Genomic DNA, 55,885 nt, shown 5'->3' with positions numbered 1-55,885 from the left:
GAACCGGGATTTCTATGGCGTCGGCGGCTCGGCGCAGATCGCCCGCGATGTCTCGCACAAGTTTCTGCGCATCGGCATCCGCGCATCGGTCTATGACGATTCGCATATGATGCTGATGTCGGCCTCGCTGCTCGGCGGCGACGACATCGCCGTCGGCTTCTCGCATTCGGGCAACACGTCGGCCGTCATCGACGCCATCCAGCTGGCCCGCAAGAACGGTGCCCGCACGCTGGCCATCACCAACTACGACAACTCGCCGCTGGCTGCGGTCGCCGACATCGTGCTTTGCTCGACCGCGCAAGGGTCGCCGCTGATGGGCGAGAACGCAGCGGCGCGCATTGCCCAACTCAACATCCTCGACGCGCTGTTCGTGGCGGTGGCGCAGCGCGACTATCAGGCGGCTGAGCGCAATCTCGGCCGCACCATGTCGGCGGTGACATCGAAACGAAAAGACCGGGGCTCATGACGACAACGCCGCTGGTCACCGTGTTCGGCAGCTTGCATTATGACATCATGGTCGACGCGCCCGATCGCCCGCGCAAGGGCGAGACGGTGACCGGCCATGCATGGCATCCGAAATGCGGCGGCAAGGGCGGCAACCAGGCTGTCTCGGCGGCGCGGGCCGGTGTGCGCGCGGCGATGATCGGCGCCGTCGGCGGCGATGATTTCGGGCGGGCGTTGCTGGCCAATCTCGATCGCGCCAAGGTCGACCACCGCTTCGTGCGGGTGGCCGCTGGCGCCGGCTCCGGCATGAGCGTGGCGATCTTCGACGCGGGCGGCGACTATGGCGCGGTGATCGTCTCAGGCAGCAATCTGACACTGGGCCATGCCGACATTGCCTCAGCTTCCGATGTGATGGCCCAAACGGCAGTGCTTTTGTTACAGAACGAAGTGCCGGAAGCCGGCAACATTGCCGCCGCACGCGCCGTCAAAGCACAGGGCGGCCGCGTCGTGCTCAACGCGGCCCCCGCGCGCAAACTCTCCGACGAGTTGATCGCCCTGGTCGACATATTGGTGGTCAACGCAATCGAGGCGGAATTCCTGGCTGGCACAGCAGTGGTCGAGACGCAGGACGGGGCCGCGCAAGCCGCACGATTGCTGGCCGATCTTTATCCGGTGGCGATTGTCACGGCGGGCGGCGAGGGCGTCGCCTCCTGCGACCAGACCGGCGAGGCCTTTGCGCTGCTGGCCGTCCCGGTCAAGGTCGCCAGCACGCATGGCGCCGGCGATGAATTCGTTGGCGCGCTGGCCGCGGGACTTGCCCGTGGGCAGACCATGCGGGCGGCCATCACCGCCGCCAACGCGGCTTCGGCCTTGCTTGTCTCTACGTCGGAGGCCGAGCGCAACGGCATCTGATGGCCTGATTCAACTTTGCCAAAGAGCCGCGGCGGCCGCCTATCCTTGCGGCTTGGCGCGAATTCCGCTAAGGCGCGCCTTTGTCGCCGGGGAACACGGACTTGGACGATCAACGCGCCGACGTCGCCATCATCATGGGCAGCCAGTCCGACTGGGCGACGATGCGCCATGCCGCCGAAACGCTGGAAGCACTCGGCATCCCGCACAAGCGGCTGATCATCTCCGCGCATCGCACGCCGGACCGGCTCTATGATTTCGCCAAGGGCGCCAAGGCGGCCGGATACAAGGTGATCATCGCCGGCGCCGGCGGTGCGGCGCACCTGCCCGGCATGACGGCGGCGATGACGCCGCTGCCGGTGTTCGGTGTGCCGGTGGAATCGAAAGCGCTTTCCGGGCAGGATTCGCTGCTGTCCATTGTCCAGATGCCGGCCGGCATTCCGGTGGGAACGCTAGCCATCGGCAAGGCCGGCGCCGCCAACGCAGCCCTTCTGGCCGCTGCCGTGCTGGCGCTGAACGATGACAGCCTTGCCGTCCGTCTGGACGCCTGGCGCGCCGCGCAGACCGCCAAGGTCGCTGCCGAACCGACGGATACGCCGTGAGCCTGCCCACCGGATCGACCATCGGTATCATTGGTGGCGGCCAACTCGGCCGCATGCTGGCTGTTGCCGCCGCCCGCCTCGGCTACCGCACCGTGGTGCTGGAGCCGCAAGCGGATTGCCCCGCGGCACAGGTCGCCAACCGGCAAATAACAGCTGCCTATGACGACCCGGCCGCCCTTGCCGAACTGACAGCGTCGAGTTCCGTCATCACCTACGAGTTCGAGAACGTCCCGGTCGCGGCGGCCAGCGCGCTGGCGGCCAAGGTTCCGGTCTATCCGCCGGCGCGTGCGCTGGAAGTGGCGCAGGACCGGGTGGACGAAAAAACATTCCTCAACGGCATCGGCATTGCCACCGCCGATTTCCACGCCGTCGACAATGATGACGAGCTGACGGCGGCGCTGAAAGCGTTCGACGGCAGCGGCATCCTGAAGACGCGGCGCATGGGCTATGACGGCAAGGGCCAGCGCGTCTTCAGCAACATGGAAGCAGGCGGTTTTGCCGGCACCTGCGAGACGATGGGCAATGTGCCGCTGATCCTGGAGGCCTTCGTGCCGTTCGAGCGCGAGATCTCGGTGATCGCGGCGCGTGGGCTGGACGGTGCGGTCGTCGCCTACGATCCGGCCGAGAATGTCCACCGCAATGGCATTCTCCATACGTCGACCTTGCCGGCCGGCGTAAGGCCCGAAAGCGCGACAGCAGCCCGAATGGCGGCATCGACGATATTGTCGGCGCTGAACTATGTCGGTGTCATCGGCGTCGAGTTCTTCGTGCTGGCGGACGGCTCGCTGCTGGCCAACGAGATCGCGCCGCGCGTGCACAATTCCGGCCATTGGACGGAAGCCGCCTGTATCGTTTCGCAGTTCGAGCAGCATATCCGCGCCATCGCCGGCCTGCCGCTCGGCAGCCCGGACCGCCACTCCGACTGCGTGATGGAGAACCTGATCGGCGACGATGTGCTGCGCGTCCCTGAGCTTCTCGCCGAGCCCGATCTGATGCTGCATCTCTACGGCAAGGCCGAAGCGCGGCCCGGCCGCAAGATGGGCCATTTCACTCGGATCAGCCGTCGCGCCTCATAAGGTTGCCTACTGCACGTCGTCGCTCTCGTCCTCGCCTGGAGTGGCGCAACTCACATCGCCTTTCTCGCAATTGGCCGCGGCAGCGAGCTGCTTGACGCGATCATTGGTCAATCTGGTCAGGCATTGCGAAACTTCCATCGAATGGATCGATCCGCCTTCGCTGGCGGCGGTGGAATGCGCGCACTCGGCATCGCGAAAAGCGATCCAGGCGCGTTGCGCCACCTGCAGCAATCTCTTGCCGCCGGCATCATCCGAGCTGGTGAGATCCTGATAGGCCTTGTTAAGCTTGGCGTCGGCCGCCTGATAGTCTTCGCCGGCACAGATGTTCATCATCTGCTGGCTGTCGTCGCTGCGGTCGCATTCCTGCGCGCGCGCAACCGAGGCTCCCGCCAGCAGGACAAGGCAGGTGGACAGGAACATTCGGCGCATGGTTCTCTCCAAATCACTTCACGGCGACCGCATCATCCCAGCCGGCCCAGGGCCGCGCAATGCGCCAGGCCGACATGGCGGATAATTGATGACAGGGATGATTCACAGCCGCAATGGAGCACGCTTGCGGTTGACAGGGACAAGGCTCCTCGTTTATGAGCCACCCACAGTTCAAAGGCGCGTCTTCTGGCGCGCCTTAAAATTTCGACCCGGACCGGGTCCACACCGACAGGCAAGACCATGAAGATCAAGAATTCGCTCAAGGCGCTGAAGGCGCGTCACCGCGACAACCAGCTGGTTCGCCGCAAGGGCCGCGTCTACATCATCAACAAGACCGCCCCGCGCTACAAGGCACGCCAGGGCTGAGCTTTCGGGCAGGAGGCTGTTGCCTCCGCCCATTTGATGCTTGTTGCCGCCTGCCGGCCTTTCACGCCAAATTCAGTTTGACGTTCCGCCGCCCGGGACTAGAGTCCGGTGATGCGGATTCTTTTTGCATTTTTGACATCTCTGCTTGTTTCCGGCGCCATTTATGGCCCGGCATGGGCGGATGATGCTGTCGCGCCGCCGGCCACTCAGGACGCCCCGCCCGCCGCAACGACGAAACAAGCCCGCCTCGACCAGCTGTTCAGCGATCTGAAACGCGAGCGCAATGAAAAGGCGGCCGAGCGCATCGCCGGCAACATCTGGAGCGAGTGGTCGCAATCCGGCAGCGCCTCGATCGACCTGATGATGCAATGGTCGCAAAAAGCCGTCGAGGGCCAGAAATTCGACGTCGCGCTCGATTTCCTCGACCAGGTGGTGACTTTGCAGCCGACCTATGCCGAAGGCTGGAACCGGCGTGCCACCGTGCATTTCATGATGAAGAACTACGGCAAGTCGATGTCCGACATCGACCATACGCTGCAGCTCGAGCCGCGCCATTTCGGTGCGCTGTCCGGCCTGGCGCAGATCATGGCGTTGACCGGCCACAAGCAATCGGCGCTCGAGGCCTGGCAAAAGGTGCTGGCCATCTATCCGATGATGCGCAGCGCCCAGGACCAGGTCGGCACGATTTCGGAGGAACTTGCCGGTGAAGGCATTTGATTGCTCTAGGGGAGTGGGGAGAATAAGGCAGTAGGGGCAGATTGTACCTGCGGAACACACACCCTACTCCCCTACTCCCCTACTCCCCTACTCCCCTACTCCCCTACTCCCCTACTCCCCTACTCCCCTACAACTCATCCCCCTCCACCTCCGTATCTCCCCCATGAACCTGATCTACGCCGCCCTTGCCTTCCTGATGGCGCTTGTGTTCGGCTTTGTCGGCGTCACCCGCGTCGGCTCATGGCTGATCGAGCGCCGCAACCCGCCGATCGGCGAGTTCGCCGACATCGACGGCGCCCGCATCCACTATGTCCATGTTCCGGCACCCGCCAATGCCGAGCTGCCGCCGATCGTCTTCATCCACGGCGCCAGCGCCAACCTCAGGGACCAGATGCTGCCGCTGCGCCCCTTGCTCGAAGGCCGCGCCGAAATGCTGTTCTTCGACCGGCCAGGCCATGGCTGGTCGGGTCGCGGCACCAACAACGAGAACCTGTCGGCGCAGGCCGACACCATTGCCGCGCTGATGGACCATCTCGGCATCAAGAAGGCTATCATCGTCGGCCATTCCTTCGGCGGCGTGGTGACATCGGCCTTTGGCCGGGAGCATCCCGACAAGACGCTCGGGCTGGTCTTCCTCGCACCGGCAACCCACCCATGGCCGGGCGGCGCAACCGCCTGGTACTACGATCTGACTACCATGCCGGTGCTCGGCTGGCTGTTTTCCGAGACGCTGACCTATCCGGCCGGTACACTGCAGATGGCCGACGCCACCACCTGCGTTTTCTCGCCCAACAAGGTGCCCGACAATTATCTCAGAATGGCCTCTATCCCGCTGGTGCTGCGACCAACAGCCTTTCGTGCCAACGCCACCGATGTCGCCGGGCTCTATCGCTATGCCCTCGGCGCCGCACCGCGCTACAACGAGATCAAGGCGCCAACCGTGGTCATTTCAGGCGATCGCGACAAGGTGGTCTATGCACATATCCATTCGGTCGGCCTGGCGCGCGACATTGCCGGTGCCGAACTCGTCTGGGTGCACAATCTCGGTCACAAGCCAGACTGGATCGCGCCCGACCTGACCGTCGGCGCCATCGAGAAGGTCGCCGGGAAGAGTATAGACCTGCAGGCGATGGCAACGGCAGTGGAGGCGCGCATCGCTGGCGACGCCTACGGCGCCGGCAGATGCGCCGATATCAAGGTACCGCAGGCCGAACTCGCGCCGACCTAAAGCGGATCGCCTGAATCCGTTCAGAGGCGACACGCTTTAGGAATCTAGCGGCTGACTTGTGTGTCCGATCCGATATAGGCGATGCGCAGCATGTTGGTCGAACCCGGTGTCCGCAACGGTACGCCCGCGGTGATGATGACGCGGTCGCCCGGCTTGCCGAAGCCTTCGTCGAAGGCGATGCGGCAGGCGCGATTGACCATGTCGTCGAGGTCGACGGCGTCGGGTGAGACGACGCAATGCGTGCCCCACAAAAGCGACAGCCGCCGCGCCGTATTGAGGATCGGCGACAGCGCGATAACAGGCACTTGCGGCCGCTCGCGGGCGGCGCGCAGGCCTGTGGTGCCTGATGCGGTGTAGGTGATGATCGCCGCCAGCTTCAGCGTTTCGGCGATCTCGCGCGCGGCCAGCGAAATGGCATCGGCGCCAGTCGCCTCCGGCTCGGAGCGCTGGGCGTTGATGATGCCGGCATAGGTCGGATCGGTTTCGACCTTGGTGGCGATACGGTTCATCATTGCCACGGCCTCGACGGGGTAGGCACCCGCCGCCGATTCCGCCGACAGCATGATGGCATCGGCACCTTCGAAGACGGCGATCGAAACATCGGACACCTCGGCGCGGGTCGGCACCGGTGCCGTGATCATCGATTCCAGCATCTGCGTTGCAACCACCACCGGCTTGCCGGCTCGGCGTGCGGCGCGCGTGATCTGCTTCTGGATGCCGGGCACCGCCTCGAGCGGCATCTCGACGCCGAGATCGCCGCGGGCGACCATCAGCGCGTCGGACAATTCGATGATCTCGGCCAGCCGGGCGACGGCCTGCGGCTTTTCGATCTTGGCCATGATCAGCGCCCGGCCGCGTGCGATCTTGCGCGCTTCGGCCAGATCCTCCGGCCGCTGCACGAAGGACAGCGCCACCCAGTCGACGCCCGTGGCCAGCACGGCATCGAGGTCCTTGCGATCCTTCTCGGTCAGCGCGCCGACCGGGAGGTCGGTGTCGGGCAGGCTGACGCCCTTCTTGTCGGAAATGGTGGTGCCGGCGACGACGGTGCAGACGATCGACTTGCCGTCGCTCTTCACCGCCTTCAGCTCGAGCTTGCCATCGTCGATCAGCAGGCGATGGCCGGCTTCGACCGAGCTCAGGATTTCCGGATGCGGCAGATAGACCCTGGTCGAGGTGCCAGGCTCTGGATTGTCGTCGAGGGTGAAGGTCTGGCCTTGCGTCAGCACTTCCTTGCCGTTGGCGAACTTGCCCACGCGCAACTTTGGCCCTTGCAGATCGGCCAGGATGCCGATCGGCCGGCCAACCGCTTCCTCGACAGCGCGGATGCGTCCGACCAGCGTGCGCATCAGTTCATGGTCGGTATGGCTCATATTGATGCGGAACACATCGGCGCCCGCTTCGAACAGTTTCTTCAGCATCTCCTCCGACGAGGAGGCCGGACCGATGGTGGCTAGTATCTTGACCTTGCGGCTACGTCTCATTGACTGTTTGTTCCCGGGGCGGCTGGAGCGCCTCCCGTTGTGGACTCATCGGTCAGCTGGACCATCCAGCTTGCCTGTTCGCCCGTGTCATATTCCTGGAATCCGGCGCGCTGGAAGCCCCGGGCGACGCAGTCGGTTACGCCGGCGATCTTGAACTCTTTTTCAGCCACGCACATGTTGATCGGGCCGTCCCAGCGTCCACCGCGCTCGGCGTCTTCTGCATAAAGATAGTAAAACCTTGATGACAGCGGCCCTTCGATCAGCGTCTTGCAACTCGATCCCTCGATGTGCCACCAGCCTTCGGTGATCCAGCCGGCCTTGGCGCGATAGCCGATGCCGACACCGACCAGGTTCTGCGTGGCGTTGCAGACGCGGAAATCGGCACGCGCCGGCGAAGCCACGACCATCGCCGACAGGCCTATGGCAAGAGTGAGGAGCGGCATGGCAAAGGCAGAGCGCATGCGCTGCCCGCCGGCGGAACTCATCCGAAAACCCCTCAAAAACCACATCAGCATCTCTCTGCGCCCCTTTTCGGAAAAGTCCGGGCGCATGTCAACGCACCGTTTTGTCCAATTCCAATCGATTTAGAAAGGCTCCGGCGCACAATTCGCCGACGTGTGCCAGATTTCCCGGGAAACCTTGGCCAAACAACGGCATTGCGCAAGCGTCGTCTTCGTGGAATGACGATAGCACCCTCCCCGGAAGCCCGCGAACAGACCATTTCCCGCCAATGACCCGATCCACAGTTTTCGCGCCTTTCGACGTCATCGAGGGCGACCGCAAGCGAGGCATCGTGCTGTTGGGCGATCATGCCCGTCGCGACCTGCCCGACGACTACGGCAGCCTCGGCCTGCCCTCGGCCGAGTTCGACCGGCACATCGCCCATGACATCGGCGTCGAGGCGGTGACGCGCGAACTGGCTGCCCTGCTCGGCGTGCCGGCGGTGCTTGCCAATTTTTCGCGGCTGCTGATCGATCCCAACCGCGGCGAAGACGACCCAACGCTCATTCGCCAGCTTTATGACGGCACTGTCGTACCTGGGAACTACCCCATCGCTGCCGAGGAGCGCGAGAGGCGACTCGACGGGTTCTACCGACCCTATCACGACGCCGTCGGCGCCATGATCGCCTCGGTCGCACAGGCTTCCGCCCAGGCGCCCTTCATCTTTTCGGTGCATTCCTTCACCCCTGCCATGCAAGGAATCCAGCGTCCTTGGCACGTCGGCATCCTGTGGGACCTCGACGACCGCGTGGCGCGGCCGTTGATAGACATGCTGGCGCAGGACAAGAACCTCGTCGTCGGCGACAACGAACCCTATGACGGCGCGCTGCGCGGCGACACCATGTACAAGCACGCCATCGTCAACGGCTTCGCCCATGCGCTGATCGAGATCAGACAGGATCTGATATCGGACCAGAAGGGCGCGCTCGCCTGGGCCGAACGGCTGGCGCCGATCGTTGACGCGATAGACCGCCGTCCCGATATACATGTGGTGAAGATGTTCGGCTCGCGCACCGGGCCGCTATGACGGAGGTTTCGATGAACGAACTCAGCGACGAGCAGCAACGCGATTTCGAGGCGGCCGCCTTCCGCCGGCTGGTCGAGCATCTGCGCGAGCGCAACGATGTGCAGAACATCGACCTGATGAACCTCGCCGGCTTCTGCCGCAACTGCCTGTCGAACTGGTATCGCGAGGCAGCCAATGCCGAGGGCGTCGAACTCAGCAAGGATCAGTCGCGCGAGATCGTCTACGGCATGCCTTATGGGGAGTGGCAGGCGCTCAACCAGACCGAGGCCTCCGACGCCAAGAAGGCCGAATTCGAGGCAAGGCGCCCCCACGACCATTGACGCCGTCGCCCCAGCGATCGCTTAAGGCTGTGTTTGGCCCAAAACGCTTCCCGAAAGAGCCTTGACTGAAAATTGAATCGATCTAATTTGCCGCGCGAAGCCATTTTCAGCGGGATTCGCCTCATGAACGCGTCAACTGCCAAGCTGACTGCCATTCGCGGACGATGGGCGCTCGCGGCCATTTTCCTCGCCAACGGCTTCCTGACGGGCAGCTGGGCGCCGCAGATTCCGGTGTTCCTGACGCGGCTGGAAATTTCGAAGTTCACGCTCGGCCTGCTGATTCTCCTATTCGGGGTCGGTGCCGTCGTCGCGATGACCTGGTGCGGCCATTTGATCTCCAGACATGGTTCGCGCACCGTACTGCGCTGGTTCGCCCTGTGCGGCAGCCTCGGTCTGATGGTCGTGGCGCTGGCGCCCAACGTACCGCTGGCGGCCGCGGCCATGATCATCTTCGGCGGCTCGATCGGTGGCATGGACGTTGCCATGAATGCCAATGCCGTGGTGGTCGAACGGCGGCTCTCCCGCGCCGTCATGTCGTCCTCGCACGGCTTCTGGAGTCTCGGCGGCTTCGCCGGCGGCGGCCTCGGCGGCTTTGCCATCCAGCACTACGGCCACCTCGCCCACGCGGTGGCGGTAACGGTGTTTGCCTTCGCGGTGATCGCGGTGGCCGTTCGCCATCTCCTCACCGAAGACAGACCGCAGGCAGCCGAGCACCACAAATTCGCACTGCCGGCAAACCCGCTGGTTTATCTGATCGGACTGATGGCGCTGCTGGCGATGATCTCCGAAGGCGCGGTGCTCGACTGGGCAGCCCTGTATCTGCGCCAGGAACTCGGCGCCGATCTCGCCGTTGCCGGCCTCGCCTACGCCGGATTTTCGGGCGTCATGGCGGTTACGCGGTTCTTCGGCGACGGCATACGCAATCGCTTCGGCGCGGTGACGACGCTGCGCGTGTCGGCCCTCGTAGCCGCGGTCGGCATGCTGGTGGCTGGCCTGGCGCCCTCGCCCTGGCTCGCTATTGCAGCCTTTGCCTTTTGCGGCTTCGGCATCGCCAATATGGTGCCAATCATCTTTTCGGCCGGCGGCAACCAGGAAGGCATGTCTTCCGGCACCGGCATGAGCGTGGTCACCACTATCGGATACTGCGGCATACTGGTGGCGCCGTCGGCGATCGGCTTCGTTGCCGAGCATTCCAGCTTCGGCCCGATCTTCATCACCATGTCGGGACTGCTGATCATCGTGTTGCTGATGGCCGGGCTCGCTCACCGCGCCGAATTCGCGCCAGCACCCGCCGAATAGCGTTTCAGCTCCTCATGCAGAAAATCCACCACCCGGCGGATGCGCACGCTGGTACGCACATCGCGATGCATCGCCAGCCACACCGGCAGAACTGGCAGCGGCAGGTCAGGCAGCACCTTCTCTATCAAAGGATCCCTGTCGGCCAGCGGCTCCTGACCGAGGCCGATGCCGTTTCCCGCCCGCACCGCTTCCCACAAAACGATCTGGTTGTCGGCCCTGAAGCGGAAGCTGCTCCGGGTGACGGGGATACCATGCTGGGTAAAGCCCCTGATGATCTCGTCGCCGCGGTCGAAGCCGACCAGGTCGTGGTCGACAAGGTCGGCGGGCTTCAGCGGAGGGCCGCGCCTGTCGAGATAGGATTTGGCGGCGCAGGCGCAGAGCTCGATATCGCAGACCTTGCGTGCCATCAGCTCGTTCTGCGCCGGCTTGACCATGCGGATGGCGATGTCGGCATCTCGACGCAGCAGGTTTTCGACCTGGTTGGAGGCGACGATCTCGACCTCGATGCCGGGCTCCTCGATCCCCAGCCGCATCGTCATTTCAGGCAGGACATAGGCCGCCACCACCTCGCTGGCGGCGATGCGCACCGTGCCTTCGATGGCCTCTACCGAACCCAGCGCCAGCAATGAGAAGGCGCTTGCCTGCTCACTGACCGCCTTGCCGCGTTCGAACAGCGTGCTGCCGGCCTCCGTCAGTTCGTAGCCGTGCCGTCCTCGACGGAACAGTGTGACGCCCAGCGCCTGTTCCAACTCGCCGATGTGACGGCCAAGCGTCGGCTGGCTGGCCGAAAGCTTTCGCGCGGCGGCCGACAGGCTGCCGGATTCCGCCACGGCGACAAAGCTCTTGATCAGGTTCCAGTCGATTTCAGCCATTCATTTATGAATATCAGATCGCCATCTGTAGTCAATTTCCATTCGCGTTCGGAGCGACCATATTCCGGCTGCAGACACCAACACGGACTGCAAACACCAACCAGGAGAACTCAGATGACCAAGATCGCTCTCACCACCGCCGCCATCCTCATTTCCGTCAGCGCCGCTTTTGCCGGCAGCGACAAGTTTGGGTCGAACGACGCCAGCCAGCCGACTGTCACCAGCACCGACAACACGACCACCGCTTCGATCCACAACCCGGATGCGGCCGTCCGGCAGCCGGTCACGCAAGGCAGCAACCGCGACCTCTTCGGCAGCCGCTGATCTCGATCGCGCTTGTCGCTGATCCCGATCGCGCGTCCAGACCGGCCACGCAAATCCCAACCCAGGAGTGCTTCCAATGACCAGTATCGCAATTCTCGGTGCCAATGGCCGGCTCGGCCGCGTGGTCGCCAAGGCCTTCATCGACGTGGGCTACGAGGTCCGCGCCGTCACCCGCAACGGCAAACTGCCAACTGAACTTGAAGGCGCTACGGCCGTTGCCGGTGACGCGCTCGACCGGGAAGCGCTGATCCGCGCCACGGAAGGTGTCGATATCATCTTCAACGGCCTCAACCCGATCTACACCGAATGGGTCAAGTGCCTGCCGATCGCCGAGAATGTCATGGCCGCTTGCCATGCCAACAACGCACTGCATCTCTTTCCCGGGACCGTATACAATTACGGATCGCCGATGCCGGAGGTGATCACGGAAGACACGCCGTTCCGCCCGACGACCGACAAGGGGCGCATCCGCGTCGCCATGGAGGACCTGTTTCACCGCGAGGCCGAAGCACGCCGCGTCCGCACCATCATTTTGCGGGCCGGCGACTTCTTCGGCGGCACCGGCAGCGGCTCGTGGTTCGACTTGGTCGTCGCTGCCAAGATCAACAAGGGTATCTATACGGCGCCCGGCCCGGTCGACCTCGTACATGAATGGGCCTACCTACCGGATCTGGCCAGGGCTTTCGTCGGACTGGCGCAGAACCTGGACAAGCTCGGCGCTTATGAAGCCTTCAACTTCCCCGGCCATCCCGTCACCGACCTGGAGATCAAGGCAGCCGCAGAGAAGGCGCTTGGGCGTCCGCTCAAGATGACCTCGATGGCCTGGTGGGTGCTGCGCGCCGGTAGCCCGTTCGTGGCGATGTGGCGTGAGATCGTGTCGATGTCCTATCTGCGCTTCGAACCGCACCAACTGGCGTCGGCAAGGCTGGAAGGCATCATCGGTGCGATCCCGCACACGCCGCTGGATCAGGCCGTCACTGAAGCTCTCGGGGATATCGGCATTGCCACCGTGACCGGCGTTGCGAAAGCTGCCTGACGTCCGCGATGGCGGGCGATGCTCCTCCGCACATTGACAATCTCCGCGGACTGAGAGGGCGCCTCAGAGCCGTCCCATCAACAGCAGCACCATAAGCACCACCAGCACCACGCCGACAATACCCGAGGGCCCATAGCCCCAGGAGCGCGAATGTGGCCAGGCCGGCACCGCGCCGATGAGGATAAGGACCAGGACGATGATGACGATGGTGGTGATCGGCATGAGAACCCCGCAATTCGACGTTTCGCCCAAGAACAATGCAAAAGGCCGCCCGGTTGTTCCGGGCGGCCTTTTGCGGTCAAATCGGCATTGGTCTATTCGGCGGCTTTCGGAAAGGCGATATCCGGCTCGGCTCCGGTATCCTGCCCCTGCGCATCGGTCGAGGAAATCTCGCCCTTGCCACGCCGGAACAGCCGGCTGAACCAACCGCGCCGTGCGCCCGGCTTGACCTTGGCGCGGGTGAACACGATCAGCATCGACGGCGTCACCACCAGCGTCAGCACGGTGGCGAAGGACAGGCCGAAGACGATCGCCGAGGACAGCGAAATCCACCATTGCGTCGACGGCGCGTTGATCGTCGTCTCGTGATGGAAGATTTCCAACCCGAGGCCGAAGGCGATCGGCAGCACGCCGAGAATGGCCGAAACAGCCGTCAGCACCACCGGACGGGCGCGCTCGCGGCAAGTCTGCAGCACCGCCTCGACCTTGTCCCAGCCTTCTTCACGCAGCCGGTCATAGGTGTCGATCAGCACGATGTTGTTGTTCACCACCACGCCGGCCAGAGCGATGACGCCGATGCCCGACATGACGATGCCGAACGTCTCGCCTGTTATCAGCAGGCCGAGGAACACGCCGATCGTCGCCATGACCACGCAGGACAGCACCAGCCAGACGCTGGTGAACTTGTTGAACTGCGCCAAGAGCACCAGGAAGATCAGGAAGATCGCCGCCCCGAAGGCCTTGCTAAGAAAGGCGCTGGCTTCGGCGCTGTCCTCGTTCGAGCCGGCCAGCTTCCAGCGGATGCCGCTGCCGAGATCCATGTCGGAGACGGCTTTGGTGACCTGCTCCTGCACAGCCGCGACCTGAGCGCCGGCGGCGACGTTGGCCTGGACGACCACCGTACGCGCGCCGTCGATGCGGTTGAGGATGCCGACCGTCGGCTCGGGCTTGCGCACGACGAAGTTCGAGATCGGCACCGAGCCTTGTGAGGTCTGCACCCTGAGTTCGTCGAGCGTCGACAGCGTGCGCCGATCTTCGGGCAGCCGCAGCCTTATGTCGACCGCGTCGTCGGCTCCGGCAGGCCGGTATTCCGAGAGCTTCAGCCCGTTGGTCACCAGTTGCACCACCGTCCCGACCGAGGTTGGGCTGATGCCGTACTGCGCCGCCTTGGCACGGTCGACCTCGAGCGCCCAGTCGACACCGGGCGGCGGCAGGCCGTCGGAAATATCAATGACGCCGGGCACCTTGCCGATGCGCGCCGCAACCTCACGGGCCTTGTCGTCGAGCCCCTTGGGGTCGACGGCCGAAAGCCTGATCTGGATCGGCTTGCCGGTCGGCGGACCGGCTTCCGGCACGCGCACCTCGACATCGACGCCGGGAATGCCGGCCATGACGCCGCGCAGATCGTCCAGGATGTGGTTCGCCGCCTTGCGCTCGCGCCAGTCGATGAATTCGTACTGGATGACGCCGACGACGTCTTCGGGGATATCCTGGCCGCCGCCTTGCGTCTTGCCGACGCGGGTGTAGACCGACTTCACGCCCGGCCAGCCGAGCAGCCTGTCTTCCGCGATCTTGGTCGCGGTATCCATTTCGGCCAGCGAAAGATTGCCGCGCGCATGCACGTAGAGCAGGCCGTAATCCGGTTCGACATTCGGGAAGAACTCGACGCCGGCGCCGTATTTCGAATAGGCAAAGCCGACGCCGAACAAGAGCGCGACGGTCAGCACCAGCACGGTGATGGGGAAGCGCACCGCCTGCTTGACGATCGCCATGTACCAGCCGTCGCGATTGTCATCCTCATGATGCGGCGGCGCCTTGGCGAAGATCGCACCCAGCGTCGGCGCGAAGACAAGCGCATAGAGCATCGAGGCCGATAGCGTGACGATCAGCGTGATCGGCATGTACTTCATGAAGTCGCCGATGATGCCCGGCCAGAACAGCAGCGGTGAGAAGGCGGCGATGCGCGTCATCGTCGCGGCGATGACCGGACCGGCCATGCGCTTGGCTGCGAGCGCGAAGGCTTCCTCCTTCGGCATGCCTTCGCTCATCCGCCGTTCGGCGAACTCGGTGACGATGATGGCGTCGTCGACCAGCATGCCGACGGCCAGGATCAGGCTGAACAGCACGATCATGTTGATCGTGTAGCCCATCATCGCCAGCAGCAGGATGCCGATCAGGAAGGACGACGGAATCGCAAGCCCGATGAGCAGCGAGGCGCGGCCGGACAGCGCGTAGAGGATGACGATGAACACCAGGATGACGGCGATCATCACATGGTTCTGCAGATCGCCGAGCAGCTGGTTGACGAAGACCGACTTGTCCTGCGTGTAGGTGACGTTCATGCCCTCGGGCATGGACTTGACGAACTCGTCGGACACCGTCCGCACCTTGGCGATGGTGTCGATCAGGTTGGAGCCGATGCGCTTCTTGACTTCGATGGCGATGGCCGGCTTGCCGTTGAGGCGGGTCACCGTTTCGGCATCCTTGAAGGTCGAGCGGATCGTCGCGATGTCCTTGGCCTGCACCACGGCATTGGGGCCGGCGACCACCGGCAGTGCGGCGACGTCCTCCGGCGTTTCGATCAGCGACGGCACCTTGACGGCGTATTTGCCCTCCGAGCCTTCGATGTTGCCGGCGGCGACCAGGCTGTTGGAGTTGCCGACCGCACCGATCAACTGATCGAGCTGCAATCCATAGGAAGACAGCTTCATCGGATCGATGACGACCTCGACGAGATCGTCGCGCGCACCCTGCAGCGAGCCTTCGAGAACACCGGGAACCTCCTCGATACGGTCGCGTAGTTCGCGCGCGGCGGCGGTCAGCACGCGTTCGGGCAGATTTCCCGAGAGCGTGACGACGAGCACGGGAAATTCGGAAATGTTGACTTCGGTAACGACGGGTTCTTCCGCCGCCTGCGGCAGGTCGGCCTTGGCGTCCTGCACCTTGCTGCGCGTGTCCTGCAGCGCGGTGGCCAGATTGGTCTGCGGCTGGAATTCGACCAGCACGTAGCCGCCGCCCTGGAAGGCGGCCGAACGCATCTCCTTGAGGCCCTTCAGGCTTTTCAGCTTGCTTTCCATCGGCCGCAGCAGAAGCCGCTCCGAATCCTCGGGCGAAATGCCCTGATAGATCAGGCTGACATACATCATCGGAATCGGAACGTCGGGCTCCGCTTCCTTTGGCGTCGCCTGATAGGCGACCCAGCCCGCCAGCAGAAGGAAGACGAGGACCGAAATGGTCAGGCGGGCATTGTTGATTGCGAGTCTGACGATATCCATGGCTAACGCCTGTTCTTGAATTTCCACGAGCTGCGTCGCAGCCGATTGTCCCCGCCCAGGGCTAGTCCGTCGCGACTTGTGCTACGCTACTGGGTGCCGGTCGTCGCCTCGCCGAGCAGCTTCTTGATGATCGCCTGGTCGGCCTCGACCGGATTGACCAGATCGCCTTCCTTCACCAGTTCCTGGCCGGCGACGATGATGCGGGCGTCGGCCGGTATGCCGCCGAGGACGAGGCCGGTCGGCGTGTCGTCAACGAGGTCGATCGGGAAGAACGCCACCTTGTTGTCCTTGCCGACGGCACGGATGCCGAGGTCGCCCTTGTCGCCGAGCGTCACAACCGAGCGCGGCAGCAGCACCGCGTCGGTCGGCTGTGCGTTGAGCGCGATTTCCGCCGTCATGCCGGCCGGCACGGAGCCGTCGGCATTGGGGACGGCAACCTCGACGCGGAAGGTGCGGGTCGCCGACGAGGCGTCGCGGCTGATGTAGCGCACGGTGCCTTCGACCGTCTGGCCGCTGACCAGCCGTATGGTGGCCTTGTCGCCGAGCTTGAGATAGCCGAGATCGCGCTCGCTGACTTCGCCACGGGCAATCACCGGATCGAGCTTGAGGATGGTTGCCACCTCGCCGCCCTGCATGACGGAACTGCCAAGTTCCACCGGCACCCGGTCGATAACGCCGTCGAAAGGCGCCTTCACCTCGTTGCGGTCGAGTTCGGCCTGTGCCGTTTCCAGCAGCGACTGCGCCGAGGTCAGGTTCGAGCGCGCGGTGTCGAGCTGCAGCTTCGGCAGATTGCCGGTCTTCATCAGCCGCAAGGCTGCGTCCAGCTCGGCCTGGCGCTGCACCACCAACTGCTTGGCGTTGTCGACCATCGAGATCTTTTCTTCCGCCGCAAGCATCAGCACCAGATCCCCCGTCTTGACGTGATCGCCTTGCTTGACAGGTAGCTTGTCGATGACACCGGCGACGCGCGTCGCCAGCACCGCCCGCTTGTCGGCTTCGGTCAGCCCGGAAATGCGGATGGCGCGCGCATAGGTCTTGCGAGGCGGTGTCACCACCGCGACCGTGCGCAGCGGTGCCTTCGGCTCGGCTTCCGCCGTCTTCGGCTTGCTTGCGTCCGGCGCCTTGGCCTGTTCGGCTTCGGCTGCCTTGGCTTTGTTGGCGGCTACGCTGCCGACCGACGAAAACTCGCCTGTCGCCATCCACGCCGCGAAACCAATGAGCACAACAACGGCTGCAAGCTTGTGAAACCTGATTCTCATCGTCGTTTTTTCCACTGCGGGTTCGGCCAGCGTCCTCATAACGCGGGCGCGTCGCCGATATGGGTGCGCGCCGAGCCGTGTTCAATTTGCCGTGATCGGCGAAGCGCGCTTCTACATCAAAGTTGCACCGCAATATAGTCTGAAAGTTGCAAGATCATTGCGCCGGCGGACAAGATGCGCCGGCCGCTGCCCAGTTTTCGATCGCTTGATCGGTTGCTTCGGCGGAGCCCGGGGCTGGTTCACGACCCGATCCTGGCGCCCAGCCCCAGGCGACCAATCTGTCGTCGCGAACATGCAGCGCGATATCCTTCAAGCTACGGTTGCCGTTGCGCAGGGGATCCTTGATCTGGGCGCAGATTTCGGCCGAGGATTTGCCGAACCAGGCCATCTCGGCTGGCGCCAGATGCCAGTTCTCGGCCCCGGGCGGACCGTGCAATGCCTTGGAATTTGCTGGCGAAATGGCAAGTCGTGCAGCGCAGGCCCGGATTGCCGAAGCCCGACCCGTCAGCACCCCGCTGGACATTGAAGGCGTGAACGCGCGTACCGCCGTAATGCGCACCCGACCAGCGCGGCCGCTCGTCCGCGACATGACAGTCGGCGCAGCGCGGATGCGAGAACACCGCATAGACCTTGTCCCATTCGGACAGGCCTTTCGCCGCGTCGACGGTCGCCGGCGCCGGCATCTGGCTCTCTTGCGCGATCGCAAACGGCGCTGCGAGCACGAGCATGGCAGCAGGCGTCAGCATGATGAGGAGCTTCTTCATGCGAAGGCCACCGTTTTCGACAGCGGCAGCGTGCGGACGCGCTTTCCGGTGAGCGCGAAGATGGCGTTGGCGAGCGCCGGAGCCGCCGGCGGTGTGCCGACCTCGCCGACGCCGCCCATCTTGTGGAAGTTTTCCAGGATGGCGACTTCGAAGACCGGGCACTGGAAGATCCGCATGGCGTCGAAATCGTGGAAGTTCGACTGTTCGACCATGCCGTCGGCGAAGGTGATTTCCTGACCCATAGCTGCGGAGAGTCCGTAGATGGCGGCCGAAATCAGCTGCGCCTCGATGATGCCGGGATCGAGCGCGGTGCCGACATCGGCGGCGATCCACACCTTCTCGATGCGGATGCCGGCCGGCGTGTCCGCCACCTGGACGATCTCGCCGACCCAACTGCCGAAGGACAGCGTGAAGGCGATACCCCTGGCCTTGCCGGCGGGCAGCGCCTCGCCCCATTTCGCCATCGCGGCGACTTTCTCCACCACCTTCACCGCCGAGGGATAAGCGGCCATCAGTCTCTTGCGCATCTCGACCGGATCGATTTTTCCGGCAATGGCGATCTCGTCCATGAAACCCTCATGGAAGAAGCCGTTGACCGAACTGCCGACCGAGCGCCAGGAGCCGACAGGGATGGAGACCGGCGCCGCGATACCGCTGACCCGGTAGTTCGGAATGGTGTAGGGCTGGTCATAGGCACCGTCGACGATGCTCTTGTCGGGACCGAGCGGCGATATCGAAGGAAACAGCCGGCGCAGCATGCCGGCAATCACCGATGGCGAGGCCATCCTCATGTCGACGGCGACCGGCATGCCATCGTCGCCGAGCCGCGCCTGGAACTTGCCGATAGCGGCCGGCCGGTAGGCGTCGTGGCGCATGTCTTCTTCACGCGTCCAGGTCACCTTGATCGGGCGCCCGCCCGTCTCCTTCGCCATCAGCGCGGCGCACAGCGCGTAGTCAACCTCGACGCGCCGGCCGAAACCGCCGCCCATGAAGGTGGTGTGCACAGTGATCTTGTCCTGCTCGATGCCGACCGCGTTGGCGCAAAGCTGCCGCACCAGGGTCGGCGCCTGGTTGCCGCACCAGATGTCGAGCGCGCCGTCCCTGAGCTGCGCCGTGGCGTTCATCGGCTCCATCGTCGCATGCGCCAGATAGGGCACCGCATAGTCGGCCTCGACGATCCTTTCACGCGGCGCGTCGGCAAAGGCGGTGTCGACGTCGCCATTGTCGCGCATCACCGACCCCTTGGTGCCGAGCGCCTGCTTCAGGACATCTGAAATAGCGGCGCTGCTGAGCGGGTATTCGGGATCGGACCACTGGGCATCGATCGCCTCGGCCGCCTTGAATGCCGCCCATGTGTTGTCGGCGATGATGCCGAAGCCATGGCCGTAATTCGTCTCCAGCGGCACGATCTTGATCACACCGGGCATTTTCTCGGCTTTCGAGAGGTCCGCCTTGATCGGCGCCGACCAGAAGCGCGGGCTCATCTTGACCGTGCCGTAGACCATGTCCGGCAGCCTGACATCGATGCCGAAGATCGGCGCCCCGGTCACCTTGGCCAGCATGTCGATGCGCTTTTGCGGCTTTCCCAGCAGTTTCCAGTCGGCCCGGTCCTTGAGCCTGACTTCGGCCGGCGGCGCCATCGCGGCGGCGGCCGCGGCGACCGCGCCATAGGTCAGCGACTTGCCGGACGCTTTGTGCAGGATCGAACCGTCGGCCGTTTCCAGATCGGCGGCGGCGACACCGAGTTTTTGCGCCGCAGCCGCGATCAGCATCTGCCGGGCGACTGCACCCGCTTGCCGCATCTTGTCAAAACCGTCGCGTGTCGAAGCCGAACCACCGGTGCCCTGCAGGGCAAGGAACTTGCCGACCACACCGAGACCCGAGCGCACCGCCTGCGCGGTCATGCTCTCGTCGAAGAAGGCGAACGGACCGCCCTCTTCGAGGATCGCGGCGTTGTAATAGGCATGGGAGGCGGGGCCGTGCTCGACCTTGACCCGGTCGAGGCTCACATTGAGTTCTTCGGCGACCATGACGGCGAGCGTCGTCGAAATGCCTTGCCCCATCTCGGCCCGCGGCGCGACGATGGTGATGGTGTTGTCGGCGCCGATCTTCACATAGGGGTTGAAGGTCGCCTCGCCCTTGCCGAGCTCGGCCTCGAGCGGGTTCGGAAAAGGCTTGCGATAATAGTAGTAGCCGACGGCAACGCCGCCCGCGACGGCGGCAGCGCCGATCAGAAACGTGCGGCGGGCGATCTTTCCGACACTGGCCATGGTCAGAGCCCCGCCGTCTTGAGCGCCGCGGCCTTCTTGATGGCCGAGCGGATTTTGGGATAGGTGCCGCAGCGGCAGAGATTGCCGCCCATGGCGTTGTCGATATCGGCGTCGCTTGGGTTGGCGACTTCGTCGAGCAGCGCCACCGCGCTCATGATCTGGCCGGCCTGGCAGTAGCCGCATTGCGCGACCTGTTCCTCCAGCCATACCTGCTGCACCGCATGCAGTCTGCCTGCTGTGCCGATGCCTTCAATGGTCGTGACAGCGCCACTGACCTGCCCAACCGGGAGTGAGCAGGAACGCACCGGCTGACCGTCCACATGCACCGTGCAGGCGCCGCAGGCGGCGATACCGCAGCCGAATTTCGGCCCGGTCTTGCCAATGAGATCGCGCAGCGCCCACAGCAGCGGCATGTCAGGATCGGCATCGATATCGAAAGACTGACCGTCGACGGTAAGGCGCATGGGGATACCCTTTGTTGTCGTCCACTGCCAAGGGCGAAGCGTCCTCTCGACCGTTTCGCCCAATACAGATTGACAAATTTCGTCATTTTGTCAAATAGGATTTTGCAGGATAGAATTGCTCCATGAACCAGATCGAAGACATCGCCGCCACAGATCCCAAACGCGTCCGTATCCTGGATGGCGCGATGAAGGTGTTTTTGGCCTATGGCTTCACCCGCACCACCATGGACGACATCGCCCGCGCCGCAGACATGTCGCGCCCGGCGCTCTATCTCTTGTTCAAGAACAAGACCGACATTTTCCGCGCCATCGCCATGATGATCCTGTCGCGCTCGGTCGAGGCGGCAAAGATTGCCCTATCCGGCGATGGCCCTTTCACCGAGCGCATGATGCGGGCCATCGATGAGGCATTCATCTCGATGATGGGCGCGGTCGTTGCCTCGCCGCACGGCGCCGAATTGCTGGATATGAAATCGAGCCTTGGCGATCTGGTCGGCTGCTGGCGCGGCGGGCTTGGCGAACATATTGCCGCCGCGATCCAGGGGGAGGCAGCCAGGAACGGCGTCGACCTGGCGGCCAGGGGCCTGTCGGCGCAACTGCTCACCGACATGCTGCTCGACGGGCTGGAAGGCATGAAGGCGCGGATCAGAGATCCGGAGGGACAGCGGCAGGCGGCCGCTGCCCTGATCAGGGTGATCGACCTCGCCTTGAAAGCTCGATGAAACCAGCTGTATCGGGTTTCAGTTCAGGCCCGACGGCGAACCACCTCCGGATTTTTGCGCACAGCGAGGAATTCCTTGACCCGCCGGCCGGGTGCCGGACCGCGCACCGGCTTGAAGCCGTCATCGAGTTCGCCGGAGAGATCGAGCGTCGGTCGCTTGCCGACGGCGTCGTAATTCTCTTCCAGCCAGTCGCTGGCGGCTGTGCGGCCGAGGTCTCTGAGATACGTCAGGAACGCCCATTCGGCATTGACCTTTGATGACGCCGACAGGTCCTTGAACGCCTCGTCGGCATCGATGCGGTGCATGCGGATGTCGCGATATTCGCCATGCGGCAGACGGCCGGCGGCGATCAGTTCCTTGACGAAGGCGATCGAGCGGAATTCTCGCAGCAGCCCGGCGTTGAAGGTGATCTCGTCGATGCGGTTCTGGATCTCGTTGGCGCTCCTTGGCGTTCCCTCCCGCACCACCGGATTGATCTGCACCAGGAGCACATCCTCGGTCGCCGCGGTCTTGAAGAACGGATAGAGCGCCGGATTGCCGCCATAGGCGCCGTCCCAGTAGGGCACGCCCTTGATCTCGACGGCGCGGAACAATTGCGGCAGACAGGCCGAAGCCATCACCACGTCGAGGTCGATCTCGCCGTCGGAAAAAACGCGCAACTGTCCGGTCTCGACATTGGTCGCCGAGATGAACAGTTCCATCGACTTGCAGGCGCGGACATTGTCGAAATCGATCTCCTGCTCCACCACGTCGCGCAGCGGGTTAAGGCCGAGCGGATTGGCGACGTAGGGCGAGAACACCCGCGACATGGTGTCGAAGAAGACATAGCCAGGCGTATTCTCGATCGACCAGTTGCCCCAGGCGACATCCCACGGCATGCGCTGCACTGGGCTGAACCGGCCCTTGGCCGCCACCGCGCGCCAGAAATCCTCAAGTTTTTGCCGCGCTCCCTCGACACCGCCGCGCACATATCCGTCGGCCAGCGCCACCGCGTTCATGGCGCCGGCGCTGGTGCCGGACACTGCTGATATCTCCAGCCGTCCGTCCTCCAGCAGGCGGTCGAGCACACCCCAGGAAAAGGCCCCGTGCGAGCCGCCGCCCTGAAGCGCGATGTTGATCGTCTTCTTCGTCTCCTCCGCCTTGCCGTTTTTGGTCATGGCGTCGTCCTTGGTGCGTTTTGGGTAGATGAGAAGATTTCGCGCCTCACGCGGCGGTCCAGCCGCCATCTACCGAGAGATGCGTGCCGTTGATCTGCGCTGCCGCGTCCGAGCACAGGAACACCGCCGCTGCCGCGATCTGCTCTACCGTGACGAATTCCTTGGTCGGCTGCTTGTCCAGCATGACCTCCCGGATGACGGTCTCGCGGTCCATCTGATGGGCTTTCATCTGATCGGGGATCTGCGCCTCGACCAGCGGCGTCAGCACATAGCCCGGGCAGATGGCATTGCAGGTGATTTTTTCGCGCGCCAGTTCGAGCGCGACGGTCTTCGTCAATCCCATGATGCCGTGCTTGGCCGAGACATAGGCCGACTTGAACGGCGACGCGACGAGGCCGTGTGCCGAGGCGATGTTGACGATCCGCCCGCCGCCGGCATTTTTCATCAGCGGAATGGCGGCTGCAATGGTGTGGAATGCCGACGACAGGTTGATGGCGATGATGGCGTCCCATTTCTCGATCGGGAACTCTTCCACCGGCGCGACATGCTGGATGCCGGCATTGTTGACCAGGATATCGACCGAACCGAATGTTTCGGCCGCCTTGGCGACAAGCGCCCGGCATTCCGCCGGTTTCGACATATCGGCCTTGATGTAGGCGGTCTTCACTCCATACTGTTTGGCAATTGCGTCGGCCATGGCGTGGTCGGCGGTCGTGTCGGAGAAAGAGTTGACGACGACGTTGCGGCCTTCGGCCGCCAGCGCCTGGGCGATGGCCAGGCCAATGCCCGATGTGGAGCCGGTGATGACTGCGGTTTTTCTGGCGGCCAAGGGCGGAATCCTCTGGTTACGGCAAGAATGCATCTATGTTGCAGTGCAGCATATATGCTCAATACGACGCAATAACAGCGGCCAGATTTGTGGGCGAGATGAAATTCTCGTCATAAGCGGCCACACGGCCGCTCACCAGGAGGATATCGTTTGGATCGCCGGTCGCTCGCCAGGCGCCGATAAGCCTCAGGCAGCCAGCTCCGGCACAGGCCCGACATAGCGCGACTGCGGGCGGATCAGCCGCCCGATCGTCTGCTGCTCGCGCGCATGCGCGATCCAGCCGGCGACGCGCCCGGTGGCAAAGACATTGCTGAAAGCTTGTGGCGGAAAGCCCGCCGCCTCCAGCAGCAGCGCGGTGTAGAACTCGACATTGGTCTGCAGCGAGCGCGACGGCTTGGCAATCCGCAGCACGTCGAGTGCGGCTTGCTCCACTGTCTCCGCGAAGGCCAGCCGGCGGCCGGTTTCGCCCTCGCCGCCGAGTTGCCGCACGACCGCCTTCAGCACATCAGCGCGCGGATCGCGCACGCGGTAGATGCGATGACCGAAACCCATGATGCGCTCGCCATGCGCGATCTCGTCGCGCAGCCAGCCGGCGGCATCGCCATGCGCCTGGATCGCATCCAGCATCTCGATCACCGGACCGGGCGCCCCGCCATGCAGCGGCCCCTTGAGTGCGCCGAGCCCGGCCAGCACGGAGGATGTCAGGCCGGCCTGCGTCGAGGCCACCACGCGCGTCGCAAAGGTCGATGCGTTGAGGCCGTGGTCGCAGACGGTCACCAGATAGGTGTCGAGCGCCTTCGCCAGCGCCGGCGAGGCGACGCTGCCGTTCAGCATCCTCAACATGTCGGCGGCATGATCGGCCCGGCTGTCCGGCGCGATCGGCTCCTCGCCGCGCTGCAGGCGCAGCAGGGCCGGCGTCAGCACGGCGGGCGCTGCGATGAGCAGCAAGGCGTTCGTCGATGTGTCGCCGTCCGGCAGCAGCGCCATGCCGGCGCGCATGGCGCTGTAGACATCGAGCGACGCCAGCCGGGGCAACGAGGGTAAAAGCCGTTCGAACACCTCAGCACGTGCCTGGCCCAGCTCACCCGTCAGCTTCGCGTCGGCGGGAAGGTCGTCGAAGAAGCCGTCGAGCAGCAGGCGCATCACCTGAGCATAGTCCCAGCGGCCGGCCAGCTCGGGCAGCGAATGACCTCGGATCGTCAGCCGGCCGCCAAGACCATCCACATCGGAAAGCACGGTTTCCGCCGCCACCACGTCATCGAGCCCATTCGCCATAGCCTGTCTCCTTGAAGCATTTCCAGATCGGAGATAGAGATGGGCAACGTTTCCATCAATCTTGATCAATAGAATCAATATTTGGGTTCGATATGTCGGAGTGGTTGTCCAGAGAAGAAGCGCTGGAGAGGCTCAAGGTGCGGGCGCAGACGCTGTACGCCTATGTCAGCCGTGGGCGCATCGGCATGCGGCCCGACCGCGCCGATCCGCGCCGCAGCCAGTATCGTGCCGACGATATAGAAGCGCTGGCAACGCGGAGGGCGCGCGGACGGAGCCCATCAGCCATCGCTGAAAGCGCCATTGCCTGGGGCGAGCCCTCGATCGCAACGGCGATCTCGACCGTCTCGCACGGTCGGCTCATCTATCGCGGGCAGGACGCCGCGGTGCTCTCCGGGCACGCCACACTGGAAGAAGCCGCCGCCGTTCTCTGGGCTCTGCCGGAACCGGTGGCTTTCGAAGCACCATTGCCGGACGCACCCCATCAAGCTGGCCGGGCTGCGGCCTTTGCGCGACTTGCCGTGCTTGCCGGCCAGGGGCGCCCATCGCTTGGGCGCAGCGCCGCCTCGCTGCATGCCGACGCCGCGCACACGGTCGGCGTGCTGGCCGCCGCGCTGGGCGCACCGGCGGGGCCGGATCCGGTCCATCAGCGGCTTGCGCAGGACTGGTCGGTGGATGCCGGCGGCGCAGATGCGATCCGCCGCGCGCTTGTCCTGCTTGCCGATCATGAGCTGAATGCATCGACCTTCGCCGCGCGCGTCGCAGCCTCCACCGGCGCGCCGCTGGCCGCTTGCCTGCTGGCGGGGCTCGCGACGCTGTCAGGCCCTCGCCATGGCGGCGCCGGCGAGGCGGTGATGCAACTGGCCGAGGATGCTGCGCGGCATGGCGCCGATGCGGCGATTCGGCGCTGGCTCAGCCATGACCGGCCGCTGCCGGGGTTCGGTCATCAGCTCTATCCCGACGGCGACCCCCGAGGGGCAGCGCTTCTGTCGGTGATCGAGGTTGACGGCACACTATCGTCGCTGCGCGACGCTGCCTTTGCGGCGACCGGCGCGCTTCCCAACATCGACTTTGGGCTGGCCGCGCTGACGCGCAGTCTTGGCTTGCCGCGCGATACGCCGTTCCGCCTGTTTGCGCTCGCACGCAGCGTCGGCTGGGCAGCGCACACGGTCGAACAGATAACAGGCGGAGGCCTTATCCGGCCGCGCGGCCGCTACGAGGGAATACTGCCGTAAGATCGCGAGAGCGCCAGGCGCTCACGACATCGTGTCGAGTTTGCGCTGCATGGCCGCGATCTGGTCCTTCAGCTCCTGAAGGTCGTCGGGCTTGTCAGCCGTTTCCTTCCTGGCCGGCTCGGGCGTTGGCGCAGCCGCCGGCGTAGAGCCAGCGGGCGGGAACGGCGTGAACAGCCGCATCGCATTCTGGAACATTTCCATGTTGCGGCGTGTCTGTTCCTCCAGCGCCTTGATCGGCGTAGTGATCTTCATCATGTCGAGCGGCGACTTGCCGATCGCCCCCTTCATCTGCTCGCGAAAGCGCTCCTGCTCCTTGGAAAAGGCGAGCATCGACTGTTCGAGGAAGCTCGGCACGATCATCTGCATCTGGTCGCCGTAATAAGCGATGAGCTGGCGCAGGAACGGGATCGGCAGCATGTTTTGCCCGTCCTTGTTCTCCAGTTCGAAGATGATCTGGGTCAGCACCGGATGCGTGATGTCGTCGCCGGTCTTGGCGTCCTGGACGGTGAACTCCTCGCCCTTCTTGACCATCTCGGCGAGGTCCTCGAGCGTCACATAGGTGCTGGTGCCGGTGTTGTAGAGGCGGCGATTGGCGTATTTCTTGATGATGATCGGATCGTCTTTAGCGGCCATCTACATCCTCCCGGGGACACCGGCGCGCCTCTGAGCAAGCCGCCGATAACGATTGTGCCTTTTTTTTGAGGATATGCGCAAAAGCTTCACAATTCCAAGCAGTTTGTGCAGTGCGGGATCACTAAATGCTGCATAGCAGGCAAAATATGCTGCGCAGCAATGGACGAATGGCCGCCATGGCAAGGCACGACCTGCTTGCGGCGCATGGGCGCCCTGCCTATTTCCGGTTTGACTTGGGGTTGGGAAAGGGCAAGAAAAGTCCCTAACGACAGAACGACACCCTTGAAGTCTGGAGAAGAAAATGTCCGCTTCCATCGTCATTGCCAGCGCGGCGCGCACGCCGGTCGGCTCCTTCAACGGCGCCTTTGCCGCCACCCCGGCGCATGAGCTCGGTGCCGTTGTCATCAGGGAATTGCTGTCACGTGCCGGTGTCGAACCAGGCGAGGTCGACGAGGTCATCCTCGGCCAGGTGCTGACCGCCGCGCAAGGCCAGAACCCGGCCCGCCAGGCATCGATCAATGCTGGCTTGCCCAAGGAAACCACAGCCTGGGGCCTCAATCAGGTTTGCGGCTCGGGCCTGCGTGCCATTGCGCTCGGCATGCAGCAGATCGCCACCGGCGATGCCAAGGTCATCGTCGCCGGCGGCCAGGAATCGATGTCGCTTTCGACCCATGCCCAGCACCTGCGCGCCGGCGTCAAGATGGGCGACTTCAAGTTGATCGACACCATGATCAAGGACGGGCTGTGGGATGCCTTCAACGGTTATCACATGGGCAACACCGCCGAAAACGTGGCACGTCAGTTCCAGATCACCCGCGAAGGCCAGGATCAGTTTGCGCTGGCTTCGCAGAACAAGGCCGAGGCCGCGCAAAAGGCCGGCAAGTTCAAGGACGAGATCGTCGCCGTCACACTCAAGGGCAAGAAGGGCGACACCATTGTCGACCAGGACGAATACATCCGCCATGGCGCCACGCTCGACGCCATGACCAAGCTGAAGCCGGCCTTTGACAAGGACGGCACGGTGACCGCCGCCAACGCCTCCGGCATCAATGACGGTGCCGCCGGCGCGCTGCTGATGAGCGAGGCGGAAGCGGTGAGGCGCGGCATCACCCCGCTGGCACGCATCGTGTCCTGGGCAACCGCCGGCGTCGATCCGCAGATCATGGGCACCGGCCCGATCCCAGCATCGCGCAAGGCCTTGGAAAAGGCCGGCTGGTCGGTCGGCGATCTCGACCTGGTCGAGGCCAACGAGGCCTTTGCCGCGCAGGCCTGCGCCGTCAACAAGGACATGGGCTGGGACCCCTCGATCGTCAACGTCAATGGCGGCGCCATCGCCATCGGCCACCCGATCGGTGCTTCCGGCGCCCGTGTCTTCAACACGCTGGTCTTCGAGATGCGCCGGCGCGGCGCCAAGAAGGGTCTCGCTACCCTGTGCATCGGCGGCGGCATGGGCGTCGCCATGTGTATCGAAGCACTCTGAAGAACTCACTAACCGGGCGGCGCGAGCCGCCCGTTCTGTATCCAGTGCCTGCCAAGCCCGACAACAGGGCGGTATCAAAAAAAGGGGAAATGCATGACCAAGGTAGCAATCGTCACAGGCGGATCGCGCGGCATCGGGGCGGCGATCTCGATCGCATTGAAGACCGTCGGCTATTCGGTTGCCGCGAACTACGCCGGCAATGACGCCGCAGCGGCGAAATTCAAGGCCGAGACCGGCATTCCGGTCTACAAATGGTCGGTCGCCGACTATGATTCCTGCGCGGCCGGCATCAAGCAGGTCGAGGCCGATCTCGGCCCGGTCTCGGTGCTGGTCAACAATGCCGGCATCACCCGCGACGCCATGTTCCACAAGATCACGCGCGAGCAGTGGAAAGAGGTCATCGACACCAACCTGTCCGGCGTCTTCAACATGACGCATCCGCTGTGGAGCGGCATGCGCGACCGCAAGTTCGGCCGCGTCATCACCATCTCGTCGATCAACGGCCAGAAAGGCCAGGCCGGCCAGGTCAACTATTCCGCCGCGAAGGCTGGCGACATCGGTTTCAGCAAAGCCCTCGCTCAAGAGGGAGCCCGCGCGGGCATCACCGTCAACGTCATCTGCCCTGGCTACATCGCCACCGAGATGGTCAAGGCGATCGACGAGAGGGTGCTCAACGACCGCATCATCCCGCAAATCCCCGTCGGTCGCCTCGGCGAACCGGAAGAGATCGCGCGCTGCGTAGTCTTCCTCGCATCCGAAGATGCCGGCTTCATCACCGGCTCGACCATCACGGCCAACGGTGGCCAATACTTCGCCTGACGACGTGGCGATGTAGGAGATCGACGGGCCGGCACACCGGCCCGTTTCCGGCACGGTCCCTTTGACGTGCTCGCGACCGTAGCTGACCCAATTCGGCACGCGAAGGTTAACAGCCGGCAGCAGCCCTGTGCAAAAGCTCCCTGGCAACCTGTGGATTCTCGGTGGATAAACTGTTCACAACACAAGATATTGAGGTGAACAAATCGGGAAAATTACGCCATCGCCGATTCGTCGCCGATTCGTTCCGGCTATGAGCTGAACGTTAACGACGACAGCCGGAATCGCCTGCCCAACTGCTTAACGCAGGTTAAGAAAGATCAACAATTTCATAATGTTGGTCGAGGCGCGCCAAGCCACCGTGATTGTTTCCAGGCAAAGGTTAACGGCAACGCCCTCTTAGCATCAAACGGGCCAGTTCAGCGATTCAGCATGTGGTGCGACTCGCGGTCGCGAAATCCACATGTAGCCGTGAACAAAAGCTGAATCTGCAGGAGTCACTGATTCGTCGCCGATTCGTTCCAGACTCGTTCTATCCGTTAATCCGCAGCCGATTGAAAGCTTGACAAAACCACCTTCTCGCCGCCGACGGAACATTCCGCTTTCGCTTCGCGCCCGAAATCCCTATGTGTCGCCTGTCATACGCGCCATTTGAGGCACGCTCCCGACAACCAGAGGCCAAGAAGCCTTATTTCCAGGTCCCAGAAGCCTTATTCTAGGTTGATGAACATCCAGCCCAAACACACCGAGCCGCTGATCCTGTCGGGCCGCGACGTGACCGCCGTGCTCGGGCCGACCAACACCGGCAAGACCCATCTCGCAATCGAGCGCATGGTGGCGCATGAGAGTGGTATCATCGGCCTGCCGCTCAGGCTGCTGGCGCGCGAGGTCTACGCCCGTGTCTGCGAAAAGGTCGGCGCCCACAAAGTGGCGCTGATCACCGGCGAGGAAAAGATCCAGCCGCCGGGCGCCAGATATTCGGTCTGCACTGTCGAGGCCATGCCGCGCGAGACCGACGCCGCCTTCGTCGCCATCGACGAAGTGCAGCTCGCCGGCGACCTCGAGCGTGGCCACATCTTCACCGACCGCATCCTGCATCTGCGCGGCCGCCAGGAAACGCTGCTGCTCGGTGCAGCCACCATGCATGGCATTCTGCAGCGCCTGCTGAGGGGTGTCTCGGTGGTGACGCGGCCGAGGCTGTCGCATCTTGCCTATGCCGGCTCCAAGAAGCTGACCCGCCTGCCGCGGCGCACGGCGATCGTCGCCTTCTCGGCCGACGAGGTCTACGCCATCGCCGAGCTGATCCGCCGCCAGCAGGGCGGTGCCGCCGTTGTGCTCGGCGCGCTCTCGCCGCGCACCCGCAACGCCCAGGTGGCGCTGTTCCAGTCCGGCGATGTCGATTATCTCATCGCCACCGATGCCATCGGCATGGGTCTCAACCTCGATCTCGACCACGTCGCCTTCGCCCAGAACCGCAAGTTCGACGGCTTCCAGTATCGCAACCTGACCGCGGCCGAGCTCGGCCAGATCGCCGGCCGCGCCGGCCGGCATCTGCGTGACGGTACGTTCGGTGTCACCGGCCAGGTCGACCCGCTGGACGAAGAGCTGATCAAGAAGATCGAAGGCCACGATTTCGATCCGGTGAAGGTGCTGCAGTGGCGCACCGCGCATTTCGACTTTGCCAGCCTCGACGCGCTGAAGCGCTCGATCGAGACCAACGCCCCCGTCGAGGGACTGACGCGGGCATTGCCTGCCGTCGATGCACAGGCGCTCGAGCATCTATCGCGCGACGAGGACATTCGCGCACTCACCACCAATGCCAAGCGCGTGGCGCTGCTGTGGGAAGCCTGCGCGCTGCCCGACTACCGCAGGATCGCGCCGGCGCAGCATGCCGACCTCATCGCTTCCATTTACACGGACCTCGCACGCTACGGCCATGTCGACGAGAATTACATGGCCGAGCAGGTGCGCCGCGCCGATACCACCGAGGGCGATATCGACACGCTGTCGCATCGCATTGCCCAGATCCGCACCTGGACATTCGTGTCGAACCGGCCCGGCTGGCTGGCCGATCAGGCACACTGGCAGGAAAAGACGCGCGAAATCGAAGACAGATTGTCGGATGCGCTGCATGAGCGGTTGACGAAACGCTTCGTAGACCGCAGGACTTCCGTCCTCATGCGGCGCCTTAGAGAAAATACCATGCCCGAAGCCGAAATTAGTCCTACCGGAACCGTCCTTGTCGAAGGCCACCATGTCGGCGAGTTGCAAGGGTTCCGCTTCACCGCCGACCAGACCGCCGGCGGCGAAGACGCCAAGGCGGTGCGCACCGCCGCCCAGAAGGCGCTGGCCGCCGAGTTCGAAGCGCGCGCCGAACGCTTCGGCGCCTCGGCCAATGGCGACATCGCGCTTGGCTCGGATGGTACGCTGCGCTGGATCGGCGCGCCGATCGGCACGCTGGTATCAGGCGAAGACGCGCTGAAGCCGCGCCTGGTGCTGCTGGCCGACGAACAGCTGACCGGCCCGGCGCGCGACAAGGTCGCCGCGCGTGCAGAGCGATTCGTCAATTTCCAGATCGAGTCGCTGCTGAAGCCGCTGGTCGACCTCAGGAACGCCGACCAGATTTCTGGCATCGGCCGCGGCATCGCCTTCCAGCTGGTCGAGAATTTCGGCCTCATCAACCGCCGCGACATCGCCGAGGAGATGAAGTCGCTCGACCAGGAAGGCCGCGCCGCCCTTCGCCGGCTTGGCGTGCGCTTCGGCGCCTACCATGTCTTCGTGCCGGCGCTGATCAAGCCGGCGCCTGCCGGGCTGGTGACATTGCTGTGGGCGCTGAAGAACGACGGCAAGGACAAGCCGGGCTTTGGCGACGTGGTCCATGCGCTCGCCTCGGGTCGCACCTCGGTGGTGATCGACCCTGCTTTCGACAAGACGTTCTACAAGCTTGCCGGCTACCGCAATCTCGGCCGTCGCGCCGTGCGCATCGACATACTGGAACGGCTGGCGGATCTGATCCGTCCGGCGACCAACTGGAAGCCCGGCCTCGGTCAGCGCCCGGACGGCGCCTATGACGGCCAGTCCTTCATGGTGACGCCGCCGATGATGTCGATCCTCGGCGCCACCGCCGACGACATGGAAGAAATCCTCAAGGGTCTCGGCTATCGTGCCGAGCCGAAGCCGGCCGTCGAGGTCAAGGCGCGGCTCGAAGCACAGGACAATGCCGCGCGCGAAGCGGCGGTGGCGAAGCTTGCGACGGAAGAAGCTGCACGAGCCGAGCAGGCCGAAGCGGCGGAAGCCGCGGCAACGGATGCCGCAGCAGAGGCAGCAATCGAAGGGTCGGAGCCGGCATCGGACGCAGTGGCCGTTTCGGAAACCGCGGCCGAAATTCCCGCCGAAATCACCCCCGACGCCGCGGCTGAACCTGCTGCGCCTGCCGTGGAAGAACAGGCGGACGCTCCTGTCGAAACCGTGCAAGACGAAGCGCCTGTAGCCGAGGCTGCGCCCGACGTCGCCGAACCGGCGCCGATTGAACCGCAGGCAGAGACTGAGACTGCCGAGATCGAAGTTGCAGCGGCAGAAGAAGCCGCAACGGCCGAGTTGGTGTCAAATGCCGCGCCGGCAACGGACGCCGCGCCGGACGAACCTGTGGCGGTGACTGAAGCAGCCGCTGGCGAACCCGCTCCGGAAGCCGAAGCGCCAAAACCCATCCTGTTGTGGCGTCAGGGCCGGTTCGAACAGCGTCCGCGCAACCGCGACGACAACCGAAGGAACAATCGCCCACGCAACGGACAAGCGCGCGGTCGAAGCGATGCACCCGTGGATACCGCCGGCGCACCGGCCGTAGCTGCACCCGGAGAACGGCCTGCCCATGAAGGCCGGCGCGATGGAGCCGGCAAGCCGCGCTTCGACCGCTCGAAATTCAAACCCAAGCCGCAGGCCGAAGGCGAACAGCGGCGTGACGGCAGGCCGCAAGGCGAGCGTCCCGACCGCCGTGAGGGCCGTCCCGACTGGAAGGGTGGCAGGCCGGATGCCAAAGGTGGTCCGCAAGGCGGCAAGCCGGCCTTCCAGCCCAAGCCGCGCGAGGAGCGCCCGGTGCGCTTCGACCCGGATTCGCCCTTCGCCAAGCTCGCCGCATTGCGCGACCAGTTGAAGAAGTAGAACCCGGCTCGCTTCGATGGTTGCCGAAGGCCGCCAGCGCATCGACAAATGGCTGTTCTTCTCACGCGCCGTGAAATCGCGCTCGCTGGCGGCAAAACTGGTCGTCGCCGGCCGCGTCCGCATCAATCGCGACAAAGCAGCGCAGGCCTCCGATCAGGTCAAGCCAGGCGACGTCCTGACCATCACGCTCGAGCGCCGCATCTTCATCTGGAAGGTGCTCGGCGCCGGTACGCGGCGCGGCCCGGCCGAGGAGGCCCGTACGCTTTACGAGGACATGTCGCCACCGCCCGCACCGAAGGGCGAAGCCCCTCCCGATGCAATTCCGGGGCTGCGCGAGGCCGGCAGCGGCCGCCCGACCAAGAAGGAACGTCGCCAGACCGACCGATTGCTCGGCGAAGACTGATGCCTGGCGTCCAAAAACACGCAGCGGTTTTGGGACAACGGCACGCCTGAGGCGAGAACTGAGCCCGGCAAACAGACGCTCTGCGGGACATGACTGACTTCCGCCGGGCCTTCAGTCTGGAATTCCATTCCGGAAACACCGGCACCGTCCGCAATGGCTACCCTTGCAAGCGGTCGACAAAGGCGTTACCTGACGGAAAAAGCCCAACAAAATGGGACGTCCCGGAGCCGACCGATGACCTATGTCGTGACCGACAATTGCATCAAATGCAAATACATGGACTGCATCGAAGTCTGTCCGGTCGACTGTTTCTACGAAGGCGAGAACATGCTCGTCATCCATCCCGACGAGTGCATCGACTGCGGCGTTTGCGAGCCGGAATGCCCGGCCGACGCGATCAAGCCTGACACCGAACCCGGCCTCGACAAATGGCTGCAGGTCAACACCGAATACGCCGACAAATGGCCCAACATCACCGCCAAGAAGGAACCGCCGGCCGACGCCAAATCCTTCGACGGCGAGGCCGGCAAGTTCGAGAAATACTTCTCGGCAGAGCCCGGCGAAGGCGATTGACAACACGGCCGCAAAGGCCGGTATTACGCTGGGTAAGAGGCACGTCGCATTAACCGGCTTGACAGGCGGCGCTGGCCTGTGGCCTTCGCTTGTGCAGCAAAACCTTGATTCTTCCGACTTTTTGTGTTACATCAGCGAAACATGCCGGTGACACAACGTCGATTTATGGCGCAGACGCCCCAAATCACTGAAAGGTGAAAATCCCATTCGGACCAGAGCGATCTGGGCCAGGCGGTCGCAATGTCGCGTTTGCCGGTCCGGCTTTTCCGATGGGTTCATCTGTTGTGCGGCTAACGATCGGCTTCCCCGATCGCGCGAGTTCGGACCGGCAGGACGCCGGTGCCACAACAAGGAGTTCAGGGCGTAATGGCAACGATCACCCCGCAGAAGAAGTCCACCGCTGCGCGTCACGGTTTCAAGACCGGCGAGTACATCGTCTACCCGGCGCACGGCGTCGGCCAGATCGTCTCGATCGACGAGCAGGAAGTTGCTGGACACAAGCTGGAACTGTTCGTCATCGACTTTTCGAAGGACAAGATGCGCCTGAAGGTGCCGGTCGCCAAGGCGACCTCCATCGGCATGCGCAAGCTGTCGGAAGAGGATTATGTCGAGCGCGCGCTGAAGGTCGTGCAGGGCCGCGCCCGCGTCAAGCGCACCATGTGGTCGCGCCGTGCCCAGGAATATGATGCGAAGATCAATTCGGGCGACCTGATCTCGATCTCGGAAGTCGTGCGCGACCTCTACCGTGCCGACAACCAGCCGGAGCAGTCCTATTCCGAGCGCCAGCTCTATGAGGCGGCGCTCGACCGCATGGCCCGCGAGATCGCGGCCGTCAACCGCATGTCGGAAACCGAAGCCGTGCGCTTGATCGAGGTCAACCTCAACAAGGGCCCTAAGCGTGGCGCCAAGGCTGACAACGAAGAGGCCGAGCAGGAAGAAGCTGCCTGATCCTTCTCGCCTTTGATTCGAGAGATCCTGCCTGAAACGATTGGAGGCTCCGGTTTGACCGGGGCCTCTTTTGCTTTCGGGCGGCGGCTTCGATGTTGATGATGTACTGCGCACCAGCGTGCTGCATCGCGGCTTGCTGGCGCGCTCCGGGCCGTCCAGCGCGCGTTTTCGGTTAACGTTTGTCCCCACTTGTCGCCTTGCCAGCAAAGCAGACCGCAGCAATGGTTTCGCGCAATTCCTCGTCGGCGATCGGCTTGTGCAGGATGCGGCTGCCGCTGGCGCTGATCTCCTTGAGGCGCGAAGGCGAGGTATCGCCGGTGATGATGATGGTCGGGACAACGCGGCCGATATGGGCGTGAAGCGCACGGATCGCGTCGGTGCCGGTGGTATCATTCTCGAGACGGTAGTCTGCGATGATCAGGTCGACCGGCGCATCGCCGGCAGCCAGCGCCGCCGCATGGGCCTTCCGCGCCTCTCCGGCGGAGCGGCCGGGATAGACACGATGTCCCTCCAGGCTGAGCAAGCGCACCATGGCATCGAGAACATCGCCCTCGTCCTCGACCACGATGATGCCCGCGGCACTGCTGACCGGCGATGTCGTGTCGACCGCTAAGCGAGCTTGCACCGCGCCGGCCTTCGCGACGGTGATGGAAAACAGGGAACCGCGTCCGGATGTCGAAGCCAATTTCAGGGGGTGCCCCAACAGTTCGGCGGTGCGGCGAACGATGGCGAGCCCGAGTCCCAGGCCTTGCGTGCGGTCCCGCGCCGGGTTCTGCAACTGCACGAACTCCTCGAAGACCATCCCCTGCTGATCGGCGGGGATGCCGGGGCCGCTGTCCAGGACCTGTATCTCCACACATGCGCCGCGCCGGCGACAGCCCAGCAGGACACCACCTTGCTTGGTGTAGCGAAAGGCATTCGACACCAGGTTGTTGAGAATGCGCTTCAGCATCATCGGGTCGCTGTCGACGTAGAGGCCGCTGTCGACCACGCGCCACCTAAGTCCGCGCTGTTTCGCCTCGGCGGCGAATTCATTGCGAAGATCACCAAAGAGGTCGCGCAGCGGCACCGCCTCGCTCGCGACCGTGACGATGCCCGCATCGAGCCGGGAGATATCGAGCAAAGCGTTGAGCAGCCCACTGAAGTTGCTGACAACCGATTTCGCTCGGCTGGCCAGGTCGCGCGCCTCGCCGGAGGGTACGTCGCCGCGCTGCCCCAAAACGGCAAGCGTCGAGACCAGCAGGCTCAGGGCATGGATCGGTTGGCGCAGATCGTGACTCGCCGCCGCCAGAAAACGCGTCTTGGCACGGTCGGCGGTTTGCGCCCTGTCGCGTTCCTCTTGCAGATGCTCGACCAGCGTTTCGTTCTCCAATCGCAGGCTGACGGTTTCGCGCAGCATGCGGTAGGTGATACGGCAGTAGTAGAAATTGATCGCCACCAGCGATGCGAGCAGGAACAGGAAGGCGCCGGAAATATCGCTTTGGGTGGTCAGGCAGCGAAGAGCGACCGGCACCACCGTTGCCAGGATGGAACCAACCAGCGCCGGTGGAAAGGCCGACAGAGACGGCACCGTGCCGCAGACGAGACCAGTCAGGACAATGACCGTGAAGGACAGCACGATCGGCGCCTCGGGCATGAAGCCGACCCAGCCAAGCACACCCCACAGAAGGCCCGACATGCAGGAAAACGCCGTAGCCAGCCATGCCCAGCGCAAGATCGAGTGGCGATCCCGGGCGCGGCTGAAAAACCGGCGCGACGCCAGCACCCGGATAGCCGTCAGCAGATACAGCGCCGCTAGCCAGCCGATCAGCCAATTGGTGGAAACGGCCGTTCTCAGCACATAGACCGCCGCCATCTAGATCACGATGTTGGAGATGACCACGCCGTAGGAATTGCGATACAGGAGTTCGATCAGGGCCTGGCGTATCTTGTCTTCCTGCATCGAAGCCCTCCAATTGCCCCAAGTATTCTCCGGGCGGTCTTCCCCGGTACCGTTGATCTACCGGCAACCTGTTTCGCATAGATTGGCGATTGATCCATATACGCCGCTGCAGTCCTGGATGGTGCCGTGATGAATCGCCCGCTCACCGCCATACTCGCCGACGACCATGCCATCGTGCGCGAGGGGCTGAAGCTGCTCATCTCGGCAATGGACAATGTCTCGGTCGTCGCCGAGGCTGCGGATGGCGAGGCGCTGCTTGGCCAGCTGCGAAGCACGCGCGCCGACCTTTTGATCCTCGACCTCGGCATGCCAGGTGTCGCCGGGATGCAGTTCATCGCCACCATCAGGACCTTGGCGCCACGCCTGCGGATCGTGGTGCTGACGGCCAATATCGAGCCGAGGACGGTGCGCGCCGCGCTCAGTGCCGGCGCCAACGCCTACCTGACCAAGGACGGCGATCCCGAGGAACTTGGCGTCGCCATCGAAGCGGTCAAGAACGGAGGCACCTATCTGGCGAAAACCGTTCGCTTCGCCGTCAGCGATATGGGCAGGGGCAGCGAGCCGATAGCCGCACAGGAAATCCTCTCCCCGGTGCCGCTGACGCGGCGCGAACGGCAGATCCTTCAACTGGTGGCGCAAGGCATGATCACGCGCGACATCGCCGAACGGTTGGGGATCAGCCTGCCGACCGCTCGCAAGCATCGCGAAAACCTGATGGGCAAGCTCAATCTCCACAACACCGCCGAACTAACCGTCTACGCGGTTCGTCTGGGATTGCCCGCCGGCTGACATCACAGCCGCGACGATGGGCAACCCCGCAACGTCCCCTTAACCATCGGCAGATTAGCCAAGCCCGATCACGATCCAAATACGGCATCTGCCGTATGTTTTCGGCCTGACCCCCAGCCTACTCCTCCCACGGCTTGATCACATGGGAGGAGCCGTCATGCCGTCGCTGGATCTTTGGATTCCGTTCGCCCTCGCAACGCTCGCCTTCGCCTGCATGCCAGGGCCGGCGATTCTCTACATGACCGCGCAAACGCTGGCCCATGGCCGTCAGGCGGGATTGATGGCGGCACTGGGTGTTCATCTCGGCTGTTACGTGCACATCCTGGCCGCGGCGGTCGGGCTCGCCGCACTGATGGAACACGCGCCGGTCGCTTTCTCGATGATCCGATTGGCGGGCGCCATATATCTTATTTCGTTGGGCCTTGCCATGTTCCTGGGCTGGAACCGGATGGGCGAGGACGGTGCCAGGCCGGCGCCGAACACATTTCGCGACAGCATGGTCGTCGAGATCCTCAATCCCAAGACGGCACTGTTCTTCCTGACCTTCCTGCCGCAGTTCGTGGACCCGTCAGCCGCCATTGCCGTAGGGTTGCAATTCCTCATCCTCGGCATCGTCGTCAATCTCATCTTCTCGATGGCCGACCTGGCGGCGGTCGGCATCGCCTCGCTCGCCGTTGGCCGGTTCACTGGCGGCGGCGCCGGATGGGTGATCCCCAAGACATGCGGTTCGATCCTCATCGGACTTGGCGTGGCGCTCGTCAGCCATCATATCTGAACCTGCAAATGAAAAGCCGCGGCTGGGGCCATCACCCGAATTCAACACACTCTGGGCCGCGCGCTTACGCGCCGCCGCCTTCCTTCTCAGCCTCCTGCTTCAGCGTCGCAATGAAGCGCTTGGTCCGTTGCTGCTCCGGATTGTTGAACAGCACCGCGGCCGGTCCCTTCTCGACGACGAGACCGGCATCGAGGAACACCACTTCCTGGGCGATCTTGGAGGCGAGGCGCAGATCATGCGTCGCCATCACCATGGTCGTGCCTTCGCTGGCGAGCTTGCCGAGCACGTCGACCACCTCTTGCGCCAGCTCCGGGTCGAGCGCCGAAGTCGGCTCGTCGCAGAGCAGCACTTTCGGTGACGGCGCCAACGCGCGGGCGATCGCCACGCGCTGCTGCTGGCCGCCCGACAAGGTCGCTGGCCAAGCGTCGGCCTTGTGCGCCATCCCCACCTTCTCCAGCAAAGCCAGCGCCCGCTCGCGTGCCCTCTCAGGCGGCCATCTCAGCACCGTCACCAGCCCTTCCATGACATTCTCGATCGCGGTGCGATGCGGAAACAGTTGAAAATTCTGAAACACCATGCCGGTCTGCAGCCGCAGGCGCTGGATATCCCTGGCCGGAACCCTGCCGCCGAGGTGGAATTCGAGCGTCTCGTCGCCGATCCGCACCGTGCCCGAGGTCGGGATTTCCAGGAGGTTGATGCAGCGCAGCAGGGTGCTCTTCCCCCCGCCCGAAGGTCCGACCAGCGCCGTGACGCTGCCTTCGGCAATGGTGACCGTCACGCCCTTCAACACGAGATTGTCGCCGAAGCGCTTTTCGATGTTGCTGAGGCCTATCATGAGCGTGCCTCCAGGAAGCCGCCATAGCGGTTGAGCCGGATCTCCAGCCGCGTCTGCAAGGCCGACAGCACCGAACTCAGCGCCAGATAAAGGATCGCCGCCTCGACATAGAGGATCAGCGGCTCATAGGTGGTGGCGACGATGCGCTGCGCCGCCTGGAACATCTCCGGCACGGTGATGGCGGCGGCCAGCGACGTGTCCTTGACCAGCGAGATGAAGGTGTTGGAGAGCGGCGGCACCGCGACCCGGCCGGCTTGCGGCAGAATGGTGCGCCGCATCGCCTGGCCCCAGGTCATGCCGATCGAATAGGCGGCTTCCCACTGGCCTTTCGGCACCGAGCCTATGGCCGCGCGGATGATTTCCGACGTGTAGGCGCCGATGTTCAAGGTAAAGCCGATCAGCGCCGCCGTGAAGGCGTCGAGCAGGATCCCGACCGACGGCAGGCCGTAGAAGATGAGGAACAGCTGCACCAGGAGCGGCGTACCGCGGAAGATCCAGACATAGAAGCGCACCAGCGCGACCAGCGGCTTGGGGCCGAACAGCCGGGCGAGTGCAGCACCCAGGCCGACCGTCAAGCCGAGAGCAAAGGACAATAGCGTCAGCGGCACGGTGAAGATCAGCGCCGCCCACAGGAGCGAAGGCAGCGACTCCAGCATCAGTTGCAGCCAGTGCGGCACGTAAGACCCTCCAGATTGGTCGAAGCAGCTTGGTCAAAGCAAGAATGCGTCGGCCATATCACGACAAAAGCGGCGGGCCGTCAAAGACGGCTCGCCGCTCGATAGTCTCATGGGCGGCGGACCGGCCCGCCTCCCGGATTACTTCGAAACGTCCTGGCCGAAATAGGTGTCGGAGATCTTCTTGTAGGTGCCGTCGGCCTTGATATCGGCCAGCGCCTTGTTGATAGCGGCGACCAGCTCCGGGTCGCCCTTGCGCACGATGACGCCGGAATAGTCGGCGTTTTCCTCTTGCGCGGCGATCCTCACATTGGCGTCGGGCTTGTGCTTCTTGAAGTCGAGGAACGACAGACTGTCATTGATCGTGGCGTCGGCGCGGCCGGTCAGAAGCAGCTGGATCGACTGGTCGAAGCCATCGGTGCCGACCAGTTCGGCGCCGTTCGTTTCGGCCAGCTTGCCGAAATTCGAGGTCAGCGACTGCGCCGACTTCTTGCCCTTGAGATCGGCGAAGCTCTTGATGTCGGTGTTGTCGCCGCGCACGATCAGCACCGCCTTGGAGGCGATGTAGGGATCGGAGAAGTCGTACTTTGCCTTGCGGGCGTCGGTGATGCCGACCTGATTGATAACGGCATCGTAGCGATTGGCGTCGAGGCCGGCGATCAGTCCATCCCACTTGCCTTCGAGGAACTCGGCCTTGACGCCAAGCTTGTCGGCGATCGCCTTGGCGATTTCGACGTCGAAGCCGACCAGTGCACCGGACGTGTCATGGTAGGTGAACGGCGCATAGGTGCCTTCCGTGCCGACCTTGATGACACCGGCGTGCTTGATCTGGTCGAGATTGGCGCCGGCATGGCCTGCAGTGACAGCCAGGGCCTGCAGCGTTCCGGCGATAATGAGCGACTTGAGCCATTTCATTTTTCTGTGATCCCGTCCTTGGCCGGCTGGCCGGCATATTTGTGAGCGCTGGAAACTGACAGATGCAAGCCGAAAAAATAAGGAACAGAATTTCAAAAACAACCGATTTATGAAACCCAGTTCTCCAACTGGAACTTTCTGCTCGTCATCGCAGCCATCACGAACCGTCCTGGGAATCCTTCAGGCAACACAATCCCGCCGCCACGGTCGCGGAACCTTTCCCGCGCATGGCAGTTCTGGCTGTTGTAGGGCACGACGCCGCCATTTCAACCCGGGCGCCAGCCAAGTTTGCAAAGTCATCCGCACCACCCAGGGAGCGCCTCATGATGGAAGACACGGCAGGACGGATCATGGTCCGCGCGGCAATGAAGGCTCCCTACCTCGAGCGTGACGAAGAGCATCGGCTTGCATTGCTCTGGAAAGAGGACAACGACCAGAACGCGCTGCACAGCATCACCGTCGCCCATATGCGGCTGGTCATTTCCATGGCCTCCAAATTCCGCCATTACGGCCTGCCGCTCGGCGACCTGGTTCAGGAGGGTCATGTCGGACTGCTCGAGGCCGCCGCCCGCTTCGAGCCGGAGCGCGAGGTGCGGTTCTCGACCTATGCGACATGGTGGATTCGCGCCTCGATGCAGGACTATATCCTGCGCAACTGGTCTATCGTGCGTGGTGGCACCAGCTCGGCCCAGAAGGCGCTGTTCTTCAATTTGCGACGCCTGCGCGCGCGGTTGGCGAATGGCACGGAGCCGCTCTCCAACGCCACGCTCTATCGCGAGGTGTCGGAGGCGCTTGGCGTCTCCGAAGCCGATGTGGCGATGATGGATTCGCGGCTCTCGGCGCCCGATTCCTCGCTCAACATGCCTATTGCCGACGATGCGGGTTCGACCGAGCGCATGGATTTCCTGATTTCGGACGATCCGCTGCCCGACGAGATCGTCGGCGACAAGATCGATGTCGCGCGCCGCTCGCTCTGGCTGAGGGAGGCGCTTCGCGCGCTCAATGCACGGGAACTGAGGATCATCGAGGAACGGCGGCTGAACGACGAGGGCGCGACACTCGAAGCGCTCGGCGAAACGCTCGGCATCTCAAAGGAACGCGTCCGCCAGATCGAGGCCCGCGCCATGGAAAAGCTCAAGGTCGCATTGGTGAAGCAGAATCCGGAGTTCATCGCGACTGCCGCCTGAACGGCGGCAGGCGTCCAGCGGCGCCTACTTGTCGGTGACGATCTTGACCTTGTCGCCGGCCGAAACCGCGGCACCGGGCGACAGCGCATTGAGGACGCGGAACAGGTCGAGCTTGCGGTCGACGCCGACCATCTGCGCCGAAAGCGAACCCATCGTCTGCCCAGGCTGGACGGTGACGACGCGGATGTGCAGCGGCTTCAGCGCCGTCTTTTCGGCAGCGCTCAAAATCCGGAACGAGCCGCTGACCGAGCGGGCGATCGTGTCCAGCGACGTGCTGGCGGAAGGGGCCGCGGTCAGCAGCCGGTAGACCTGGCCGCCGGCGCGGATCACCGCAATGTCGAACTGCCAGCCTTCGGCGCCGGCATGCGCGGTCGCCGCCTCATTGCCGTTGATGGTTTCCTGCTTGACGCTGCTGTCGACGAGACCAGCCACCCAGCCGCTGCGGATATAGTCCGTCAGCGCCCGGTTCTTGTCGATGGAAACGCCATCGAAACGGATCGCTATGTCGCCGGGGCCGGTGGCCGTCACCGCTGCCGCCGAATTGTCGATGATGAAGCCGTCCGGCACCGTGAACGACACGCCAAGGCCCGGGTGCAGGAAGGTTTCGCCGCGCACATAGCCTTCCTCGGGTGTGTCGCCATAGAGCAGGCCGTCTATGCCGGCGAGGAAGGAATCGCGGTCTCGCGTGCCGACGCCCGGCGCGCCGAACTGGCGGGCATGGCGCTGCGCCAGATCGATGCGCTGCGGCGTGTTGGGGTGCGTGGCCAGGAAATCCAGGCTGGCATCGGTGGCGCCGCTGATCGAGCGGAAATCGGTATAGGCCGACATCGATTGAAGGAAGCGGCCTGCGGCGAAAGGATCGTAGCCGGCCTCGCCGATCGATTTGATGCCGATGGCGTCGGCTTCCAGCTCCTGGTTGCGCGAAAATTGCGCCAGCCTCAGCTTGCCACGGATCAACGCCGCCTTGGCTGTCGGGCTGTCGCCGAGCACGTCCGAAACCACCTTGGTGGCCAGGCCTTCCTCGGCCTCCAGTTGCTGGCGCTGCAGGCCGTGATTGGCGGTGACGTGGCCCATCTCATGCGCGATGACGGCGGCAAGCTCGGCCGAATCATTGGCCAGCGCCAGGAGGCCGCGGGTGATGTAGAGATAGCCGCCCGGCAGCGCGAATGCGTTGACGTTGGGCGAATTTAAAATGGTGATGCGATAGGTCTGTGTCGGGTTGGCGGACACCACCGTCAAACTACCGACCACCTTGGCGACCATGCGTTCGAGCTTGGGGTCGGAATATTCACCGCCATAAGTCGCCAGGATGCGCGGGTGCTGCGCCTTGGCCAATTCGGCGAGCTTGTTGTTGGCGCCGACATTGTCCACCGTGATCGGCTTGTCGGAAGGCTGGAAGCCGGATTCCTGAACTTCCGGCGGCGTGAACATCTGGCAGCTTGCCAACGCCACGGCAAAACCGGCCAGCGCGAGAAAACGCGCCAGCGGTTTCATTCCCAATGTGTTAGCGCCGATCGCCAGAACGGCTTCCTTTCGGGTCCCGGCGCATGACCACGAAAATCGGGGGCGATCTTCGGAACGTGTCATGCGCCATCTCAAACTGCTGCAGCATCCGTGCCCGTCCCTTAGGGCGGGCGGCGGATACTGCAGGCAAATCACGGCCTGTGCCGGACCGGTAGGGCGACCTAGCCACACTCCCCCGGTCATGGCAAGCAAACGCCACATCGCCTGGAGCCGGTTTGACCGTAAATTATGTCCGCTTCCGGGCAACATCGCGTGATGTGGAATATCCAGCACCCGCGCCGATATAGCGCCGGAACGCCTCCGGACCAGCCCCGGTAAAGAAATCATCAGCCTTGCCGGTTGCGGCCACCAACCCATTGTCGACAAACACCATGTGCTCGCCGATGCGGCGTGCATCCTCGGGCTGGTGGGTGACAAATAGCACCGTCATGGCGCGTTCGGCATGAACGGCAGCAACCAGATCCAGCATCTCGTCGCGCAAAGCGGGTCCGAGCGAAGCGAAGGGCTCGTCGAGCAGCAACACCGGTCGGTCGCGCACCAGCACGCGGGCCAGTGCGACGCGCTGGCGTTCGCCCCCGGAGAGCTCGCGCGGCAGGCGTTTCTCCTTGCCCGCGAGACCGGTGCGCGCAAGCGCCTCGGCGACCGCGACGCGGTCCGCCTCGGTCAGTCCCAGGGAGGGCGAGCGGCCGAGCCCGACATTCTGCTCGACGGAAAGATGCGCGAAGAGATTGTTCTCCTGGAACACCATCGACACCGGCCGCGCCGAGGCCGGCTCGGCGCTGACATCGGCCCCGCCGATCAGCACGCGGCCCGATTGTGGGGTCTCGAAGCCGGCGACCAGATTGAGCAGCGTCGACTTGCCCGAACCGCTCGGACCCATGATGGCGGTGATCTTCGCCGTGGCGAACTCGACGTCGAAGACAAGTGGCGCATCGCCATAGCTGCCATAACTGAACGACACATTGTCTAGCCGCACCGGCGCGCCCTTTTCGAGCCTGTTGGCCGCCCTCTCACGCATCGCGGACCTTCTCCCTTCCCAGCCAGTGCGCCGCCACGATCAACGCGAGACAGACGAAGCCGAGCAGCAGTGCCAGGCCGGCGGCATCCTCGGTGCGGTAGCTGCCCATCCGTGCCAGAAGAAGGTAGGGCAATGTCTGCACGGAATCACTGCCGAACAGGGCAATGACACCGAGATCGCCGAGCGACAGCGCCATGGCGAAAGCGAAGGCCGTGGCGAGCGGTCGCCGCAGCGACGGCCAGTCGACCAGCATCAGCCGGTTCCAGCCCGCAATGCCGAGCTGTGCGCAGAGCCGTTCGTGACGCTCGCTCGCCGCATCATAGGCGGGACGCACGGCGCGTAGGGCGAACGGCATCGCCATCACCGCATTGACGGTGACGACCATGACCGGGGCGATGGCGAAGGCATCGCCGACATGGCGCAGCAACAGGAACCAGCCAGCGCCGACGACGATCGGCGGCACGACAAGGACAAAACCGGCGCCTGTATCGGTGGCGCGTTCGAGCAGTGTCTTTGCGCCGGCACGGCGGTTCAGCGCCAGTGCCCGCCGCGCCATGGTCAGCACCAGCGACAGCATCACCGAAAGCAGCGCCGACAGGAAGGCGAGCGCTGCGCTGGTCAGCGTTGCCTGCCGGACGGTGGCCTCGCTGGCCAAACGGCCGAGGTCCGCACCCAACCCGGCCACCACGGTTGCCGCCATCGGCCCAACGACGAACAGCAGCGCCAGGATGATGACTAGCGCGTTCAACCAGGTCTCGCTCCGATTGACCGAGAGATAGCGGCGTTGCGCGACCGGCAAATTGGTGTCGCCGACCACATTGGCGCCTAGGCGCGTCAGGGCCAGCACAACGATAAAGGTCAAGGCGATCTGCAACAGCGTCAGTGTAACGGCCCGCGCGGGATCGAAATCGAAGCGCAGCGCCTGGTAGATGCCGACCTCAAGCGTCGTCGCGGCCGGCCCGCCGCCGAGCGTCAGCACGATGGTGAAGGATGTGATGCAGAGCATGAACACCAGCCCGGCGACGCCGGGCAGTGCGGCGCGCAGCGTTGGCCATTCGATCAGCCGGAACGCCGGCCGCGCCGCCATGCCGAGCTGGCTCGCCAACCGCCATTGGTCGGCCGGTATGGTCTGCAGCGCCTCGAGGAACAGCCGCGTCGCCAGCGGCAGGTTGAAGAAGACATGGGCGACGAGGATGCCGGACAGGCCATAGATGCCCGGCCAGCTTCCCCCGCCGATCACGGCAAGCACGCCGGCGAAATAGCCGGCACGGCCATAAAGCGCCAGGATGCCGAGTGCTGCGACAATAGCCGGCAGCGCCAACGGCACGGCGAAGATCTGCAGGATGAAGGCGCGAGCGAAGAAACGTGGGTGCCGCGACAGAGCGCGCGCCACGAACAGCGCCGGGATGACCGAAAGCAGCGTCGAGAGCGCCGCTTGCCAGAGCGTGAAGCGAATGACGCGAAGCAGATAGGGATCGAAGGTTGCCCAGGCGCCCGAGAAATCATGGGCGCCCTCGAAAAGCAGGCCAGCAAACGCGCCGCCGATCAGCAGCGCGATTGCAGCGAGCGCGAGGGTGCCAGCGGTGATGCGGGGGTCAGACGCGCGTTGCACGCTGGACCACCATTCTTTCCATCGCGGCAATTACAAAGGATTGCGTTCCTTGGCGCCCCCCTCTGTCCTGCCGGACATCTCCCCCTCCAGGGAGGAGATCGGCCGTCACCCATGCTTCCGCTAGTCTCCAACGTTGCCGGACTGTAACCAGCAACGACGCTGCCAATCTCCCCCCTTGAGGGGGAGATTGCCGGCAGGCCAGAGGGGGGTGGAGTGGCGCGAACATCAAAAGAACTCGCAAGCCTACTTGCTCATCACCGCCAGCCATTCATCGACCCAAGCCTTGCGGTTGGCAGCGACCTCTTGCGGGCTGAACAGCAAGGTCTTGGTCGGCTTGACCAGTTTGTCGAAGGCCGGATTGAGCGGCTTGTCGGTCTTGCCGGCCGGGAACATCCAGTTGGTCTCGGGGATGGCATCCTGGAATTTCGGCCCGGTCATGAAGGCGATGAACTTGGCCGCCAGCGGGTTCTTGGCCCCCGCCGTGGTGATACCCGCGACTTCTATCTGCAAATACTCGCCCTCCTCGAACGACGCTGCCTGATAGCGCTCTGTCTTCTCGGCGACCATGTGGTAGGCCGGCGACGTCGTGTAGGACAGCACCATCGGCGCCTCGCCCTTGGTGAACAGCCCATAGGCCTCGCTCCAGCCCGGCGTCACGGTCAGCACTTTCGCCTTGAGCTTGGCCCAGGCCTCGGGCGCCTTGTCGCCATAGACTGACTTGACCCACAGAAGCAGACCGAGGCCCGGCGTGGAGGTGCGCGGATCCTGGATGACGATCTTGTCATCGGCACTGCCCTCGACCAGCTCTTTCAGGCTTTTCGGCGGGATCTTCAGCTTCTCGGTGTCGTAGACGACGGCGAAATATCCGTAGTCAAAGGGGACAAAAGTATCGTCGCTCCAGCCACCCGGCACGTTGACATCAGTTACGCCGCCATGCGGCGCGAACAAGCCTGACGCCTTGGCATCGGCGGTGAGATTGGTGTCGAGGCCAAGCACGATATCGGCCTTGGTCGATGCGCCTTCCAATCTGACGCGGTTGAGCAGCGCGACGCCGTCGGCGACCGAGACGAACTCGACATCGCAGCCGCATTCGGCCTCGAACTCCTTCTTCACCACGGGACCCGGACCCCAGTCGGCGGTGAAGCTATCATAGGTGTAGACGGTGAGCTTGTCCTTGGCCAAGGCCGGTCCGGACAAGGCCACGACCGTTGCTGAAACAAGAGCGTATAAAAACGTGCGCATCGGCGCCTCCTTCGTTCGAATTGAAAGGAATTGAGGCGTCGGACTGTCCGAAACGTCTAATCCCTCCGCCGGTACAAACCGGATCAGGTTCAGCGGGTTGGCGAGACTGCCTCTCAGCCGGTCCGCGAAGATCGCGTCCGGCACCCCGTTAGAGCGTTTCGACACATAGGCCGGGCCGATCCCCCATGCAAGTGGGAGTTTGCCGCCTTCCGTTTCCCGTGCCGGGCTGGTAAGGGCCACACGATATGAGCACATTCACCATCCTGCTTGGCGGCGATCTCATCCGCACGCCACGGCTCGACCGCCAGGCCGAAGGCTCCCGCGTCATCGCCGCCGACGCCGGCATCGGGCATGCGCGGCTGCTGGGTCTCGTGCCCGAACTGTGGGTGGGCGATTTCGATTCCGTGCCAGCCGAGCTGCCTGACGATCTCGCTTCCGTGCCGCGCCGGACCTTCCCGGCGGAAAAGGACCAGACCGATGGCGAACTGGCCATTGCCGCCGCACTCGAGCGCGGCGCGACCCGCCTGGTGCTCGCAGGTGCTTTCGGCGGCAAGCGCGCCGACCACGCTTTCCTGCATCTGGCGCTTGCCCTGCGGCTGGCCGAGGCCGGGACTGATGTGCTCCTGACCAGCGGCGCCCAGGAAGGCATCCCGCTGCTGCGCGGAACGGCCGGCTTCGACTATGCCGATGGCACGCTGTTTTCGGTGCTCGGCTTTTCCGAGCTCGCCGGCCTGACCGTCACCGGCGCCAAATGGCCGCTGAACCACGTCAAGGTGGCGTTCGGTTCGTCGCTGACCATCTCCAACGAGGTCAAGTCCGACAAGACCGGGGGCCGCCTCGAAATCGCGCTCGGCCATGGCCGCGCGATGCTGCTCGCTCATCCCTATCCCTTACCTGAAAGCTGACATGGCCCCGCCTCTTCTCAACCTCGACGGGATAAAACTGACCTTCGGCGGCACGCCGCTGCTCGACGGCGCCGCCTTGACGGCTTCGGCCGGCGACAAGATTGCACTGGTCGGCCGCAACGGGTCGGGCAAGTCGACCCTGCTGAAGATCGCCGCTGGCCTGATCGAGCCGCAGGACGGCGAGGTGTTCCGCCAGCCTTCGGCAACTATCCGCTATTTGCCGCAGATGCCGGACATGGAGGGCTTTGCCACCGTCCGCGCCTATGTCGAGGCCGGGCTTGGCCCCGCCGACGATCCCTACCGAGCCAGCTATCTGATGGAGCATCTCGGACTGTCGGGTGAGGAACGTCCGAATGATCTGTCGGGCGGCGAGGCGAGGCGTGCTGCCCTTGCCCGCGTGATGGCGCCGGAGCCAGACATCCTGCTGCTCGATGAGCCGACCAACCATCTCGACCTCTCGGTCATCGAATGGCTGGAAGAAGAACTCATCCGCACCTCCTCGGCACTGATCGTCATCTCGCACGACCGCCGCTTTCTCGAACGTGTGTCGCGCGCCACCATCTGGCTCGATCGCGGCCAGACCCGCAGGCTGGACAAGGGCTTTGGCCATTTCGAGGAATGGCGCGACCTGGTCCTGGAGGAAGAAGAGCGCGAGCAGCATAAACTCGGCCGCCAGATCGTTCGCGAAGAGCATTGGCTGCGCTACGGCGTGACGGCGCGGCGCAAGCGAAACATGCGCCGGCTCGGCGAGTTGCAGACCATGCGCCAGCGTTTTCGCGGCCATCGCGGTGCCGAAGGGTCGGCGACCATGGTGGCGAGCGACGCCGCCGAGTCCGGCAAGCTGGTGATCGAGGCGAAGAACATCGAGAAGAGCTTTGGCGATCTCACCGTGGTCAAGGGGTTTTCGACCCGCATCCAGCGCGGCGATCGCGTCGGCCTGGTCGGGCCGAACGGCGCCGGCAAGACGACGCTCTTGAAGATGCTGACCGGCGAGATGAAGCCGGACGCCGGTTCGGTGCGGCTCGGCACCAATCTGGAGATCGCCACGCTCGACCAGAAGCGCGAGGCGGTCGACCCGCAGGAGACGCTGGCGCAATATCTCACCGACGGGCGCGGCGAGAACCTCGTCATCAATGGCGAGCAGCGCCACGTCGTCTCCTACATGAAGGATTTCCTGTTCAAGCCGGAGCAGGCACGCACGCCGGTGCGCGAGTTGTCCGGCGGAGAACGGGCACGGCTCTTGCTGGCGCGGGTGCTGGCGCGGCCGGCAAACCTTCTGGTGCTCGACGAGCCGACCAACGATCTCGATATGGAGACGCTGGAACTGCTGCAGGAACTGGTCGCCGGCTTTGCCGGCACCGTCATCCTGGTCAGCCACGATCGCGATTTCCTCGACCGCACCGTGACCAGCCTGATCGCGCCGGATGGTGAAGGCCGCTGGATCGAATATGCCGGCGGCTACTCCGACATGCTGGCGCAGCGCGGCGGCACCAGGCTGGACGACCGCAAGGCGCGTGCGAAGGCCGAAAACGGCGAAGCGCCAGTGACGACCAGAAGTGAAGCGGCCGCGCCAAAGGGGCCGGCGAAGAAACTGTCGTTCAAACAGAAATTCGCGCTGGAATCGCTGCCCAAGAAAATCGAGGCTGTGACGGCTTCGATCTCAAGGCTGGAGAACAACATCGCCGATCCGGCCTATTACGAGCGCGACCCGGCCTCCTTCCAGAAAACCATCGCCGCCCTCGACAAGGAGCGCGCCACGCTGGCGGCGCTGGAGGAAGAGTGGCTGGAACTGGAGATGCTGCGCGAGGAGATGGAAGGGTAAGGGATTGTGTGTGAACTTTTATGCGCCTACATTATGCGCATAAAAGAGAGCGATTTCCATGCTTCAATCGACGTCAAAACCTCAACGGCAATCCGTCAACACGTCCATCGATTCCCAGTTGATCAGCGACGCGAAAGCGTTGGGCATCAACATTTCCCGTGCCGCCGAGGCGGGGATCGCGAAAGCGATTGCGGCGGAAAAGACGCGTCGATGGCAAGAGGAAAACAAAGAAGCCATTGAAAGCTCCAATGAATATGTCAGGCGCAACGGACTGCCATTAGCCAAATACCGGCTGTTTTGATGGCACGTTACGATCTTTATCGGAATGCTGAAGGCGGCGGCTATTTTCTCGATGTTCAGTCCGACCTTCTTGAAGGACTGAGCACAAGAGTCGTCATTCCGTTGATGCCGCCCAACATAGCACCGGTTCCGGGCCGCCGACTAAATCCGACCTTCGCTATCGATGGCAAAGATCATGTAATGGTCACGCAGTTCATGTCAGCCTTGATGGCCTCTGAATTGCCGGATGCCGAGGGAAATCTCTCCCGGCACCACGACGACATCGTCGCCGCGCTCGATATGTTGTTCCAGGGCTTCTGAGTCAACGAGGCTTCGGGCCGGCTTCCTTCTCAGCCCGCCGTCTTCGCCTGCCAGGCCTTGATTGCCTCGTCGAACACCTTCTCGCCGGGAATGCCCTTTTCCATGGTCAGCAGTGCCCGCCGTCCGGTCTTGTAGACGACCGGTACGTCGATCCAGTCCTGGCCGCGAAGCAGGGTCATGTTGGCGTCTTCGTCGGCCTTGGTATCGTTGAGCGCGACGAGGAAGAAGCCGTCGGCGATCTTGGCCGGAATGCCGATCAACGGGCTGCCGGCATCCTGCTCCGAACCCTTCATGGCGACGCGCAGGATGTTGTCGACACCGCCGCCCTCGAAACCGTCGGGCGTCAGGAAGATCATCTCGATGATATGGCTGGCCGGCAGTGTCTGGTCGGTGTTGCGGCGGATGGTCATGCGCAACTGGATGTCCTTGCCGGGAATGGTGGCCTCGGCGCGGATCGCCGGCTCCGGCGGCAGGTCGCCACCGGGCGATTCCTGCACCAGCGACCAGACGATGTTGCCGGGCTCGGCGGAACCCTGGGCAGTGCTGGTACGCTCCTCATAGAAGATCGCCTTCTGGCCGACAGGCAGAGCGGCTTCCGCAGGCGCAGCTGCCGTGGCGGGCGGCGCGGCGCCGGCCGGTGCGGTCGGCGTGCCGGCAGCATCGGCTGGCGCTGCCGGGGCAGCTCCGTTGGCAGGCGGTGTTGCGGGGGCGGCACCTGTAGCGGGGGGCGCTGCCGCGGCAGGTGTGCCTGCGGCCGGAGCGGAAATCGCCGGTGGGTTCGTCGCCGAGGGCGGCGTGGTCAGCGCGGCGACCGATTCGCCTTCGCCGATGCCGCTTTGGCCACCGGCCGGACCCGGGTCGACTTCACTGCCCTGCGGCGTCAGCCGCTGCGTGAATTTCGTGCTTTCGGCTTCCGTGCCGCCAGCCGCGGGCGCCGGAGGCGTTGCCGCGGCATCGGTTGCCGGCTTGGCAGGCGCTGGTTTCACCGGCTCGGTCTTGGCGACCTGATTGCCGCCAAACCCAAGCATTTTGCCGAAGGCGTCCTTGTTCAGCCAGATTCCGTAGCCGCCGCCGGCTACGACCAGAAGAGCGACGACGGCCGCGATCAGCCCACCATAGCTGCGCTTGCGCTCGGCGGGACGCAGGCGCTGGAAGGTATCCGACACCGGCTCTTCGTCGCTGGAAAAGACATCGGCCTCGTCCTCCTCCTCGTCGGCATCCATACCTGGAAGAGGCGTGTCGGCGCGAGCCAGCTGGGAAGGCGCCGGCGTCGCCCTTTGCCAGCTCGGCTCGACCTTGGCGGCAGGTGGTGGCGCGGGCTGATAAGATTCAGGCTTTGCAGCGGGCGGTGCCGGCCAGGCTGATTCGGCCTTGGCCGGCTGCCGTGTATGGGTTGGCTGATTCTTGTTGCGATCGATCGACGAAAAGATGTGTTCCAGCTCCGCCAGCGGATCGGTCTCCGGCAGGCTCTTGGCATAGTCCCGCTCGACACTCGCGATCGCGTCTTCCAGCGAACGCATCTGCGTGGCTATGGCTTCGGCGGCCGGCGGCGGCGAATATTCCTCAAGCTTCTTCGCCAGCATGGTGCGAACGCTGGCATAGATGCGCGTACGCTTTTCCGGCGTCTCGTCACCATGCTTGCCGAGCGCCTTTTTCAGAATAGCAACGTAATCTGCCATGCTTCAGTCGACCTGTATTTTGTTTCCGCGCCGGCCCCCGCAAATCGGCCGCGATGCCCGGAAAGGCTTCAGAAACTAGTCTTGAAACGGATCGGTCACAAGTATCGTGTCGGCCCGTTCGGGGCTGGTGGAAAGGAGTGCGACCGGGGCGCCGATCAGCTCTTCGATGTAGCGGACGTATTTGACGGCCTGGGCCGGCAGATCGTTCCAGCTGCGCGCGCCGGCAGTGGTGCCTTTCCAGCCCTCGAGCGTCTCGTAGACCGGCTCGACACGTGCCTGCGCGCCCTGGCTGGCCGGCAGATAATCGATCATCTCGCCGTCGAGACGATAACCTGTGCAGACCTTGATCTCGTCCAGCCCGTCGAGCACGTCGAGCTTGGTCAGCGCGATGCCCTTGATGCCGTTGACAGCGACGGCCTGGCGTACCAGCACCGCGTCGAACCAGCCGCAGCGGCGCTTGCGGCCGGTGACGACGCCGAATTCATGGCCGCGCGTGCCGAGGAATTCGCCGACCTCGTTCTTCTGCTCGGTCGGGAACGGACCCTCGCCGACGCGTGTCGTATAGGCTTTGGTGATGCCGAGCACATAGCCGATGGCGCCTGGGCCGACGCCGGAGCCGGCGGCAGCCTGTCCGGCAACCGTGTTCGACGAGGTCACGAATGGATAGGTGCCGTGGTCTATGTCAAGCAGCGTGCCCTGCGCGCCCTCGAATAGGATACGCTCGCCAGCCCGGCGCTTGTCGTCGAGGATTTTCCAGACCCGGTCCATATAGGGCAGGATGTCGTCGGCGACCGAGGTCAGTTCCTGCATGATCGCGTCATGCGTGACTTCCGCATGGCCAAGCCCCCGACGCAGCGCATTGTGGTGCGTCAGCAGCCTGTCAACCTTCACGGGCAGTGTTTCCAAATCCGCCAAGTCCATCACCCTGACCGCGCGCCGGCCCACCTTGTCCTCGTAGGCGGGGCCGATGCCACGACGGGTCGTGCCAATCTTCGTCCCGGAATTGGATGCGGCGTCCTCACGGAATCCGTCCAGCTCCCGATGCAGGGACAGGATAAGCGCTGTGTTTTCGGCTATTTTCAGGCGATCCGGCGCCACTTCGACACCTTGCGCCTTGAGCTTGGCCACCTCGGCGACGAAAGCATGCGGGTCGAACACGACGCCATTGCCGATGATAGACAGCTTGCCCTGGCGCACGACGCCCGACGGAAGCAACGACAGCTTGTAGACCTTGCCGTCGACGACCAGCGTATGGCCGGCATTGTGGCCGCCCTGGAAACGCACCACGACATCGGCGCGCTCCGACAGCCAGTCGACGATCTTGCCCTTGCCTTCGTCACCCCATTGCGAGCCGACGACCACCACATTGGCCATGTTTCTTTTCCCTTGAGACGCCGCCAAGCGGCTTGAATATGGTTCGAAACGACAGGCCTCTATAACGTCAAGACCTCGCGAGCGCGACCTTTCTTTGCCGTCGAAAATGCCCTGAGGCACAACAATTTTCGGCTTTGACATCATTTACTTGGGCGAGCGAGGGCAATAGGCCGGCAAACACCGCAGCTCCGGCGACTGGAATCCCGCGATGCATCGAAGCGCCTACATATTCCTGCTGCTCACCACCTTGCTCTGGGGCGGAAATTCGGTGGCCGGCAAGCTGGCGGTCGATCACGTCTCGCCGATGACGCTGGTCTTCCTGCGCTGGGTTCTGGCCGTGGCGATCATGCTGCCCATCGGCTGGAAGACCATCCAGAAGGACTGGCCGGTCGTCCGCAAGCACTGGTTCGTGCTGGTCGCCCTCGGCGCCAGCGGCTTCACCCTGTTCAACACCATCTTCTACACGGCGCTCAACTACACGACAGCGATCAATGTCTCGATCGAACAGGCGGCGATGCCGATCCTGATCATGACTGCCAATTTCGTCTTCTTCCGCCTGCGCGTGAACTGGGCTCAGATTGTCGGCGTCGTGCTGACCATCGCCGGCGTGATCCTCACCGCCTGCCATGGCGACCCGCGCCGGTTGTTGACGCTGGAACTCAATTTCGGCGACGCCATCATGCTGGTCGCCGTGTTTCTCTACAGCGGCTATTCGGTCGGACTGCGGTTGAAACCAGTGATGCATTGGCAAAGCCTGATGCTGGCCCTGTCGGTTGCGGCACTCGTCACTTCGCTGCCGTTCTTCCTGTGGGAGGTCGTCGCCGGCAAGGTCATCATGCCCGACGCGCGCGGCTGGACCGTCATCGTCTATACGGCGATCGGCGCCTCCGTCGTTTCGCAGATCTTCTACATCAGAGGCAACGAACTGATCGGCGCCAACCGCGCCGGCCTGTTCATCAATCTGGTGCCGATCTTCGGCACGCTGCTATCGGTGCTGATCGTCGGCGAGACGTTCCACCTCTATCAGGCATTGGCTTTGGTGCTCGTGCTGGGCGGCATCGGACTTGCCGAATACAGCGGGCGCAAGATGGCGTTGGCGGACCACCGCGGATGACATGTGGCGGCTGACGCCCTCCGCCGTCGCGGCAATTCACGCGAACGGCCTGGACTTCGCCAATGGCCGCGGAACGGCGGCATAAACCCTGCCGCGTCCCCACTTGGAACATTTCACCTCCAGCGGAGTTTGAACGGCAGGGAGGCGACATGATGAGCCACAACCCTCGCAGCACGGCAAGCATCGCTGGTCACCCTATCCATCCCATGCTGATTCCGTTTCCGATTGCTTTTTTCGTCGGCACCTTCGTTTGCGATCTTATCTTCTGGCGAACAGCCGATCCCGGATGGGTCACCGGGTCGCTTTGGCTTCTCGGCGCAGGCCTGATCATGGCTGCCCTGGCTGCGCTTGCTGGCCTGACGGATGTTCTCGGCGATGTTCAGATCCGCAATCTCACGACGGCATGGCTCCATGCCGGCGGCAATGTACTCGTCGTGTTGATCGAGCTTTACAACTGGTACTCGCGGTATGCGGGCGGAGCGGCGGCCGTGATGCCAACCGGCTTCGTCCTATCGCTGATCGTGGTTCTCATCCTGCTGTTTACGGGCTGGAAGGGCTGGGAACTGGTCTACCGACATCGCGTGGGTGTCTCCGATGGCTCGGACGAGTTGACCTGAACCGGCCGCCGCGGCGGCCGGTTCAACGAGGGCGACCCCTGTCCTCGATCACATCGCGTTGACGTCGAACTGCAGCCGCTTGGCCGAGTCGATCGACTTATGCGCCTTGACCTTTTCCAGCACGGCTTCCGGGAACGGCGCGTCGAGATAGAG

The 55,885-nt window shown here is 63.9% G+C and carries 55 protein-coding genes and 1 riboswitch (2 of these 56 cut by a window edge); of the genes, 30 read left to right on the top strand and 25 right to left on the bottom strand.

From position 1 onward, the window contains the following. From NKJ00_RS06685 to NKJ00_RS06670, 4 genes are all read left to right on the top strand, one after another. On the top strand, positions 1-466 hold the 3' portion of the coding sequence (locus NKJ00_RS06685) for a MurR/RpiR family transcriptional regulator (RefSeq protein ID WP_013529211.1). 410 nt of this gene lie to the left of the window's left edge; 466 of the gene's 876 nt are visible here — the last part of the coding sequence; its start codon lies off the left edge, out of view; it ends in the stop codon at positions 464-466. Then, positions 463-1,356 carry a ribokinase gene (locus NKJ00_RS06680; protein ID WP_352629226.1) on the top strand — a complete coding sequence of 298 codons (894 nt, stop codon included), beginning with the start codon at positions 463-465 and terminating at the stop codon, positions 1,354-1,356. The genes NKJ00_RS06685 and NKJ00_RS06680 overlap by 4 nt, the downstream gene beginning before the upstream one ends. Before the next feature lie 101 nt (positions 1,357-1,457). Then, a complete protein-coding gene (gene purE, locus NKJ00_RS06675; RefSeq protein ID WP_023810926.1) occupies positions 1,458-1,955 on the top strand; it encodes a 5-(carboxyamino)imidazole ribonucleotide mutase in 498 nt (165 codons plus the stop codon). Continuing rightward, positions 1,952-3,031, top strand: a complete 1,080-nt coding sequence (locus NKJ00_RS06670; protein ID WP_352629224.1) for a 5-(carboxyamino)imidazole ribonucleotide synthase — start codon at positions 1,952-1,954, stop codon at positions 3,029-3,031. Before purE ends, NKJ00_RS06670 begins: the two co-directional genes overlap by 4 nt. A 6-nt stretch (positions 3,032-3,037) precedes the next feature. Here the strand turns inward: NKJ00_RS06670 and NKJ00_RS06665 are convergent, their stop codons facing one another. Beyond that, on the bottom strand, positions 3,038-3,460 hold the full coding sequence (locus NKJ00_RS06665; protein WP_352629222.1) for a lysozyme inhibitor LprI family protein: 423 nt from the start codon (positions 3,458-3,460) through the stop codon (positions 3,038-3,040). A 240-nt stretch (positions 3,461-3,700) separates the two neighbouring features. Between NKJ00_RS06665 and ykgO the strand changes: the two genes are divergently transcribed. From ykgO to NKJ00_RS06650, 3 genes are all read left to right on the top strand, one after another. Further along, positions 3,701-3,826, top strand: coding sequence for a type B 50S ribosomal protein L36 (gene ykgO / locus NKJ00_RS06660; RefSeq protein WP_006327841.1), 126 nt, complete (start codon positions 3,701-3,703; stop codon positions 3,824-3,826). A 111-nt stretch (positions 3,827-3,937) separates the two neighbouring features. Beyond that, positions 3,938-4,543 carry a tetratricopeptide repeat protein gene (locus NKJ00_RS06655; protein WP_352629220.1) on the top strand — a complete coding sequence of 202 codons (606 nt, stop codon included), beginning with the start codon at positions 3,938-3,940 and terminating at the stop codon, positions 4,541-4,543. 163 nt (positions 4,544-4,706) lie between these two features. Then, positions 4,707-5,771: an alpha/beta fold hydrolase gene (locus NKJ00_RS06650; protein WP_352629218.1), complete on the top strand. Its 1,065-nt coding sequence runs from the start codon at positions 4,707-4,709 to the stop codon at positions 5,769-5,771. Between the two features lie 44 nt (positions 5,772-5,815). Here NKJ00_RS06650 and pyk read toward each other — a convergent pair whose 3' ends face one another. Beyond that, positions 5,816-7,252, bottom strand: coding sequence for a pyruvate kinase (gene pyk, locus NKJ00_RS06645; protein ID WP_023810921.1), 1,437 nt, complete (start codon positions 7,250-7,252; stop codon positions 5,816-5,818). Continuing rightward, a complete protein-coding gene (locus NKJ00_RS06640) occupies positions 7,249-7,737 on the bottom strand; it encodes a DUF1036 domain-containing protein (RefSeq protein ID WP_127260459.1) in 489 nt (162 codons plus the stop codon). Before NKJ00_RS06640 ends, pyk begins: the two co-directional genes overlap by 4 nt. A 245-nt stretch (positions 7,738-7,982) precedes the next feature. On the opposite strand from NKJ00_RS06640, the gene NKJ00_RS06635 reads away from it, so the two are divergent. The 3 genes from NKJ00_RS06635 to NKJ00_RS06625 all read left to right on the top strand — a co-directional run bounded on the left by NKJ00_RS06635 (position 7,983) and on the right by NKJ00_RS06625 (position 10,399). After that, complete coding sequence (locus NKJ00_RS06635; RefSeq protein WP_352629216.1) at positions 7,983-8,780, top strand: N-formylglutamate amidohydrolase; 798 nt, start codon at positions 7,983-7,985, stop codon at positions 8,778-8,780. Between the two features lie 11 nt (positions 8,781-8,791). Next, positions 8,792-9,100, top strand: a complete 309-nt coding sequence (locus NKJ00_RS06630) for a DUF1244 domain-containing protein (protein WP_023810919.1) — start codon at positions 8,792-8,794, stop codon at positions 9,098-9,100. Between the two features lie 123 nt (positions 9,101-9,223). Further along, positions 9,224-10,399 (top strand): MFS transporter, encoded by a 1,176-nt coding sequence (locus NKJ00_RS06625; RefSeq protein ID WP_023810918.1) that lies wholly within the window; start codon positions 9,224-9,226, stop codon positions 10,397-10,399. On the opposite strand, the gene NKJ00_RS06620 is transcribed toward NKJ00_RS06625, so the two are convergent. Beyond that, positions 10,363-11,271 carry a LysR family transcriptional regulator gene (locus NKJ00_RS06620; RefSeq protein ID WP_023810917.1) on the bottom strand — a complete coding sequence of 303 codons (909 nt, stop codon included), beginning with the start codon at positions 11,269-11,271 and terminating at the stop codon, positions 10,363-10,365. The genes NKJ00_RS06625 and NKJ00_RS06620 overlap by 37 nt on opposite strands. Before the next feature lie 114 nt (positions 11,272-11,385). Between NKJ00_RS06620 and NKJ00_RS06615 the strand changes: the two genes are divergently transcribed. Both NKJ00_RS06615 and NKJ00_RS06610 read left to right on the top strand, forming a co-directional pair. After that, positions 11,386-11,595: a DUF680 domain-containing protein gene (locus tag NKJ00_RS06615; RefSeq protein ID WP_023810916.1), complete on the top strand. Its 210-nt coding sequence runs from the start codon at positions 11,386-11,388 to the stop codon at positions 11,593-11,595. 76 nt (positions 11,596-11,671) lie between these two features. Further along, on the top strand, positions 11,672-12,631 hold the full coding sequence (locus NKJ00_RS06610) for an SDR family oxidoreductase (RefSeq protein WP_023810915.1): 960 nt from the start codon (positions 11,672-11,674) through the stop codon (positions 12,629-12,631). 63 nt (positions 12,632-12,694) lie between these two features. Here the strand turns inward: NKJ00_RS06610 and NKJ00_RS06605 are convergent, their stop codons facing one another. From NKJ00_RS06605 to NKJ00_RS06580, 6 genes are all read right to left on the bottom strand, one after another. Further along, a complete protein-coding gene (locus NKJ00_RS06605) occupies positions 12,695-12,853 on the bottom strand; it encodes a DUF3309 family protein (RefSeq protein ID WP_023810914.1) in 159 nt (52 codons plus the stop codon). Positions 12,854-12,945: 92 nt separating this feature from the next. Continuing rightward, a complete protein-coding gene (locus tag NKJ00_RS06600) occupies positions 12,946-16,125 on the bottom strand; it encodes an efflux RND transporter permease subunit (RefSeq protein WP_128305531.1) in 3,180 nt (1,059 codons plus the stop codon). 86 nt (positions 16,126-16,211) lie between these two features. Further along, on the bottom strand, positions 16,212-17,384 hold the full coding sequence (locus NKJ00_RS06595; protein ID WP_031213157.1) for an efflux RND transporter periplasmic adaptor subunit: 1,173 nt from the start codon (positions 17,382-17,384) through the stop codon (positions 16,212-16,214). 314 nt (positions 17,385-17,698) lie between these two features. Then, positions 17,699-18,148, bottom strand: coding sequence for a hypothetical protein (locus NKJ00_RS06590; protein WP_352629213.1), 450 nt, complete (start codon positions 18,146-18,148; stop codon positions 17,699-17,701). Next, positions 18,145-20,418, bottom strand: coding sequence for a xanthine dehydrogenase family protein molybdopterin-binding subunit (locus tag NKJ00_RS06585; RefSeq protein ID WP_023810910.1), 2,274 nt, complete (start codon positions 20,416-20,418; stop codon positions 18,145-18,147). Before NKJ00_RS06585 ends, NKJ00_RS06590 begins: the two co-directional genes overlap by 4 nt. Before the next feature lie 2 nt (positions 20,419-20,420). After that, the gene (locus NKJ00_RS06580) at positions 20,421-20,882 is read right to left on the bottom strand and encodes a (2Fe-2S)-binding protein (RefSeq protein WP_352629211.1); all 462 of its coding nucleotides are present in this window, start codon (positions 20,880-20,882) and stop codon (positions 20,421-20,423) included. Positions 20,883-21,004: 122 nt separating this feature from the next. Here NKJ00_RS06580 and NKJ00_RS06575 point away from each other — a divergent pair, with 122 nt between their 5' ends. Beyond that, on the top strand, positions 21,005-21,604 hold the full coding sequence (locus NKJ00_RS06575; protein ID WP_023810908.1) for a TetR/AcrR family transcriptional regulator: 600 nt from the start codon (positions 21,005-21,007) through the stop codon (positions 21,602-21,604). Positions 21,605-21,627: 23 nt separating this feature from the next. Here NKJ00_RS06575 and NKJ00_RS06570 read toward each other — a convergent pair whose 3' ends face one another. The 3 genes from NKJ00_RS06570 to NKJ00_RS06560 form a co-directional block, all read right to left on the bottom strand. Next, a complete protein-coding gene (locus tag NKJ00_RS06570; RefSeq protein ID WP_352629209.1) occupies positions 21,628-22,761 on the bottom strand; it encodes a patatin-like phospholipase family protein in 1,134 nt (377 codons plus the stop codon). Positions 22,762-22,807: 46 nt separating this feature from the next. Next, positions 22,808-23,623, bottom strand: coding sequence for a 3-hydroxybutyrate dehydrogenase (locus NKJ00_RS06565; protein ID WP_031213135.1), 816 nt, complete (start codon positions 23,621-23,623; stop codon positions 22,808-22,810). A gap of 153 nt (positions 23,624-23,776) precedes the next feature. Further along, positions 23,777-24,865, bottom strand: coding sequence for a citrate synthase/methylcitrate synthase (locus tag NKJ00_RS06560; protein WP_352629208.1), 1,089 nt, complete (start codon positions 24,863-24,865; stop codon positions 23,777-23,779). Positions 24,866-24,957: 92 nt separating this feature from the next. Here NKJ00_RS06560 and NKJ00_RS06555 point away from each other — a divergent pair, with 92 nt between their 5' ends. Next, a complete protein-coding gene (locus NKJ00_RS06555) occupies positions 24,958-26,097 on the top strand; it encodes a citrate/2-methylcitrate synthase (protein ID WP_352611413.1) in 1,140 nt (379 codons plus the stop codon). Positions 26,098-26,118: 21 nt separating this feature from the next. Here the strand turns inward: NKJ00_RS06555 and phaR are convergent, their stop codons facing one another. Further along, positions 26,119-26,730: a polyhydroxyalkanoate synthesis repressor PhaR gene (phaR, locus tag NKJ00_RS06550; RefSeq protein ID WP_128305522.1), complete on the bottom strand. Its 612-nt coding sequence runs from the start codon at positions 26,728-26,730 to the stop codon at positions 26,119-26,121. Positions 26,731-27,031: 301 nt separating this feature from the next. Between phaR and NKJ00_RS06545 the strand changes: the two genes are divergently transcribed. From NKJ00_RS06545 to NKJ00_RS06520, 6 genes are all read left to right on the top strand, one after another. Next, complete coding sequence (locus NKJ00_RS06545; RefSeq protein WP_352629207.1) at positions 27,032-28,210, top strand: acetyl-CoA C-acetyltransferase; 1,179 nt, start codon at positions 27,032-27,034, stop codon at positions 28,208-28,210. A 93-nt stretch (positions 28,211-28,303) separates the two neighbouring features. Then, positions 28,304-29,029: an acetoacetyl-CoA reductase gene (gene phbB, locus NKJ00_RS06540; RefSeq protein WP_023814310.1), complete on the top strand. Its 726-nt coding sequence runs from the start codon at positions 28,304-28,306 to the stop codon at positions 29,027-29,029. Between the two features lie 720 nt (positions 29,030-29,749). Next, on the top strand, positions 29,750-33,184 hold the full coding sequence (locus NKJ00_RS06535; RefSeq protein WP_128305520.1) for a helicase-related protein: 3,435 nt from the start codon (positions 29,750-29,752) through the stop codon (positions 33,182-33,184). A 16-nt stretch (positions 33,185-33,200) separates the two neighbouring features. After that, a complete protein-coding gene (locus tag NKJ00_RS06530; RefSeq protein ID WP_127297242.1) occupies positions 33,201-33,587 on the top strand; it encodes an RNA-binding S4 domain-containing protein in 387 nt (128 codons plus the stop codon). 234 nt (positions 33,588-33,821) lie between these two features. After that, on the top strand, positions 33,822-34,160 hold the full coding sequence (gene fdxA, locus NKJ00_RS06525; RefSeq protein ID WP_023699302.1) for a ferredoxin FdxA: 339 nt from the start codon (positions 33,822-33,824) through the stop codon (positions 34,158-34,160). Positions 34,161-34,526: 366 nt separating this feature from the next. Continuing rightward, positions 34,527-35,108 (top strand): CarD family transcriptional regulator, encoded by a 582-nt coding sequence (locus NKJ00_RS06520; protein WP_013529179.1) that lies wholly within the window; start codon positions 34,527-34,529, stop codon positions 35,106-35,108. A 172-nt stretch (positions 35,109-35,280) separates the two neighbouring features. Here NKJ00_RS06520 and NKJ00_RS06515 read toward each other — a convergent pair whose 3' ends face one another. Further along, a complete protein-coding gene (locus tag NKJ00_RS06515; protein ID WP_352629205.1) occupies positions 35,281-36,744 on the bottom strand; it encodes a hybrid sensor histidine kinase/response regulator in 1,464 nt (487 codons plus the stop codon). A gap of 40 nt (positions 36,745-36,784) precedes the next feature. On the opposite strand from NKJ00_RS06515, the gene NKJ00_RS06510 reads away from it, so the two are divergent. From NKJ00_RS06510 to NKJ00_RS06500, 3 genes are all read left to right on the top strand, one after another. Then, entirely contained in the window at positions 36,785-36,952 is a 168-nt protein-coding gene (locus tag NKJ00_RS06510; protein ID WP_352629204.1) for a hypothetical protein, read from the top strand. A 227-nt stretch (positions 36,953-37,179) separates the two neighbouring features. Next, positions 37,180-37,839 (top strand): response regulator, encoded by a 660-nt coding sequence (locus NKJ00_RS06505; RefSeq protein WP_352440949.1) that lies wholly within the window; start codon positions 37,180-37,182, stop codon positions 37,837-37,839. A gap of 157 nt (positions 37,840-37,996) precedes the next feature. Next, positions 37,997-38,614 carry a LysE family translocator gene (locus NKJ00_RS06500; protein ID WP_352611411.1) on the top strand — a complete coding sequence of 206 codons (618 nt, stop codon included), beginning with the start codon at positions 37,997-37,999 and terminating at the stop codon, positions 38,612-38,614. 64 nt (positions 38,615-38,678) lie between these two features. Here the strand turns inward: NKJ00_RS06500 and NKJ00_RS06495 are convergent, their stop codons facing one another. The 3 genes from NKJ00_RS06495 to NKJ00_RS06485 form a co-directional block, all read right to left on the bottom strand. Continuing rightward, positions 38,679-39,449: an amino acid ABC transporter ATP-binding protein gene (locus NKJ00_RS06495; RefSeq protein ID WP_352611410.1), complete on the bottom strand. Its 771-nt coding sequence runs from the start codon at positions 39,447-39,449 to the stop codon at positions 38,679-38,681. Next, positions 39,446-40,126: an amino acid ABC transporter permease gene (locus NKJ00_RS06490; RefSeq protein WP_031213968.1), complete on the bottom strand. Its 681-nt coding sequence runs from the start codon at positions 40,124-40,126 to the stop codon at positions 39,446-39,448. The genes NKJ00_RS06495 and NKJ00_RS06490 overlap by 4 nt, the downstream gene beginning before the upstream one ends. Positions 40,127-40,264: 138 nt before the next feature. Continuing rightward, the gene (locus tag NKJ00_RS06485) at positions 40,265-41,038 is read right to left on the bottom strand and encodes an amino acid ABC transporter substrate-binding protein (RefSeq protein ID WP_128305517.1); all 774 of its coding nucleotides are present in this window, start codon (positions 41,036-41,038) and stop codon (positions 40,265-40,267) included. Positions 41,039-41,361: 323 nt separating this feature from the next. Between NKJ00_RS06485 and NKJ00_RS06480 the strand changes: the two genes are divergently transcribed. Further along, the gene (locus tag NKJ00_RS06480) at positions 41,362-42,225 is read left to right on the top strand and encodes an RNA polymerase factor sigma-32 (RefSeq protein ID WP_127297424.1); all 864 of its coding nucleotides are present in this window, start codon (positions 41,362-41,364) and stop codon (positions 42,223-42,225) included. Positions 42,226-42,249: 24 nt separating this feature from the next. On the opposite strand, the gene NKJ00_RS06475 is transcribed toward NKJ00_RS06480, so the two are convergent. The 4 genes from NKJ00_RS06475 to thiB form a co-directional block, all read right to left on the bottom strand. Continuing rightward, complete coding sequence (locus NKJ00_RS06475; RefSeq protein ID WP_127297425.1) at positions 42,250-43,719, bottom strand: M48 family metalloprotease; 1,470 nt, start codon at positions 43,717-43,719, stop codon at positions 42,250-42,252. A 256-nt stretch (positions 43,720-43,975) separates the two neighbouring features. After that, positions 43,976-44,767: a thiamine ABC transporter ATP-binding protein gene (thiQ, locus tag NKJ00_RS06470; protein WP_023814299.1), complete on the bottom strand. Its 792-nt coding sequence runs from the start codon at positions 44,765-44,767 to the stop codon at positions 43,976-43,978. Next, a complete protein-coding gene (gene thiP / locus NKJ00_RS06465; protein ID WP_352629203.1) occupies positions 44,760-46,379 on the bottom strand; it encodes a thiamine/thiamine pyrophosphate ABC transporter permease in 1,620 nt (539 codons plus the stop codon). Before thiP ends, thiQ begins: the two co-directional genes overlap by 8 nt. A gap of 243 nt (positions 46,380-46,622) precedes the next feature. Continuing rightward, positions 46,623-47,621 carry a thiamine ABC transporter substrate binding subunit gene (gene thiB / locus NKJ00_RS06460; RefSeq protein ID WP_352611407.1) on the bottom strand — a complete coding sequence of 333 codons (999 nt, stop codon included), beginning with the start codon at positions 47,619-47,621 and terminating at the stop codon, positions 46,623-46,625. Positions 47,622-47,664: 43 nt separating this feature from the next. Continuing rightward, positions 47,665-47,779: riboswitch (TPP riboswitch) on the bottom strand. Between the two features lie 87 nt (positions 47,780-47,866). Here thiB and NKJ00_RS06455 point away from each other — a divergent pair. From NKJ00_RS06455 to NKJ00_RS06440, 4 genes are read left to right on the top strand one after another with little or no spacing between them, the layout of a single operon-like run. Continuing rightward, positions 47,867-48,526, top strand: a complete 660-nt coding sequence (locus NKJ00_RS06455; RefSeq protein ID WP_352440955.1) for a thiamine diphosphokinase — start codon at positions 47,867-47,869, stop codon at positions 48,524-48,526. A 1-nt stretch (position 48,527) separates the two neighbouring features. Beyond that, positions 48,528-50,348, top strand: coding sequence for an ABC-F family ATP-binding cassette domain-containing protein (locus NKJ00_RS06450; protein WP_023814295.1), 1,821 nt, complete (start codon positions 48,528-48,530; stop codon positions 50,346-50,348). Positions 50,349-50,406: 58 nt separating this feature from the next. Continuing rightward, positions 50,407-50,649, top strand: coding sequence for a type II toxin-antitoxin system CcdA family antitoxin (locus tag NKJ00_RS06445; RefSeq protein ID WP_128305512.1), 243 nt, complete (start codon positions 50,407-50,409; stop codon positions 50,647-50,649). After that, positions 50,649-50,948, top strand: coding sequence for a CcdB family protein (locus NKJ00_RS06440; RefSeq protein ID WP_127297430.1), 300 nt, complete (start codon positions 50,649-50,651; stop codon positions 50,946-50,948). The genes NKJ00_RS06445 and NKJ00_RS06440 overlap by 1 nt, the downstream gene beginning before the upstream one ends. 29 nt (positions 50,949-50,977) lie before the next feature. Here NKJ00_RS06440 and NKJ00_RS06435 read toward each other — a convergent pair whose 3' ends face one another. Both NKJ00_RS06435 and NKJ00_RS06430 read right to left on the bottom strand, forming a co-directional pair. Further along, the gene (locus NKJ00_RS06435) at positions 50,978-52,627 is read right to left on the bottom strand and encodes a hypothetical protein (RefSeq protein WP_128305511.1); all 1,650 of its coding nucleotides are present in this window, start codon (positions 52,625-52,627) and stop codon (positions 50,978-50,980) included. A gap of 75 nt (positions 52,628-52,702) precedes the next feature. Beyond that, a complete protein-coding gene (locus NKJ00_RS06430) occupies positions 52,703-54,001 on the bottom strand; it encodes an adenylosuccinate synthase (RefSeq protein WP_352629202.1) in 1,299 nt (432 codons plus the stop codon). 208 nt (positions 54,002-54,209) lie between these two features. Here NKJ00_RS06430 and NKJ00_RS06425 point away from each other — a divergent pair, with 208 nt between their 5' ends. Continuing rightward, positions 54,210-55,115, top strand: coding sequence for a DMT family transporter (locus tag NKJ00_RS06425; RefSeq protein ID WP_023811869.1), 906 nt, complete (start codon positions 54,210-54,212; stop codon positions 55,113-55,115). Between the two features lie 152 nt (positions 55,116-55,267). Next, on the top strand, positions 55,268-55,732 hold the full coding sequence (locus NKJ00_RS06420; protein ID WP_352441038.1) for a DUF2231 domain-containing protein: 465 nt from the start codon (positions 55,268-55,270) through the stop codon (positions 55,730-55,732). Between the two features lie 48 nt (positions 55,733-55,780). Here the strand turns inward: NKJ00_RS06420 and serA are convergent, their stop codons facing one another. Further along, a protein-coding gene (serA, locus tag NKJ00_RS06415) for a phosphoglycerate dehydrogenase (RefSeq protein WP_352629201.1) crosses the window boundary here: on the bottom strand, positions 55,781-55,885 show its final stretch. Its footprint extends 1,497 nt past the window's final position; the window shows 105 of its 1,602 coding nt (coding positions 1,498-1,602); its start codon lies off the right edge, out of view — the gene reads right to left on this strand; it ends in the stop codon at positions 55,781-55,783.

It is taken from the genome of Mesorhizobium sp. M0227 (assembly GCF_040321855.1).
Classification (GTDB): domain Bacteria; phylum Pseudomonadota; class Alphaproteobacteria; order Rhizobiales; family Rhizobiaceae; genus Mesorhizobium.
The sequence above is the reverse complement of the archived record's forward strand: the minus strand, read 5'-3'. Positions and strand labels throughout refer to the sequence as shown.

Coding starts and splice junctions, on each gene's coding strand:
- NKJ00_RS06680 (WP_352629226.1), top strand. CDS start 463: ATGACGACAACGCCGCTGGTCACCGTGTTCGGCAGCTTGCATTATGAC.
- NKJ00_RS06665 (WP_352629222.1), bottom strand. CDS start 3,460: ATGCGCCGAATGTTCCTGTCCACCTGCCTTGTCCTGCTGGCGGGAGCC.
- ykgO (WP_006327841.1), top strand. CDS start 3,701: ATGAAGATCAAGAATTCGCTCAAGGCGCTGAAGGCGCGTCACCGCGAC.
- NKJ00_RS06655 (WP_352629220.1), top strand. CDS start 3,938: ATGCGGATTCTTTTTGCATTTTTGACATCTCTGCTTGTTTCCGGCGCC.
- NKJ00_RS06650 (WP_352629218.1), top strand. CDS start 4,707: ATGAACCTGATCTACGCCGCCCTTGCCTTCCTGATGGCGCTTGTGTTC.
- pyk (WP_023810921.1), bottom strand. CDS start 7,252: ATGAGACGTAGCCGCAAGGTCAAGATACTAGCCACCATCGGTCCGGCC.
- NKJ00_RS06640 (WP_127260459.1), bottom strand. CDS start 7,737: ATGAGTTCCGCCGGCGGGCAGCGCATGCGCTCTGCCTTTGCCATGCCG.
- NKJ00_RS06635 (WP_352629216.1), top strand. CDS start 7,983: ATGACCCGATCCACAGTTTTCGCGCCTTTCGACGTCATCGAGGGCGAC.
- NKJ00_RS06630 (WP_023810919.1), top strand. CDS start 8,792: ATGAACGAACTCAGCGACGAGCAGCAACGCGATTTCGAGGCGGCCGCC.
- NKJ00_RS06625 (WP_023810918.1), top strand. CDS start 9,224: ATGAACGCGTCAACTGCCAAGCTGACTGCCATTCGCGGACGATGGGCG.
- NKJ00_RS06620 (WP_023810917.1), bottom strand. CDS start 11,271: ATGGCTGAAATCGACTGGAACCTGATCAAGAGCTTTGTCGCCGTGGCG.
- NKJ00_RS06615 (WP_023810916.1), top strand. CDS start 11,386: ATGACCAAGATCGCTCTCACCACCGCCGCCATCCTCATTTCCGTCAGC.
- NKJ00_RS06610 (WP_023810915.1), top strand. CDS start 11,672: ATGACCAGTATCGCAATTCTCGGTGCCAATGGCCGGCTCGGCCGCGTG.
- NKJ00_RS06605 (WP_023810914.1), bottom strand. CDS start 12,853: ATGCCGATCACCACCATCGTCATCATCGTCCTGGTCCTTATCCTCATC.
- NKJ00_RS06600 (WP_128305531.1), bottom strand. CDS start 16,125: ATGGATATCGTCAGACTCGCAATCAACAATGCCCGCCTGACCATTTCG.
- NKJ00_RS06595 (WP_031213157.1), bottom strand. CDS start 17,384: ATGAGAATCAGGTTTCACAAGCTTGCAGCCGTTGTTGTGCTCATTGGT.
- NKJ00_RS06590 (WP_352629213.1), bottom strand. CDS start 18,148: ATGAAGAAGCTCCTCATCATGCTGACGCCTGCTGCCATGCTCGTGCTC.
- NKJ00_RS06585 (WP_023810910.1), bottom strand. CDS start 20,418: ATGGCCAGTGTCGGAAAGATCGCCCGCCGCACGTTTCTGATCGGCGCT.
- NKJ00_RS06580 (WP_352629211.1), bottom strand. CDS start 20,882: ATGCGCCTTACCGTCGACGGTCAGTCTTTCGATATCGATGCCGATCCT.
- NKJ00_RS06575 (WP_023810908.1), top strand. CDS start 21,005: ATGAACCAGATCGAAGACATCGCCGCCACAGATCCCAAACGCGTCCGT.
- NKJ00_RS06570 (WP_352629209.1), bottom strand. CDS start 22,761: ATGACCAAAAACGGCAAGGCGGAGGAGACGAAGAAGACGATCAACATC.
- NKJ00_RS06565 (WP_031213135.1), bottom strand. CDS start 23,623: ATGCATTCTTGCCGTAACCAGAGGATTCCGCCCTTGGCCGCCAGAAAA.
- NKJ00_RS06560 (WP_352629208.1), bottom strand. CDS start 24,865: ATGGCGAATGGGCTCGATGACGTGGTGGCGGCGGAAACCGTGCTTTCC.
- NKJ00_RS06555 (WP_352611413.1), top strand. CDS start 24,958: ATGTCGGAGTGGTTGTCCAGAGAAGAAGCGCTGGAGAGGCTCAAGGTG.
- phaR (WP_128305522.1), bottom strand. CDS start 26,730: ATGGCCGCTAAAGACGATCCGATCATCATCAAGAAATACGCCAATCGC.
- NKJ00_RS06545 (WP_352629207.1), top strand. CDS start 27,032: ATGTCCGCTTCCATCGTCATTGCCAGCGCGGCGCGCACGCCGGTCGGC.
- phbB (WP_023814310.1), top strand. CDS start 28,304: ATGACCAAGGTAGCAATCGTCACAGGCGGATCGCGCGGCATCGGGGCG.
- NKJ00_RS06535 (WP_128305520.1), top strand. CDS start 29,750: ATGAACATCCAGCCCAAACACACCGAGCCGCTGATCCTGTCGGGCCGC.
- NKJ00_RS06530 (WP_127297242.1), top strand. CDS start 33,201: ATGGTTGCCGAAGGCCGCCAGCGCATCGACAAATGGCTGTTCTTCTCA.
- fdxA (WP_023699302.1), top strand. CDS start 33,822: ATGACCTATGTCGTGACCGACAATTGCATCAAATGCAAATACATGGAC.
- NKJ00_RS06520 (WP_013529179.1), top strand. CDS start 34,527: ATGGCAACGATCACCCCGCAGAAGAAGTCCACCGCTGCGCGTCACGGT.
- NKJ00_RS06515 (WP_352629205.1), bottom strand. CDS start 36,744: ATGCCCGAGGCGCCGATCGTGCTGTCCTTCACGGTCATTGTCCTGACT.
- NKJ00_RS06510 (WP_352629204.1), top strand. CDS start 36,785: ATGCAGGAAAACGCCGTAGCCAGCCATGCCCAGCGCAAGATCGAGTGG.
- NKJ00_RS06505 (WP_352440949.1), top strand. CDS start 37,180: ATGAATCGCCCGCTCACCGCCATACTCGCCGACGACCATGCCATCGTG.
- NKJ00_RS06500 (WP_352611411.1), top strand. CDS start 37,997: ATGCCGTCGCTGGATCTTTGGATTCCGTTCGCCCTCGCAACGCTCGCC.
- NKJ00_RS06495 (WP_352611410.1), bottom strand. CDS start 39,449: ATGATAGGCCTCAGCAACATCGAAAAGCGCTTCGGCGACAATCTCGTG.
- NKJ00_RS06485 (WP_128305517.1), bottom strand. CDS start 41,038: ATGAAATGGCTCAAGTCGCTCATTATCGCCGGAACGCTGCAGGCCCTG.
- NKJ00_RS06480 (WP_127297424.1), top strand. CDS start 41,362: ATGATGGAAGACACGGCAGGACGGATCATGGTCCGCGCGGCAATGAAG.
- NKJ00_RS06475 (WP_127297425.1), bottom strand. CDS start 43,719: ATGAAACCGCTGGCGCGTTTTCTCGCGCTGGCCGGTTTTGCCGTGGCG.
- thiQ (WP_023814299.1), bottom strand. CDS start 44,767: ATGCGTGAGAGGGCGGCCAACAGGCTCGAAAAGGGCGCGCCGGTGCGG.
- thiB (WP_352611407.1), bottom strand. CDS start 47,621: ATGCGCACGTTTTTATACGCTCTTGTTTCAGCAACGGTCGTGGCCTTG.
- NKJ00_RS06455 (WP_352440955.1), top strand. CDS start 47,867: ATGAGCACATTCACCATCCTGCTTGGCGGCGATCTCATCCGCACGCCA.
- NKJ00_RS06450 (WP_023814295.1), top strand. CDS start 48,528: ATGGCCCCGCCTCTTCTCAACCTCGACGGGATAAAACTGACCTTCGGC.
- NKJ00_RS06445 (WP_128305512.1), top strand. CDS start 50,407: ATGCTTCAATCGACGTCAAAACCTCAACGGCAATCCGTCAACACGTCC.
- NKJ00_RS06440 (WP_127297430.1), top strand. CDS start 50,649: ATGGCACGTTACGATCTTTATCGGAATGCTGAAGGCGGCGGCTATTTT.
- NKJ00_RS06435 (WP_128305511.1), bottom strand. CDS start 52,627: ATGGCAGATTACGTTGCTATTCTGAAAAAGGCGCTCGGCAAGCATGGT.
- NKJ00_RS06430 (WP_352629202.1), bottom strand. CDS start 54,001: ATGGCCAATGTGGTGGTCGTCGGCTCGCAATGGGGTGACGAAGGCAAG.
- NKJ00_RS06425 (WP_023811869.1), top strand. CDS start 54,210: ATGCATCGAAGCGCCTACATATTCCTGCTGCTCACCACCTTGCTCTGG.
- NKJ00_RS06420 (WP_352441038.1), top strand. CDS start 55,268: ATGAGCCACAACCCTCGCAGCACGGCAAGCATCGCTGGTCACCCTATC.